This is a genomic window from Streptomyces sp. NPDC001222, assembly GCF_042896945.1.
Lineage (GTDB): Bacteria > Actinomycetota > Actinomycetes > Streptomycetales > Streptomycetaceae > Streptomyces > Streptomyces gibsoniae.
On sequence record NZ_JBIAXT010000009.1, the window covers coordinates 157,821 to 212,009 of the forward strand.

The 54,189-nt window shown below is 71.2% G+C and carries 54 protein-coding genes, 2 tRNA genes, 4 pseudogenes and 1 riboswitch (1 of these 61 cut by a window edge); of the genes and pseudogenes, 20 read left to right on the forward strand and 40 right to left on the reverse strand.

All coding sequences use genetic code 11. The features are described from left to right. Positions 1 to 52: 52 nt before the first annotated feature. Positions 53 to 1,321 (reverse strand): peptidoglycan-binding protein, encoded by a 1,269-nt coding sequence (locus ACFY2Z_RS15425; RefSeq protein WP_390744675.1) that lies wholly within the window; start codon positions 1,319 to 1,321, stop codon positions 53 to 55. A gap of 218 nt (positions 1,322 to 1,539) precedes the next feature. Between ACFY2Z_RS15425 and ACFY2Z_RS15430 the strand changes: the two genes are divergently transcribed. From ACFY2Z_RS15430 to ACFY2Z_RS15440, 3 genes and pseudogenes are all read left to right on the forward strand, one after another. Further along, positions 1,540 to 1,613 (forward strand) — tRNA-Lys (locus ACFY2Z_RS15430). Positions 1,614 to 1,703: 90 nt separating this feature from the next. Next, positions 1,704 to 1,934 (forward strand): annotated as a pseudogene (locus tag ACFY2Z_RS15435) (FadR/GntR family transcriptional regulator); the annotation flags it as partial. A gap of 198 nt (positions 1,935 to 2,132) precedes the next feature. Further along, positions 2,133 to 2,663, forward strand: coding sequence for a MarR family winged helix-turn-helix transcriptional regulator (locus ACFY2Z_RS15440; RefSeq protein ID WP_390744676.1), 531 nt, complete (start codon positions 2,133 to 2,135; stop codon positions 2,661 to 2,663). 19 nt (positions 2,664 to 2,682) lie between these two features. On the opposite strand, the pseudogene ACFY2Z_RS15445 reads toward ACFY2Z_RS15440, so the two are convergent. The 13 genes and pseudogenes from ACFY2Z_RS15445 to ACFY2Z_RS15505 form a co-directional block, all read right to left on the reverse strand. After that, a pseudogene (locus ACFY2Z_RS15445) lies at positions 2,683 to 2,808 on the reverse strand (endoglucanase); the annotation flags it as partial. Between the two features lie 5 nt (positions 2,809 to 2,813). Further along, positions 2,814 to 3,437: a class F sortase gene (locus ACFY2Z_RS15450; protein WP_390744748.1), complete on the reverse strand. Its 624-nt coding sequence runs from the start codon at positions 3,435 to 3,437 to the stop codon at positions 2,814 to 2,816. Between the two features lie 45 nt (positions 3,438 to 3,482). Further along, positions 3,483 to 4,112: a hypothetical protein gene (locus ACFY2Z_RS15455; protein ID WP_390744677.1), complete on the reverse strand. Its 630-nt coding sequence runs from the start codon at positions 4,110 to 4,112 to the stop codon at positions 3,483 to 3,485. A 132-nt stretch (positions 4,113 to 4,244) separates the two neighbouring features. Continuing rightward, positions 4,245 to 5,024 carry an HAD-IIA family hydrolase gene (locus ACFY2Z_RS15460; RefSeq protein ID WP_390744678.1) on the reverse strand — a complete coding sequence of 260 codons (780 nt, stop codon included), beginning with the start codon at positions 5,022 to 5,024 and terminating at the stop codon, positions 4,245 to 4,247. Between the two features lie 49 nt (positions 5,025 to 5,073). Then, complete coding sequence (locus ACFY2Z_RS15465; protein ID WP_390744679.1) at positions 5,074 to 6,177, reverse strand: 2-aminoethylphosphonate ABC transporter substrate-binding protein; 1,104 nt, start codon at positions 6,175 to 6,177, stop codon at positions 5,074 to 5,076. Positions 6,178 to 6,232: 55 nt separating this feature from the next. After that, a complete protein-coding gene (locus ACFY2Z_RS15470) occupies positions 6,233 to 7,030 on the reverse strand; it encodes an ABC transporter permease (RefSeq protein WP_390744680.1) in 798 nt (265 codons plus the stop codon). Further along, the gene (locus ACFY2Z_RS15475; RefSeq protein WP_390744681.1) at positions 7,017 to 7,835 is read right to left on the reverse strand and encodes a 2-aminoethylphosphonate ABC transporter permease subunit; all 819 of its coding nucleotides are present in this window, start codon (positions 7,833 to 7,835) and stop codon (positions 7,017 to 7,019) included. The genes ACFY2Z_RS15470 and ACFY2Z_RS15475 overlap by 14 nt, the downstream gene beginning before the upstream one ends. Next, on the reverse strand, positions 7,828 to 8,877 hold the full coding sequence (locus tag ACFY2Z_RS15480; protein WP_390744682.1) for an ABC transporter ATP-binding protein: 1,050 nt from the start codon (positions 8,875 to 8,877) through the stop codon (positions 7,828 to 7,830). The genes ACFY2Z_RS15475 and ACFY2Z_RS15480 overlap by 8 nt, the downstream gene beginning before the upstream one ends. After that, on the reverse strand, positions 8,874 to 9,578 hold the full coding sequence (locus tag ACFY2Z_RS15485) for a phosphonatase-like hydrolase (RefSeq protein WP_390744683.1): 705 nt from the start codon (positions 9,576 to 9,578) through the stop codon (positions 8,874 to 8,876). The genes ACFY2Z_RS15480 and ACFY2Z_RS15485 overlap by 4 nt, the downstream gene beginning before the upstream one ends. A 32-nt stretch (positions 9,579 to 9,610) precedes the next feature. Further along, the gene (locus tag ACFY2Z_RS15490; protein WP_390744684.1) at positions 9,611 to 10,732 is read right to left on the reverse strand and encodes a TIGR03364 family FAD-dependent oxidoreductase; all 1,122 of its coding nucleotides are present in this window, start codon (positions 10,730 to 10,732) and stop codon (positions 9,611 to 9,613) included. A gap of 140 nt (positions 10,733 to 10,872) precedes the next feature. Then, positions 10,873 to 11,628, reverse strand: coding sequence for a GntR family transcriptional regulator (locus ACFY2Z_RS15495; RefSeq protein WP_390744685.1), 756 nt, complete (start codon positions 11,626 to 11,628; stop codon positions 10,873 to 10,875). Positions 11,629 to 11,684: 56 nt separating this feature from the next. Next, positions 11,685 to 12,701 (reverse strand): hypothetical protein, encoded by a 1,017-nt coding sequence (locus tag ACFY2Z_RS15500; protein WP_390744686.1) that lies wholly within the window; start codon positions 12,699 to 12,701, stop codon positions 11,685 to 11,687. 222 nt (positions 12,702 to 12,923) lie between these two features. Next, entirely contained in the window at positions 12,924 to 14,099 is a 1,176-nt protein-coding gene (locus tag ACFY2Z_RS15505) for an ROK family protein (protein WP_390744687.1), read from the reverse strand. 48 nt (positions 14,100 to 14,147) lie between these two features. Between ACFY2Z_RS15505 and ACFY2Z_RS15510 the strand changes: the two genes are divergently transcribed. Then, positions 14,148 to 15,215 (forward strand): Gfo/Idh/MocA family oxidoreductase, encoded by a 1,068-nt coding sequence (locus ACFY2Z_RS15510; RefSeq protein WP_390744688.1) that lies wholly within the window; start codon positions 14,148 to 14,150, stop codon positions 15,213 to 15,215. Further along, positions 15,212 to 15,685, forward strand: a complete 474-nt coding sequence (locus tag ACFY2Z_RS15515; protein ID WP_390744689.1) for a heme-degrading domain-containing protein — start codon at positions 15,212 to 15,214, stop codon at positions 15,683 to 15,685. Before ACFY2Z_RS15510 ends, ACFY2Z_RS15515 begins: the two co-directional genes overlap by 4 nt. 83 nt (positions 15,686 to 15,768) lie before the next feature. Here ACFY2Z_RS15515 and ACFY2Z_RS15520 read toward each other — a convergent pair whose 3' ends face one another. The 4 genes from ACFY2Z_RS15520 to ACFY2Z_RS15535 form a co-directional block, all read right to left on the reverse strand. Beyond that, positions 15,769 to 16,626, reverse strand: coding sequence for a fumarylacetoacetate hydrolase family protein (locus ACFY2Z_RS15520; protein WP_390744690.1), 858 nt, complete (start codon positions 16,624 to 16,626; stop codon positions 15,769 to 15,771). A 199-nt stretch (positions 16,627 to 16,825) separates the two neighbouring features. After that, complete coding sequence (yidC, locus tag ACFY2Z_RS15525; RefSeq protein WP_390744749.1) at positions 16,826 to 17,533, reverse strand: membrane protein insertase YidC; 708 nt, start codon at positions 17,531 to 17,533, stop codon at positions 16,826 to 16,828. A gap of 145 nt (positions 17,534 to 17,678) precedes the next feature. Beyond that, entirely contained in the window at positions 17,679 to 17,996 is a 318-nt protein-coding gene (locus ACFY2Z_RS15530) for a DUF6412 domain-containing protein (RefSeq protein ID WP_390744691.1), read from the reverse strand. 31 nt (positions 17,997 to 18,027) lie between these two features. Beyond that, positions 18,028 to 18,561 carry a winged helix-turn-helix transcriptional regulator gene (locus ACFY2Z_RS15535; protein WP_390744692.1) on the reverse strand — a complete coding sequence of 178 codons (534 nt, stop codon included), beginning with the start codon at positions 18,559 to 18,561 and terminating at the stop codon, positions 18,028 to 18,030. Positions 18,562 to 18,720: 159 nt separating this feature from the next. Here ACFY2Z_RS15535 and ACFY2Z_RS15540 point away from each other — a divergent pair, with 159 nt between their 5' ends. After that, positions 18,721 to 20,118 (forward strand): MFS transporter, encoded by a 1,398-nt coding sequence (locus tag ACFY2Z_RS15540; RefSeq protein ID WP_390744693.1) that lies wholly within the window; start codon positions 18,721 to 18,723, stop codon positions 20,116 to 20,118. Between the two features lie 513 nt (positions 20,119 to 20,631). On the opposite strand, the gene ACFY2Z_RS15545 is transcribed toward ACFY2Z_RS15540, so the two are convergent. Then, entirely contained in the window at positions 20,632 to 21,309 is a 678-nt protein-coding gene (locus tag ACFY2Z_RS15545; protein ID WP_390744694.1) for a DUF4232 domain-containing protein, read from the reverse strand. Positions 21,310 to 21,694: 385 nt separating this feature from the next. On the opposite strand from ACFY2Z_RS15545, the gene ACFY2Z_RS15550 reads away from it, so the two are divergent. Then, entirely contained in the window at positions 21,695 to 21,964 is a 270-nt protein-coding gene (locus ACFY2Z_RS15550; RefSeq protein WP_390744695.1) for a hypothetical protein, read from the forward strand. A gap of 218 nt (positions 21,965 to 22,182) precedes the next feature. Here the strand turns inward: ACFY2Z_RS15550 and ACFY2Z_RS15555 are convergent, their stop codons facing one another. Both ACFY2Z_RS15555 and ACFY2Z_RS15560 read right to left on the reverse strand, forming a co-directional pair. After that, positions 22,183 to 22,704: a hypothetical protein gene (locus ACFY2Z_RS15555; RefSeq protein ID WP_390744696.1), complete on the reverse strand. Its 522-nt coding sequence runs from the start codon at positions 22,702 to 22,704 to the stop codon at positions 22,183 to 22,185. 52 nt (positions 22,705 to 22,756) lie between these two features. Next, the gene (locus ACFY2Z_RS15560) at positions 22,757 to 23,296 is read right to left on the reverse strand and encodes a hypothetical protein (protein ID WP_390744697.1); all 540 of its coding nucleotides are present in this window, start codon (positions 23,294 to 23,296) and stop codon (positions 22,757 to 22,759) included. A gap of 368 nt (positions 23,297 to 23,664) precedes the next feature. Here ACFY2Z_RS15560 and ACFY2Z_RS15565 point away from each other — a divergent pair, with 368 nt between their 5' ends. The 3 genes from ACFY2Z_RS15565 to ACFY2Z_RS15575 all read left to right on the forward strand — a co-directional run bounded on the left by ACFY2Z_RS15565 (position 23,665) and on the right by ACFY2Z_RS15575 (position 28,691). Beyond that, positions 23,665 to 24,681: a hypothetical protein gene (locus ACFY2Z_RS15565; protein ID WP_390744698.1), complete on the forward strand. Its 1,017-nt coding sequence runs from the start codon at positions 23,665 to 23,667 to the stop codon at positions 24,679 to 24,681. A gap of 174 nt (positions 24,682 to 24,855) precedes the next feature. Beyond that, positions 24,856 to 27,981 carry a DUF3427 domain-containing protein gene (locus ACFY2Z_RS15570; protein WP_390744699.1) on the forward strand — a complete coding sequence of 1,042 codons (3,126 nt, stop codon included), beginning with the start codon at positions 24,856 to 24,858 and terminating at the stop codon, positions 27,979 to 27,981. Between the two features lie 176 nt (positions 27,982 to 28,157). Continuing rightward, the gene (locus ACFY2Z_RS15575; RefSeq protein WP_390744700.1) at positions 28,158 to 28,691 is read left to right on the forward strand and encodes an NUDIX hydrolase; all 534 of its coding nucleotides are present in this window, start codon (positions 28,158 to 28,160) and stop codon (positions 28,689 to 28,691) included. Here ACFY2Z_RS15575 and ACFY2Z_RS15580 read toward each other — a convergent pair. Further along, a pseudogene (locus ACFY2Z_RS15580) lies at positions 28,669 to 29,463 on the reverse strand (hypothetical protein); the annotation flags it as partial. The gene ACFY2Z_RS15575 and the pseudogene ACFY2Z_RS15580 sit on opposite strands and share 23 nt — an antisense overlap. On the opposite strand from ACFY2Z_RS15580, the pseudogene ACFY2Z_RS15585 reads away from it, so the two are divergent. Beyond that, positions 29,453 to 29,542: pseudogene (locus tag ACFY2Z_RS15585) on the forward strand (protein kinase family protein); the annotation flags it as partial. The pseudogenes ACFY2Z_RS15580 and ACFY2Z_RS15585 overlap by 11 nt on opposite strands. Before the next feature lie 160 nt (positions 29,543 to 29,702). Here ACFY2Z_RS15585 and ACFY2Z_RS15590 read toward each other — a convergent pair. After that, positions 29,703 to 30,176 carry a carboxymuconolactone decarboxylase family protein gene (locus ACFY2Z_RS15590; protein WP_355904303.1) on the reverse strand — a complete coding sequence of 158 codons (474 nt, stop codon included), beginning with the start codon at positions 30,174 to 30,176 and terminating at the stop codon, positions 29,703 to 29,705. 276 nt (positions 30,177 to 30,452) lie between these two features. Between ACFY2Z_RS15590 and ACFY2Z_RS15595 the strand changes: the two genes are divergently transcribed. Beyond that, positions 30,453 to 30,755, forward strand: a complete 303-nt coding sequence (locus ACFY2Z_RS15595; protein ID WP_311692419.1) for a hypothetical protein — start codon at positions 30,453 to 30,455, stop codon at positions 30,753 to 30,755. A gap of 69 nt (positions 30,756 to 30,824) precedes the next feature. On the opposite strand, the gene ACFY2Z_RS15600 is transcribed toward ACFY2Z_RS15595, so the two are convergent. Next, positions 30,825 to 31,820 (reverse strand): GlxA family transcriptional regulator, encoded by a 996-nt coding sequence (locus tag ACFY2Z_RS15600; protein ID WP_390744701.1) that lies wholly within the window; start codon positions 31,818 to 31,820, stop codon positions 30,825 to 30,827. Positions 31,821 to 31,994: 174 nt separating this feature from the next. On the opposite strand from ACFY2Z_RS15600, the gene ACFY2Z_RS15605 reads away from it, so the two are divergent. After that, entirely contained in the window at positions 31,995 to 32,450 is a 456-nt protein-coding gene (locus tag ACFY2Z_RS15605; RefSeq protein WP_390744702.1) for a hypothetical protein, read from the forward strand. A gap of 67 nt (positions 32,451 to 32,517) precedes the next feature. On the opposite strand, the gene ACFY2Z_RS15610 is transcribed toward ACFY2Z_RS15605, so the two are convergent. From ACFY2Z_RS15610 to ACFY2Z_RS15620, 3 genes are all read right to left on the reverse strand, one after another. Next, positions 32,518 to 32,973, reverse strand: coding sequence for a hypothetical protein (locus tag ACFY2Z_RS15610; RefSeq protein WP_390744703.1), 456 nt, complete (start codon positions 32,971 to 32,973; stop codon positions 32,518 to 32,520). A 115-nt stretch (positions 32,974 to 33,088) separates the two neighbouring features. Beyond that, positions 33,089 to 34,567, reverse strand: a complete 1,479-nt coding sequence (locus ACFY2Z_RS15615) for an MFS transporter (RefSeq protein WP_390744704.1) — start codon at positions 34,565 to 34,567, stop codon at positions 33,089 to 33,091. 130 nt (positions 34,568 to 34,697) lie between these two features. Next, positions 34,698 to 36,107, reverse strand: coding sequence for a DUF445 domain-containing protein (locus tag ACFY2Z_RS15620; protein WP_390744705.1), 1,410 nt, complete (start codon positions 36,105 to 36,107; stop codon positions 34,698 to 34,700). 256 nt (positions 36,108 to 36,363) lie between these two features. Between ACFY2Z_RS15620 and ACFY2Z_RS15625 the strand changes: the two genes are divergently transcribed. Continuing rightward, a complete protein-coding gene (locus ACFY2Z_RS15625) occupies positions 36,364 to 37,695 on the forward strand; it encodes an SGNH/GDSL hydrolase family protein (protein WP_390744706.1) in 1,332 nt (443 codons plus the stop codon). A gap of 407 nt (positions 37,696 to 38,102) precedes the next feature. Here the strand turns inward: ACFY2Z_RS15625 and ACFY2Z_RS15630 are convergent, their stop codons facing one another. The 4 genes from ACFY2Z_RS15630 to ACFY2Z_RS15645 form a co-directional block, all read right to left on the reverse strand. Further along, positions 38,103 to 39,083, reverse strand: coding sequence for a DUF1707 domain-containing protein (locus ACFY2Z_RS15630; protein ID WP_390744707.1), 981 nt, complete (start codon positions 39,081 to 39,083; stop codon positions 38,103 to 38,105). A gap of 33 nt (positions 39,084 to 39,116) precedes the next feature. Next, positions 39,117 to 40,118: an ATP-binding cassette domain-containing protein gene (locus ACFY2Z_RS15635; protein WP_390744708.1), complete on the reverse strand. Its 1,002-nt coding sequence runs from the start codon at positions 40,116 to 40,118 to the stop codon at positions 39,117 to 39,119. 7 nt (positions 40,119 to 40,125) lie between these two features. Then, the gene (locus tag ACFY2Z_RS15640) at positions 40,126 to 41,043 is read right to left on the reverse strand and encodes an ABC transporter permease (protein WP_390744750.1); all 918 of its coding nucleotides are present in this window, start codon (positions 41,041 to 41,043) and stop codon (positions 40,126 to 40,128) included. A 76-nt stretch (positions 41,044 to 41,119) separates the two neighbouring features. Continuing rightward, positions 41,120 to 41,920, reverse strand: a complete 801-nt coding sequence (locus ACFY2Z_RS15645; protein WP_390744709.1) for an ABC transporter permease — start codon at positions 41,918 to 41,920, stop codon at positions 41,120 to 41,122. A gap of 700 nt (positions 41,921 to 42,620) precedes the next feature. Between ACFY2Z_RS15645 and ACFY2Z_RS15650 the strand changes: the two genes are divergently transcribed. Next, positions 42,621 to 45,032 carry a transglycosylase domain-containing protein gene (locus ACFY2Z_RS15650; RefSeq protein WP_390744751.1) on the forward strand — a complete coding sequence of 804 codons (2,412 nt, stop codon included), beginning with the start codon at positions 42,621 to 42,623 and terminating at the stop codon, positions 45,030 to 45,032. A 45-nt stretch (positions 45,033 to 45,077) separates the two neighbouring features. Here ACFY2Z_RS15650 and ACFY2Z_RS15655 read toward each other — a convergent pair whose 3' ends face one another. From ACFY2Z_RS15655 to ACFY2Z_RS15665, 3 genes are all read right to left on the reverse strand, one after another. Continuing rightward, the gene (locus ACFY2Z_RS15655) at positions 45,078 to 45,398 is read right to left on the reverse strand and encodes a DMT family transporter (RefSeq protein ID WP_390744710.1); all 321 of its coding nucleotides are present in this window, start codon (positions 45,396 to 45,398) and stop codon (positions 45,078 to 45,080) included. 33 nt (positions 45,399 to 45,431) lie between these two features. Then, a riboswitch (guanidine-III (ykkC-III) riboswitch) is annotated at positions 45,432 to 45,490 on the reverse strand. A gap of 121 nt (positions 45,491 to 45,611) precedes the next feature. Next, positions 45,612 to 45,914: a co-chaperone GroES gene (locus ACFY2Z_RS15660; protein ID WP_051707732.1), complete on the reverse strand. Its 303-nt coding sequence runs from the start codon at positions 45,912 to 45,914 to the stop codon at positions 45,612 to 45,614. An 82-nt stretch (positions 45,915 to 45,996) separates the two neighbouring features. Continuing rightward, positions 45,997 to 46,335, reverse strand: coding sequence for a DUF3618 domain-containing protein (locus ACFY2Z_RS15665; protein WP_311692397.1), 339 nt, complete (start codon positions 46,333 to 46,335; stop codon positions 45,997 to 45,999). A 165-nt stretch (positions 46,336 to 46,500) separates the two neighbouring features. Here ACFY2Z_RS15665 and bcp point away from each other — a divergent pair, with 165 nt between their 5' ends. The 3 genes from bcp (at position 46,501) to ACFY2Z_RS15680 (ending at position 48,515) form a co-directional block, all read left to right on the forward strand. After that, entirely contained in the window at positions 46,501 to 46,968 is a 468-nt protein-coding gene (bcp, locus tag ACFY2Z_RS15670; RefSeq protein ID WP_390744711.1) for a thioredoxin-dependent thiol peroxidase, read from the forward strand. A gap of 400 nt (positions 46,969 to 47,368) precedes the next feature. After that, positions 47,369 to 48,388, forward strand: a complete 1,020-nt coding sequence (locus ACFY2Z_RS15675) for an HNH endonuclease (RefSeq protein WP_390744712.1) — start codon at positions 47,369 to 47,371, stop codon at positions 48,386 to 48,388. Between the two features lie 42 nt (positions 48,389 to 48,430). Then, a tRNA-Leu gene (locus ACFY2Z_RS15680) sits at positions 48,431 to 48,515 on the forward strand. A 61-nt stretch (positions 48,516 to 48,576) separates the two neighbouring features. Here ACFY2Z_RS15680 and rdgB read toward each other — a convergent pair. From rdgB to ACFY2Z_RS15700, 4 genes are all read right to left on the reverse strand, one after another. Continuing rightward, positions 48,577 to 49,179, reverse strand: coding sequence for an RdgB/HAM1 family non-canonical purine NTP pyrophosphatase (rdgB, locus tag ACFY2Z_RS15685; RefSeq protein WP_390744713.1), 603 nt, complete (start codon positions 49,177 to 49,179; stop codon positions 48,577 to 48,579). 50 nt (positions 49,180 to 49,229) lie between these two features. Continuing rightward, positions 49,230 to 49,631, reverse strand: a complete 402-nt coding sequence (locus tag ACFY2Z_RS15690) for a hypothetical protein (RefSeq protein WP_390744714.1) — start codon at positions 49,629 to 49,631, stop codon at positions 49,230 to 49,232. A gap of 167 nt (positions 49,632 to 49,798) precedes the next feature. Further along, entirely contained in the window at positions 49,799 to 50,530 is a 732-nt protein-coding gene (gene rph / locus ACFY2Z_RS15695) for a ribonuclease PH (protein ID WP_390744715.1), read from the reverse strand. Between the two features lie 96 nt (positions 50,531 to 50,626). Beyond that, positions 50,627 to 50,860: a glucose PTS transporter subunit EIIB gene (locus ACFY2Z_RS15700; protein ID WP_234518547.1), complete on the reverse strand. Its 234-nt coding sequence runs from the start codon at positions 50,858 to 50,860 to the stop codon at positions 50,627 to 50,629. Positions 50,861 to 51,226: 366 nt separating this feature from the next. Here ACFY2Z_RS15700 and ACFY2Z_RS15705 point away from each other — a divergent pair, with 366 nt between their 5' ends. Further along, positions 51,227 to 52,477, forward strand: coding sequence for a PTS transporter subunit EIIC (locus ACFY2Z_RS15705; RefSeq protein ID WP_390744716.1), 1,251 nt, complete (start codon positions 51,227 to 51,229; stop codon positions 52,475 to 52,477). Between the two features lie 105 nt (positions 52,478 to 52,582). Here the strand turns inward: ACFY2Z_RS15705 and ACFY2Z_RS15710 are convergent, their stop codons facing one another. After that, positions 52,583 to 53,335 (reverse strand): MBL fold metallo-hydrolase, encoded by a 753-nt coding sequence (locus ACFY2Z_RS15710; RefSeq protein ID WP_390744717.1) that lies wholly within the window; start codon positions 53,333 to 53,335, stop codon positions 52,583 to 52,585. Positions 53,336 to 53,581: 246 nt separating this feature from the next. Between ACFY2Z_RS15710 and ACFY2Z_RS15715 the strand changes: the two genes are divergently transcribed. After that, on the forward strand, positions 53,582 to 54,019 hold the full coding sequence (locus ACFY2Z_RS15715) for a type II toxin-antitoxin system PemK/MazF family toxin (protein WP_390744718.1): 438 nt from the start codon (positions 53,582 to 53,584) through the stop codon (positions 54,017 to 54,019). A gap of 24 nt (positions 54,020 to 54,043) precedes the next feature. On the opposite strand, the gene ACFY2Z_RS15720 is transcribed toward ACFY2Z_RS15715, so the two are convergent. Next, positions 54,044 to 54,189 carry the 3' portion of a hypothetical protein gene (locus tag ACFY2Z_RS15720; protein WP_390744719.1) on the reverse strand. 394 nt of this gene lie beyond the right edge of the window, so only the last 146 of its 540 coding nucleotides appear in the window; its start codon lies beyond the right edge, outside the window — the gene reads right to left on this strand; its stop codon occupies positions 54,044 to 54,046.

Below are 54,189 nucleotides of genomic sequence, written 5' to 3' on the forward strand. Positions count from 1 at the left end.
GATGCTTCGCACAGCGGGCCGGGGAACAGGGACGACAGGGACAGGCCGGGGGTCAGGAGAAGAGCCGTCGCCAGGTCTCCGGACCCGGGTAGCCGTCGGCGGCGGCGCCGCGCCAGCCCTGGGCACGCTGGAACGCCTCGACATTGCGGCGGTCGGCCTCGGTCCAGCGCGGCCCCGGCCCGCCGGCGTAGTGCCTGCCGAACCCCTTCTCCACCAGCTTCCGGCCCAGCAGGGTGACATCGGGGCCGACGGCGCCCGGCCGGAAGGCGCCCCGGCCCGGATAGGCGGGCAGCCCCGACGCCTTCCCGGAGCCCGCCGGGCGGCCCCCGGGCGGGGTCGCCGGGACCGGCCCGGGTGCGGCCCCCACGGGGAACAGCGCCCGAGTCCTGCTCCCGCCTTCCGCACCCGGTGGCGGGATCACCCCCGGGTGCGGAAGGTGGGACCGGCCGCGTACGCCGAGCAGACCGCCGAGCTCGGCGACATAGGAGCCGTCGGCGTCCTGGCCGACGGAGGCGAGACCGGGGATGCCGACCGTCGGCAGCGGCGCGCCGCCCACCCCGGCCGGAGCGTTCTCGCCCTCCTTGGCGGCCTTGCTGTCCGCGACGCCCTTGTAGCGGTACGGCACATAGCGGCTGGAGTTGGACCAGTAGGCGTACGGGGTGGTCCTGCGACGGGCGCGCGGCGGGGTCTCCTCGTAGGCCGTGTAGTTCCGGTGGGTGTAGTTGGTCCAGCCGCCGAAGATGACGACGTGTGAGCCCTTCTCCGGGTTGTCGGCGTTGTGGAAGAGCAGGATGTCGCCGGGTTGGAGCTCGTCCTTGGTGATGCGGGTGCCGAACTGGTCCAGGCTGCCCGTCCACTCGTTGCTGCCGAGGTTCCAGGCCATGGACACGAAGCCGGAGCAGTCCTGGCGGTACCCGTCCGACCAGTAGTCGTCCATGCTGTACGGGACCTTGGCCGCGACCCATTTCTTGGCCCGGTTGATGATCTCGGCCCGGGTCGTCGTGGGCGTCACCACCCCGCTCGGCATCACACCGGTGCCGTGCAGCGGTGTGATGCGGCCCTGCGGGGTGGCCGGCGGCTCCTCACCTGCGGGAACGATGGGCCAGGGGTTGTCGTGGACGATCGCGGGGGCGGACATGGCCTGGCCCGGGACGGCGAGCACCGCGCCCGCGGCGGCGGCGAAGGCGAGGACCCCGCGGGCCGCCGGACGCAGGGCCTGGCCGCAGGGGCGGGTGCGGTGGCCGGGGCGGCGTCCGCGTGCGCATCCGGGGCAGTCGCAGTCGCTTGTGGGATCGAATTCCTCGAATGCCGGAGTCTTCATGCGATTCCCCTCACACTCCCTGTCCGCACCCTGGCGAATTTGTCCTATTTATGTAAATGCGTCAGCTTTCCAACTGTCCACTCGAACCGCCTGTTGACGCCCCGAAAGATGCACGGGTGGCCGTCACTTGGGGGTACGGACGGCCGGACCGGGCGCCCCGAGCGGACGCCCGGTCGGGAGCACCCGCCGAGATCGGGTAGAGTTCTCCGGGTCAGCAGGCGCCGCTAGCTCAGTTGGTTAGAGCAGCTGACTCTTAATCAGCGGGTCCGGGGTTCGAGTCCCTGGCGGCGCACGACCGAGAGGGCCTCTCGCCACGGCGAGGGGCCCTCTCGCATGCGCGCACACCGGGGAAACATACGGATTGGCCGGTTACCCTCTGGCCATGGCGCGCGATCTGCAGGAGCGGATAAAGAAGCTCATCATCGACCGCCGGTTGCCCCCGGGCGCCGCGCCGCCCACCGAGCCCGAGCTGATGGCGCTGCTCGACGCCGGCCGGAACTCCGTGCGCGAGGCCCTCAAGGCGCTCCAGGCGATGGGCATCGTCGACATCCGCCACGGCTTCGGCACCCATGTCGGCCCGATGCCGCCGGCCCCGATGGTCGAGGGCCTCGCCTAGGGCTGCCGGTGCACGGCAGTTGGGGCGGCGCCTAGGGCCTCGGCGTCGTCTGCGCCCAGTCCGTCACCGGCGCCCACGCCGCCGGCTGACCCATCGGCCTGGCTGCCGGCCCGAGACCGAGTCGTCCGGGCCGGCGACCAGCCCGATCCCGCAGCCCCGGGGAAACATCCGCGCCGCCCGCGCGTTGAGACAGCCATGGAGAACGAAGCGACGGGCCCGCAGCACGCGGCACCGCCGTCCCCGGCCGACGGTGACGACGACCGGAACGACGACCTCGGCATCGATCATGAACTGCTCCAGGGGTGGAAGCTGGTCGAGGAGGGCTTCCACGCCACCCATGAGTCCCTCGCGAGCGAGCTGGGCGAGCGCTTCGACCTCGCCAGGGGCTCCGCCAACGTACTGATGCGCCTCCTCATCGCCCCCGAGCAGCGCATGCCGATGACCCGTCTGGCGCAGGAGGCCGGCATGTCCAGCGGCGGGTTCACCAAGCTCGCCGACCGACTGTGCGGCGCCGACCTGGCCCGGCGTGTGTCGTGCGAGGAGGACCGGCGCGTGATCTACCTCGAACTGACCGCCGACGGACAGGACACCGCCCGGGCCATGTCTCTGACAGCGACCCAGATCCTCCGGGCCCGCGTGCTGACGCCCCTCGGAGACGACGGATTCCGCACCCTCACCGAGGCGATGCGCGCACTGCGCGACGCCAACCGGGGACCGGCGGAGTGACGGCGGCGAGCGGAGGACGTCACTCGCCGGCCCCGGCGCGCTTCAGGCGCGCACTCCGGCCACCGGCCCCCGCCTTCGGACCGCCCTTGCAGGTGCCGTCGGACTCCCCCGGCCGCTTCACCCACGGATAGACGTCCACCACGGGGACCCTCACCGCGTCACGCCCGTCAGATACGCCGACACCACCACGTTCGCCGTATAGGCGCCGCTCGTCCGGTCGAAGGTGCCGCCGCAGGTGATCAGCCGCAGTTCCGCCCGGCCCGGCTGCCGGGTCCCGTAGGCCTCCTGGGCGTCGAACCGGTCGCGGTCGAGCACCCGCACGCCCTCGACGGTGAACTCGGCGGTCCGGCCGTCACCGCGCACCACCCGTATCTCGGCGCCCGGCCGCAGGCTGCTCAGCTTGTAGAAGACGGCCGGCCCGGTGTCGGTGTCGACATGCCCCACGAGCAGCGCGGTCCCGGCTGCCCCGGGCGTCACACCGTTGCCGTACCACCCGACCACACCCGGCCGCCCGAAGGACGGCGGCTCGATCGCGCCCTGCGCGTCCAGGCCGCTCGTCACGACCGGAGCCCGTACCCCCAGGGAAGGGATGTCGACGCGCGACGGCGCCGACTTGCCCAACGGCTTGGCCTCGGGTGGGAGTCGGGTGTCCGGGGGCCGGCCTGCGGCGGCCATGTCACCGGTCGTCGGCGCGGCGATGCCCAGGGGCGCCTCGCTCATCCCGCGCCCCCACATCCACAGTCCCAGCAGCAGGACCACCCAGGCGACGCCCATCAGCAGACGGCCGGTACCGGAGGAATGTTCAGGTCTGGACACGGTTCACTCCCGGCCACGGCCCCGGCGGATGCTCCGCGCGATCACCACGACGGCGGCGACGCCCGCGAGGACGAGGCCGATGACCGCCTGGAGGACGCCCGGTCCGCCACTGCGGGCGTCGGAGGACGACAGAGGTGCGGTGGCGCCGCCGCCCGCGTGCACGGGGGCGATGGGCGACGAAGGTGCGGCAGGCGCAACGGACGCGCTGGAGGAGGCGGCGGGGGAAGCGGAGCCGCCCGGGGAGGCGGAGGAGGCTGCCGGGGACGTCGGGGCCCCTGGGGTGGCGGACGGCGCGGACGGCGTCGGTCCGCCGACGGTGAGCACGCCCTGGACCTCCCGGCCGTCGCAGCCGACCCTGACGGAGTACAGGCCCGGCCGCGCCGTGGCGCTGACCTGGGTGCCGCCGGTCAGCAGGCCGTTCCTGCCCACGAGCCGCGCGTCCCCGGCGAACGCGTCCGAAGCCGCGCTGCCGGTCGCACTCGCACAGCCCCGGACGGACAGCCGGACGCCGCTGCCGGGCGAGGCGGACGCGGGGGTCAGGAAGACACCCTGCGCGTCCGCCGCGGATGCCGTGGGCATGAGGGCGGCCGCGACGACGGCCCCCGCACCCAGAGTGATCCGTAGAGAACCCATCGTGAACCTCCCGATATCAGGAGACTCACATCCCGGGCACCCCGGCGCATCCGGACGGGACCCGCGGTTACTCCGTACGGGGGGTGGGTCCGGGGCCGTACGCCCCGGACCCACCCGCCGCGGAGGCCGGCGTCAGACGAGATCGACGAGGTCCGCGATGGAGTTCACGACGTGCGAGGGGCGGAACGGGTAGCGGTCGATGTGCTCCGGCGTGGTCAGTCCGGTGAGCACCAGGAACGTCTGCATACCGGCCTCCATGCCGGCCAGGACGTCGGTGTCCATCCGGTCCCCGATCATCGCGCTGGTCTCCGAGTGCGCCCCGATCGTGTTGAGCCCGGTCCGCATCATCAGCGGGTTCGGCTTGCCCGCGAAGTACGGCTTCTTGCCGGTCGCCTTGGTGATCAGCGCGGCGACCGCGCCCGTGGCGGGCAGCGGGCCCTCCGGGGACGGTCCGGTCTCGTCGGGGTTGGTGCAGATGAACCGGGCCCCGGCCTTGATCAGCCGGACCGCCTTGGTCATGGCCTCGAAGGAGTAGGTACGGGTCTCGCCGAGGACGACGTAGTCGGGCTCGTGGTCGGTCAGGATGTAGCCGATGTCGTGCAGGGCCGTGGTCAGGCCGGCCTCGCCGATGACGTACGCCGAGCCGCCGGGCCGCTGGTCGTCCAGGAACTGGGCGGTGGCGAGCGCCGAGGTCCAGATGTTCTCCACGGGCACGTCGAGGCCCATCCGGGTCAGCCGGGCGTGCAGATCGCGTGCGGTGTAGATGGAGTTGTTGGTGAGGACGAGGAAGGGCCGGCCGGACTCACGCAGCTTCTTCAGGAAGGCATCGGCACCGGGGATCGGAACGCCCTCGTGGATGAGCACACCGTCCATGTCGGTGAGCCATGACTCGATGGGCCTGCGCTCTGCCATGTGCGATCTCCTGCCGTACGTGGTGCTGCGTGAGTCCCCAGCCTAGCGATCAGCTGTTCGTGGCGGATTTCCAGTCTTCGACGTACGTCTGAAGGTTCTTGTCGATGTCGTTCCAGTCCGGCTCGAAGACCTGGACGCCGTCCATGAGCGCGGTCAGCGCGGTGGCGTTGGCGTCCGTGGCCCCGATGTCCTTGCGGGCCGCGAATCCGCCGCCGATCTCGCTGACCTCCTTCTGCGCGGTCCGGCTGAGCAGGTAGTCCAGCAGCTTCTTGCCGTTCTCGGAGTGCGGGGCCTTGGTGACCAGGCCGGCGGCGTACGGCAGCGCGAAGGTGGTCGGCCTGCCGCCCTGCCGGGCCGGGAACCATATGCCCAGGTTCGGCATGGTCCTGGACTGGGCGAAGTTCATCTGGACGTCGCCGTTGGCGACGAGCAGTTCGCCCTTGTCCACCTTGGGGGCGAGCTTGCCGGTGGAGGCGGACGGGCCGACGTTGTTGGCCTGGAGCTTCTTCAGATACGCGAGCGCCGCGTCCTTGCCGCCGAAGTCGTTCATCGCCTTGACCAGCACGGCGGTTCCGTCGCCGGCGACACCGGGGGTGGAGTACTGGAGCTTGTTCTTGTACTGCGCGTCCAGCAGGTCCTCCCACGTGGTGGGCGCCTTCTTCACTTCCTTCTTGTTGTAGACGAACCCGAAGTAGTTGTTGACGACGGAGGTCCAGGTGCCGTCGGTGGCCTTGTCGGCGGTGGTGACCTCGTCGGAGCCCTGGGGCGCGTACTTCGCGAGCAGGCCCTTGCTGTCCGCCTGCTGGATGAACGGGGGCAGGGTGACCAGCACATCGGCCTGCGGGTTGCTCCGCTCGCGCAGGGCGCGCTGGACCATCTCGCCGGAGCCGCCCTCGACGTACTGGACCTTGATGCCGGTCTGCTTCTCGAAGTCCTTGAAGACGCGGTCGTACCAGCCGTCACCGTTCTCGCCCTTGAGGCCGTCGGCGCTGTAGACGGTGACGGTCTTGGCGCCGGAGTCGGCGGAGCCGGAGCCGCCACCGCAGGCGGTGAGCGAGCCGGCCAGGACGAGGCCGCCGAGCACGGCGGCGAGCGGCTTGACGGGGATGCCGGACGGGACGGGGATTCTGGGCAGGGCGAAGGGTGCAGGCATGACGGGGTGAACTCCTTGCGGGGAACGGATGGTGGAGGAGGGGCGGGTCGGGTGGTCAGCGGTGCGCGGCCCGGGTGCGGATCCGGGCGACGGCGAACAGGGCGAGCAGGGTGGCCGTCATGAGGACGACCGCGAGGGCGGAGCCGGTGAACAGCGAGCCCCGGTCGGTGGCCGCGTAGATCCTCACGGGCAGCGGGGTCCAGTCGGGCGGGTAGAGCATCATCGTGGCGCTCAGCTCGCCCATGGACAGGGCGAAGCAGAGGCCCGCGGCGGCCGTCAGGGACGGCAGCAGCAGCGGCAGCCGGACCCGCCACAGCACGTATCCGGGCCGGGCGCCGAGCGAGGCCGCGGCCTGCTCGTACGCGGGGTCGAGCCGGAGCAGCGCCGCGGAGACCGACTGGTAGGCGAAGGCCGTGACCAGGACGGTGTGGGCGAGGATCACGATCCACCGGGTGCCGTTGAGCAGCACGGGCGGCTGCGAGAAGGCGACGAGGACCGCGAGCCCGACCACCACGGAGGGCACGGCGACCGGCAGCACGAACAACGCGTCGAGCACGCGCCGCACCGGCTTCGGCAGGGCGTGGGCGCCGAGCGCGCCCCAGGTACCGACGGCCAGGGCCAGCAGGCTCGCCGTGACCGCGGTGACCAGGCTGGTGGTGAGCGCCTGGAGGGAATCCCCGCGGGTGGCGGCGGTGTAGTGCGCGGTCGTGAAGCCGGACGGGAACACCCCGGACCAGTGGCCGGCGAACGAGGCGGCGAGGATCACGAGCAGCGGCAGGGCGAACAGGGGCAGGAAGAGGACGAGGAAGAGGCCCCACAGGACCCACCTCCCCGTGCGGCTAGGCACCAGCACGACGGCTCACCACCCGGTAGAGGGCGTACAGGCCCACGGACACGAGGACGTTGACGACGGCGACGACACAGGCACCCGGGTAGTCGGACTCCAGGATCGCCTTGCTGTAGACGAGGGTCGGCAGGGTGGTGACGCCCTTGGCGCCGGTGAACAGCACGATGCCGAACTCGTTGAGGGCCAGGACGAGGACGAGTCCGCCGCCGGCCGCGAGCGCGGGCAGCGCCTCGGGCAGGATCACCTGCCGCACGATCCGCCCGGGCCGGGCGCCGAGGGACGCGGCGACCTCCGTCTGCGCGGGGTCGAGCCCCGAGAACGCGGCGAGCAGGGGACGCATCACGAAGGGGGTGAAGTAGGTGACCTCGGCGAGGAGGACGCCCCAGGGCGTGGTGAGGAAGTCGAAGGGGCCCGAGGCCGCGCCGGTCACATCGGCCCACATCCCGTTGGCCACCCCGACGTTGCCGTAGAGGAAGAGCAGGGCCAGCGTGATGAGGAAGGAGGGGAAGGACAGGAAGACGTCGACGAACCGGGCGACCGCCTTCGCACCCGGGAAGGGCACGAAGGCGATGACGAGTGCGAGGAAGAACCCGAGGACGAGACAGCAGGCGGTGGCGGCGAGCGCCAGCCACACCGTGGTCCACAGGGCCTCGCGGAACGCGCCGGAGGCGAAGACGTCGATGTACGGCTTGAGGGAGGTGCCGCCCGTGTCCGGCTGGAAGGACTGCCGGACGACGAGGGCGAGGGGGTAGAGGAAGGCGGCGGCCAGCAGGGCCACCGGGGGCAGGGCCCAGGCCAGACGTCTAGTCACCGGACACCCCTGCGGCCAGCAGCACCGCGTCCCCGGGTGCGAAGTGCACCTCCACCTTCTCCCCCGGCGCCGGCGGGCGCCGCAGCTCCCGCACGTCGGCCATGACCCGGTGGCCCGCCACGTCCACGTACAGCCGGTGGGTGGCCCCCCGCCACTGGATCTCGCCGAGGACTCCGGTGAGCCGGTTCGGGCCGGGCCCGAGTCCGACGAGGTGCGGGCGCACGCACAGGGTCGCCGCCGCCCCCGGTGCGGCGCCCTGTGTGTCCACCTCCAGTTCGGCCCCGCCGAAGGCGACGCCCCGCGCCCCCACGGTCACCGGCAGCAGGTTCGCGCTGCCCACGAAGGACGCCGTGAACTCGGTGCGCGGCGATCGGTACAGCTCCTGCGGCGTGCCGACGTCCTGGAGCCGTGCCCGGTCCATGACCGCGATCCGGTCCGCCAGCGTCAGCGCCTCGACCTGGTCGTGCGTGACGTACAGCATCGTCATGTCGGGCAACTCGCGGTGCAGCCGGGCGAGTTCGGCCAGCATGCCGGAGCGCAGCCGGGCGTCGAGCGCGGACAGCGGCTCGTCGAGGAGGAGTACGCCGGGGCGTACGGCGAGGGCCCGCGCGATCGCGACGCGCTGCTGCTGCCCGCCGGACAGCTCGCGCGGATACCGCCGCGCGTACTCCCCCATGCCGGTCAGCTCCAGCGCCTCGGCCACCCGGGCGGGGATCTCCCGCCGGGGCACCTTGCGCGCCTTGAGGCCGAACGCCACGTTGTCCTCGACCCGCATGTGCGGGAAGAGTGCGTAGCTCTGGACGACCATGCCGATACCGCGCCGGTACGGGGGCTGCGCGGTGACGTCCTGGCCGCCGAGGAACACCCGCCCCGAGGACGGCCGGACGAATCCGGCGACGGCTCGCAGTGCGGTCGTCTTCCCGGAGCCGGAGGGGCCGAGCAGCGCCATGACCTCGCCGGGTTCGACGGTGAGGTCGAGCCCGTCGAGCACGGTGGTCCCGTCGTAGGCGACCGAGATCCCCTCGAAGCGGATGCCGGTCATCGCTGGCCGTCTCCCTCGAGCAGGGCGGGGAGTTCGGTCACCGAGCCGAGCACGTGCGTGGCCCCTGCCTGATGCAGCGCCGGGCCGTCGTGGGCGCCGGTGAGCACTCCGGCCACCAGCCCGGCCCCGGCGCGCACCCCGCTGAGCATGTCGTACGAGGTGTCACCGACCACCGCCATCCGGCGTACGTCGTCGGCGGCGCCGGTGCGCAGGAAGGCCGTCAGCGCCATGTCCGGGTAGGGGCGGCCCCGGCCCTGCGCGTCGGCCGGGCACAGGGTGAGCGGGACCAGGTCCCGCCAGCCGAGGGCGTCGAGGATCGCGTCCTGGGTGACCCGGGCGAAACCGGTGGTGAGGACCACGGTCCGGCCGCCGGCCTGGAGTTCCTCGATGGCCGCGCGGGCTCCGGGGATCTCGCTGACGTGTCCGTCGTCGATCAGTTCGCCGTACGCCTTCTCGAAGGCGGCGTTGCCGCGCTGGGCCAGGTCTTCCGCGCCGAACAGGTGCCGGAAGACGGAGATCTTGGACTCGCCCATCGTGGCGCGGACATAGGCGAGCTTCTCGGCGTGGTCGGCGGAGCCGGGCTCCACGCCGAGCTCGGCGGCGGCCGCGGCGAAGGCCCGCTCGACGAGTCCGCCGTCGGCGACGGTGGTCCCGGCCATGTCGAGGACGACCAGACGTATGCCGGTCCTGAGGTCGGTCATGCGGTCTGTCCCGAAGTCGGTCATGAGGTGGTTCACCAGCCCAGTTCGTTCGCGGTGGTCTCGGCTATCGCGGGGGAGCAGGTCATGCCGCGCCCGCCGGGCCCGGTGACCAGCCACACCCCCTCGCGCACCTGCTGCCGGTGCACGACCCGCCCGGGGTCGGCGCACTGCGCGTACACCCCCGCCCAGCGGCGGCGGATCCTCGGCAGCGGCCGGCCGAGGAAGCCCTCGACGACCTCCGTCAGATGGTCGTAGGGGTCCTCGACCGTGTCGAAGGCGAACGGGTGCTCGTACTCGTGGGTGTCGCCGATGGTCAGCCCGCCGTCCGCGCGCTGCACCATCAGCAGCTGCATCCGGTGGGCGGCGGCGGTGGGCGCCTGGGGCTGCCCGTCACCGAGACGGTCGAGGGCCTCACCCCCGTAGGCGGGGTAGTAGCGGAAGCTGTCGGCGTCGGCGACCGAGGCGGGGAGCGCCTCGCCGAGCGGGTCGGTCTGCATCATCTGCAGCCGTACGCGGCGCACGGGCAGGTCGGGCGCCAGCTCCTTCACCAGTCCGCCGAGCCAGGCGCCGGTGCAGAGCACCACGGCGTCCGCGTGGTGCACGTCGCCGTGGTCGTCACGGACCGTGCCGGGTCCGGTGACCTCGCGGACCTCGCGGCCCGGCAGGAAGGTGTAGTTCGGGGACTTCGAGAGCGCCTCACGCAGGGCGACCTGGGCGGTGCGGGGCTCGACGGCGGCGTCGCGCTCGCAGTACAGGGCCCCCTCGAAGCTGCCGCGCAGAGCGGGGTTCACGGTGCGTGCCTCGGCCGCGGTGAGCAGCTTGTAGCCGCGTGCCGCCGCGTCCGGACGGGCCAGGGCGGCCTCGGCGACCGCCCGTTCGAGGTCGGTGCGCAGGAGGGTCAGCGAGCCGTTCGCGCGAAAGCCGAGCGCGGGCACACGGCCCCCGATCTCCTCCCACAGCTCCCTGGCCCGCAGGGCCGTCTCCAGTTCCTCGCCGCCCGCGCGGCCGCTCACCCAGATGAGCCCGAAGTTGCGCAACGAGGCCCCACGGGCCTCGGCCTCGCGCTCGATCTGTACGACCTCATGGCCGCGCTGCACTGCTTGCCAGGCGTGCATGGTGCCCACCACGCCGGCTCCTACGACTGTCACTCTCACAACGGCCACGCTCCTCGGGATCGGAAAACCGGAAGGGTCCGGTCGGCAACCGAATGGTGAACCGCCTATCAAGTTTGGGCTAGACCCGTTATCTTCCCGTTATGAAAAGGGCGGGCCGGAGCCCGCCCAGATCACTCGCCTCAGCCGCCCAGATGGGCCGAGAAGGAGAACCGGTCCCCCCGGTACAGCGTCCGCACCCGCTCCAGCGGCCGCCCCTCCGTGTCCCGCGAGACACGGTGGATCAGCAGCATGGGCAGCGCCGGCGGCGTACCGATCAGCAGGGCCTCGCGCGGGGCGGCGAGCACGGTCTCGATGCGCTCGTCCGCGTCGCCGAAGGTGATGCCCTGCTCGCCGAGGAAGCCGTAGAAGGAGGAGTCGGGGTCGAAGTCCGTGTCGAGCCGGGGAACCCGCGCCACCGTCACATAGGTGCTCTCCAGCCCCATCCGCTCGTGGTCGGCGAGGAGCACCCGCTCCATGTGCCAGACCGGTTCACCGCGGGTGAAACCGGTCTCGGCGGCGAGGGCGTCGTTGCAGGGGAAGCGGTCGAGGGTGATGAGGCTTCGGCCCGGGGTGCGGCCCTGCCGGCGGACTCCCTCGGTGTAGCTGGCCAGAGACAACGGCTGCTCCAGTTTGGGCCCGGCGACCACCGTGCCCCGCCCCTGCCGCCGCAGCCTGCCCTCCAGGAGCAGATCACGCAGTGCCTGTCGTACGGTCTCGCGCGCCACGTCGTAGCGCTCGGAGAGGTCGCGTTCGGTGGGCAGCAGCCCGCCCTCGCCCAACTCCGCCACGAGCGCGGCGATCTGCGCCTTCACCGCGTAGTACTTGGGGATGCGGCCGTGCTCGGGAATGCCGGAGCGGACGGGGGCGCCGGGGTCCTGGTCGTTCGGGTAGTCCACGGGGTGATCGTCGCAGACCGGCCCCACGGCCCCGGGGGCGGGCGGCGGCGGTGGTGTCAGTGACGCCTGCGGGCCACCACCAGGGACCCGCCCGCGACCAGCAGGCCGACCGCGGCCATCGCCAGTCCGCCCACGAACTTGACGAGGTCCCGCTGCGGTGCCGGCGCGGCGGCGGTGGGGGTCATCGTGACGGCGGAGGGAGCCAGTCCGGGGGCGGAGGGCTTGGCCTCCGGCGCCCTCCCGCCGAACTGGGGCGACTGGCCCTTGTCCGACTCCTCGGCCGCGTTGTCCGGCCGATGCGACGCCTTGCCGCTCGGGTGGGCCGCCTTGCCGGTGGCACCGGCCGCCTTGCCCGTGGGGTCGGTCTCCGTGCCGGAGGACCGGGTCGCCTTGCCCGTCGGGGCGCTCGATTTGTCCGCCGGGTCGGTCTCCTTCCCGGTCGCGTCGGTCGCCTTCCCGGTCGGGTCGGGCGTCTCGCCCGTGAGTTCGGCGGCGGCGCTCGCCCCGCCCTCGATCTGGAACCAGTAGTCGTCCGACGAGCCGACCCAGCCCTCGTCGCCGCCCTTCCGCACGACCGCGGCCTTCGCCACGACATCGCTCGGCCGGGCCTTGTCGCCGAGCGCGAACCGCACCTTCACGGGGAGCGTCCGGCGGGGCGCCACCGTGAAACCGCGGAACCCGTCGTCGAATGAGCCCACCAACTCCTGCCGGTCGGTACGGGTGAAGGTCACCGGGTGCCAGCGGCCGTCCCCGTAGAACATCAGATGGGGCTCGGCGTCCTTCAGCCGGTGCCGGGCGTCGACCAGGACGACCACCGGATGGACGTTCTTGCAGGACTCCGCTGTCGTGTTCGTCAGGTCGATGAACCAGGTCTGGTCGGCACCCCCGGGCTTGTAACTGCCGGGGCCGCCGTGGATGCGGGTGATGATCGGAAAGGCGTGGCCGGCCGTGCCGGAGCAGCTGAGCTGCTCCTCGGCGACGAACGCGGCGGCGGGCGCCTGCCGCAGGAGGAGGACGGCGGCCAGCGCGCAGGGCAGGAACAGAGACAGTCGAGAAGACGGAGACAGTCGCATGAACATATGAGCTTCCATGGAGGGCGCCCTGAGGGGCGCGCCACGCCTGGAGAGCGGCACTCAGCAAGGGCAAGTCCCCCCGATCGGCGCAGTGGGGCCCACCTTTTCGGCGGGGGTCGGGAGACGCCCTTCCCGACCGGTGCCGGGCCCCTTGCTCCGCCCCCGCGGGCCGGCCCTCCCCGGCGCCGGGGTCAGCCCCCTCCGCCCCCACCGCCCGTCCCGTCAGTCCTCCGCCCGGCCGAACAGCGGCGCGAGCAGCAGTTGGGCCGCGCCCTCCGCCACCCCGCGCGCCCCACCGGGAGCGACGCGCACCGGCACGCCCCTGGTCGAGCCCTCGCGCCGAGCCCGTGCGTCGAGGACGGCGCCCACTCCGTCCACGAAGGGCTCGGGGTGCGCGGCGACGGTACGGCCGCCGAGCAGCACCAGGTCGATGTCGAGCAGTCCGGCCAGGTTCGCCGCGCCTGCGCCGAGGACCCGCGCCGCCTCGGCCATGTCGCCACGCGCCGCGGCGGCCAGGCACAGTGCCTCGATGCAGCCCCGGTCGCCGCAGGGGCAGGGCGGCCCGTCCAGCTGGACGACCTGGTGCCCGAACTCGCCCGCCCCGGTCCGCGCACCCCGGTGCACGACCCCGCCGATGACCAGACCGGCACCGAGCCCGGTCCCGAGGTGCAGATAGGCGAACGACGCGGAAGCCGCCTCGGCCGCCCCGCCCAGCGCGAGCCCGAGCGCCGCGGCGTTGGTGTCCTTGTCGACGACGACGGGCATCCCGAGCCGCCGTACCAGCGCGTCCCGCAGCGGGAACCCGTCCCACTCGGGGAACCCGGTGACCCGGTGCAGCACACCGTGCCGATGGTCGAGGGGGCCGGGGAGCGCGACACCGACGCCCAGCACGGGCAGGGGGACGGTGTCGGGGACCCGCACCGCCCCGGTCAGCAGGGCCTCCACCTCCCGGGCGGCGCCCTCCACCACGGCCTCCCGGCCGGCACCCAGGTCCAGCGGAGACCGCCGTTCCGCGATCACCGCGCCCGTCAAGTCACACAGCACGGCGCGCAGTTCGTCCCGGTCCAGATGCAGCCCCACCGCATGTCCGGCGTCCGGCACCAGCCGTAGCACCGTCCGCGGTTTGCCGCCGGTGGAGGCACGGCGGCCCGCCTCCACCGCGAGGCCGTCCGCGCGCAGCCGGGCGGTGATCTTGCTGACGGCCTGCGGGGTCAGCCCGGTCCGCTCCGCCAGCTCCAGCCGGCTGATCCCGGCCTCCCCCGCCGTCCGCAGCAGATCCAGTACGAGCGCCGCGTTGTGGCTCCGCAGCCCCAGTAGGTTCACTCCGCCCGCCACGGTTCCCCCGACCCCATGCCTGCCTCCACCCGGTCCCGCATACGTCCTGTCCACAGCACCCATTCTCCCTGGCGCTTGCACTTTGGCAACAGTGTTGCGAAAGTAGGAGCCATGACTGACACCCCCCTCCGCGTGGGCCTCGTCGGCTTCGGCCTCGCGGGCTCCGTCTTCCACGCCCCGCTGATCGCCGCGACCGAGGGCCTGGCCCTCGACACCGTGGTCACCTCGAACCCCGAGCGGCAGAAGGAGGCCCGCACCGCGTACCCGGAGGTGCGCATCGCCGACTCCGCCGACGAGCTGTGGTCCCGGGCCGGGGAGCTGGACCTGATCGTCATCGCGTCCCCGAACAAGACGCACATCCCGATCGCGACGGCCGCCCTGCAGGCGGGCCTGCCGGTCGTGGTGGACAAGCCGATCGCGGGGACGGCGGCCGAGGCGCGCGCACTGGCCGCGCTCGCCGAGGAGCGCGGCCTGCTGCTCTCCGTCTTCCAGAACCGCCGCTGGGACAACGACTTCCTGACCCTCCGCAAGCTGCTGGCCGACGGCGAACTCGGCGACGTGTGGCGCTTCGAGTCCCGCTTCGAGCGCTGGCGCCCGCAGCCCAAGGGCGGCTGGCGCGAGTCCGGCGACCCCGCAGAGATCGGAGGTCTGCTGTACGACCTGGGCAGCCATGTCGTGGACCAGGCACTCGTCCTCTTCGGCCCCGCCGCCTCCGTGTACGCCGAGACGGACATCCGCCGCCCGGGCGCGCAGACGGACGACGACACGTTCATCGCGCTGACGCACACCAGCGGCGTCCGCTCCCACCTGTACGTCTCCGCGACCACGGCCCAGCTCGGGCCCCGCTTCCGCGTCCTCGGCTCCACGGCAGGCTATGTGAAGCACGGCCTGGACCCGCAGGAGGCGGCCCTGCGCGAGGGCCTGCGCCCCGGTGCGGACTGGGGCCGGGAGCCCGAGTCCCTGTGGGGCCGCATCGGCGCCGGAGAGTCCCCGCTCACCGGCGGCGGCAGCCCCGTACCGACCCTGCCCGGCGACTATCCGGCGTACTACGCGGCCGTCGCCGAGGCGCTGCGCGCGGGCGGCCCCAACCCGGTCACCGCGCACGAGGCGGCCGCGGCCCTCGACGTCCTGGAGGCGGCCCGGCGCTCGGCCCGCGAGGGTGCGGCGGTGGCACTGTGACGACGACTGCTCCCGGGATCCCCGAACTCGAGGCACAGGAGCGCCGCCTGACGCTCCCTCACTTCACCTACGACGACGCGTGGGCGCTCGGCACCCTGCTGGTGGAGCTGGCGCGAGCCCACAACGCGCCCGTCGCGATCGACATCCGCCGCAGCGGCCAGCAGCTCTTCCACGCGGCACTGCCGGGCTCCACACCGGACAACGACGCCTGGATCGACCGCAAGCGCCGTGTGGTCGAGCGCTACGGCTGCTCCTCCCTGCTGGTCGGCACCCGTTTCCGCGCCAAGGGCACGACGTTCGAGGACTCCTCCCGCCTCGACCCGGACGTGTACGCGGCACACGGCGGCGCGTTCCCGATCGCGGTGGAGGGCGCGGGCGTCATCGGCACGGTGGTGGTGTCGGGCCTGCCGCAGCTGGAGGACCACGCGCTGGTGGTCGAGGCCCTGGAGAGGTTCAAGAAGTCCCTGTAGGACGCGGGGCGGGGACGTACCGGCCGCCGCGTGGTCGTCGACGTCCACGCGGCGGCCCGCAGCCACCGGCTCCCACGAGGCGCCTACGCGTCCTTCAACTCCTGTCGCTGCCGCCCCAGCCCGTCGATCTCCAGCTCCACCACGTCCCCGGCCCGCAGATACGGCTTGGGCTCGGGCCGGCCCAGGGCCACGCCCGCCGGCGTCCCGGTGTTGATGACGTCACCCGGATACAGGGTCATGAACTGGCTGACGTACCGCACCACTTCGGCCACGGGGAAGATCTGCTCCGCGGTGGACCCGTCCTGCTTCAGCTCCCCGTTGACCCAGAGCCTCAGCCCGAGGTTCTGGGGATCGGGGACCTCGTCCGCGGTCACCAGCCACGGTCCCAGCGGGTTGAACGTCTCGCAGTTCTTGCCCTTGTCCCACGTCCCGCCGCGCTCGATCTGAAACTCGCGCTCGGAGACGTCGTGCGCCACCGCGTACCCGGCGACATGCGCGAGCGCCTCCTCCCGCGACTCCACATAGCGGGCCGTACGACCGATCACGACCGCGAGTTCGACCTCCCAGTCGGTCTTGGTGGACCCGCGCGGCACGAGCACGGTGTCATGGGGCCCGACCACCGTGTCCGCCGCCTTGAAGAAGATCACCGGCTCGGGGGGCGGTTCGGCGCCCGTCTCGCGGGCGTGGTCGTGGTAGTTCAGGCCGATGCAGACGACCTTGCCGATCCGGGCCAGCGGCGGCCCGATACGCAGTCCGTCCGCGTCCAGCTCCGGCAGTTCGCCCGTCTCGCCGGCGGCACGGACCCGGCCGAGCGCCGCCTCGTCGGCGAGCAACGGTCCGTCGATGTCGGGGACGAGACCCGACAGATCCCGCAGGGTCCCCCCGGCGTCGAGCAGCGCGGGCCGCTCCGCCCCCGCCGTACCGACACGCAACAGCTTCATGATCAGCCTCTCCCTCAGTCGCGGCAGCCCGGCCGATGGGTGCGGCCGGGGCGCCGCCGGAGTGGGGCCGGGGCGCAGCCATCGGAGGACTGGTCGATCCTCCAAGGTCGGCGTCCAGTCCGCAATACCCCGTTCAAGGACCGGACCGACACCCGTTCGAGGACCGGCCCGGCCCGCCCCACCCGGCCGCCGCCCGCGCTCAGCGGTACAGCACCACCCGCTCGACCGCGCTCCACGTCGTACTGGTCACCACGTACAGCGCGGCGGCCAGCGGCACCACCGCCACCGTGACCAGGGTGAAGAAGGACAGGAACGGCATGGCCTTGGTGACCGTGCCGAGCCCCGGCACCTGCTCGCCCGCACCGGCCGGTACCGCGCTCAGGGCCATCGTCCGCTTCGCACGCCGGACGTTGAAGGCGGCGACGACCGCGACGAACGCGAACAGACCGAGGTAGACGAGTCCGGCCGGCCCGAGGAGTCCGCCGTGGCCGAGCGCGTCCGTCCAGCGGTCGCCGAGCGGCGCGGTGAACAGCGTGTGGGTGAGCAGTCCGCCCGCCTCGCCGCCGCTCGTGGTGGAGAACAGGTGGTAGAGCAGGAAGAAGGCGGGCAGTTGGAGGAGGCCCGGCAGCAGGCCCGAGAACGGGCTCACGCGTTCCCGCTCATGCAGTTCCAGCACCGCCCGCTGAAGCCTCTCGGGGTTCTTCGCATGCTTCCTGCGCAGCTCGGCGAGCTGCGGTTGCAACTTGGCGCGGGCCTGCTGACCGCGCGCCGCGGCCCGGGACAAAGGGTGGACGAGAAGTCGTACGAACGCGGTGAACAGGATGATCGCGGCGGCGGCCGCGGAGGCGTGGAAGAGCGGCTGGAGCAGATCTGCGAGCCGTTCGACCAGGCCGGCGAACACGGACATGAACGTGGACATGGGTGAGCCCTCCGGGGGTCTCGTCGTGCCGGGAGAAAGAAAGGTGTCGGCATGACGACCCGCGCGGGGTCACACGTCTGCGGATGAGCGCACGAAGCGCATGAGAGCAGGAAGGAACGAAGAAGTGTGAGCCCTACGCGGCGGTCGCCGGAAGGGCCCACCCCGGTGCCCGGGGACGGCTGCGGCCCGGGGCGTCGGGGTCCCGTTGCGGCAGGAAGGCGGTGCGATGCTCTCGGTCGCGCAGGGCCGTACGCACCCGCGTCGGCGCCACGGCGGGCACGCTACGGGCGGCGATCAGCGCGCAGACGGCGAGCGCGGAACCGGCCGCTGCGGTCGCGGCGAAGGCGAAGGCGACCGTGGCGGGCAGGCTCCCGGTGTCGAGAACCGCGACCTCGAGGAGCAGAACGAGCAGCACGGTGGCGGGGCACAGGTTCACCCGGCTACGGATCACCGACGACCCTCCCCCTCCACACGGCCTCGCTCTACACGGACTCCATCACGATCGGCTCCAGCAACCTCTTCGGCTTGAGCATCGCCCGGCTGATCGGATCGGCCGGGTTCGGATCGGCTCCGGGTCCCGGCAACATTTCGACGTCCGGGACGGGTACGACGGTTCCGCAGTCGGGACATTCGCCGTACGGACCCAGTTCCCGTTCCGTCCCGCACGTCGCGTGCCGGAAGAGAAGCAGCCGGACCTCGGTGTAGTGGTCGCGCCCCCACAGGCCGAGCGCGCGGAGAGTGGGCCACAGGGCGAGACCGCGCTCGGTGAGGACGTACTCGTCCCTCGGCGGCGATTCCTGGTAGCGGCGCTTCTCGAGGACCCCTTCGGTGGTGAGGGTCTGGAGCCGCGCCGCGAGGACGGCCCGCGGGATGCCGAGGTGGACGAGGAAGTCGTTGTAGCGGCGAACGCCGTAGAACGCGTCGCGCACGACGAGCAGCGTCCAGCGCTCGCCCACGATCTCCAGCGCCCGGGCGATCGAGCACGCCTGTGTCGCGTAGTCCTTGCCGAGAGCCATGACCCCACTGTAGTCACCCACCATCCATTGGTTCAATGACCGAACCGACTTTGCCGAGACTTGATTCAATGACCGAACCTGCGCTGCTACGGTCGGGCCCGAGAAGTTCAATGAACGAACTGACCGCATCCGACCGGCCCTCACCTGGAAGCGCAGGCCATGCCCCAGCTGGAAAGCACCGCAGCCACCGCCACCGCCGCCACCTCGGCCCCTGCGGCCCAGGAGACCCCGCGGGCCACCCTCACCCTCGCCCTGACCAGCGCGGCCACCGCCCTGGCGCTGATGATCTACACCGCGCCGTCGGTCACCCTCCCGGACACCGTCGCCGCCCTGCACACCCCGATCTCCGCCCAGGCCTGGCTGCTCAACGGCACCCCGCTGGGCCTGGCCGCACTGCTCCTGGTGGCCGGCAGCCTTGCCGACGACTACGGCCGCCGCCGGATCTTCGTGGCCGGCACCGTCGCTCTCGGCGTCACCACCGTGCTCGGCGCCCTCACCACCTCGACCTGGCTGTTCACCCTGGCCCGCATCGCCCAGGGCGCGGCCAGCGCCGCCATCCTCGCCAGCAGCCTCGGCCTGCTCGTACAGGCCTATCCGAGCGCGCGTGGCCGGCTGCACGCGACCGGTGTGTGGGGCGCGTTCGTCAGCGGCGGCATCGCGGTCGGCCCCCTGGTCGCCGGGGCGATGCCCACCTGGCGGACCGCCTACGCCGTCCTCGGCGCCGCGATGCTCGTGGTCGCGGCCCTGTCGTCACGCGGCCTGTCGGAGTCCCGCGCACCCCGGGACGGCCGCCCGGACCTCGTGGGGGCCGGCGTCTTCAGCCTCGCCCTCGTCTCCCTGGTCGCCGCACTGACCCTCGGCCGGGACGGCTGGCTGAGGGCACCGGTGCTCCTGCTGTTCGCGGCGGCCGTGGTCCTGGTCCTGGCCTTCGCCCTGATCGAGCACCGCACCCGCACCCCGATGATCGACCTCGACCTGCTGCGCCGCCCGCGCTTCCTCGGCTCCGCGGCGGCCGGACTCTTCACCGGCATCGCGGTGATCGGCCTGTTCAGCTTCCTGCCGGCCCTGATCCAGCGGACGCTCGGCTTCTCGCCGATGCAGACGGCCTGGCTGTTCCTGATCTGGTCCGGACTGTCCTTCCTGGTCGCCCTTCAGGCGAAGCGCCTGGCCGGCCGCGTCTCGTCCCGCCACCAACTGGCCATCGGCTTCGCCCTGCACGCCGTCGCCATCGTGACCATGCTCGGCGCGATCGGCGCCCACTCGTGGCTGCGCATGCTGCCCGGCCTGGTGATCGGCGGCGTGGGCAGCGGCCTGCTCAACGCCGCGCTTCCGCTGGTCGCCGTGGAATCGGTGCCCACCGCGCGGGCGGCGATGGGCTCGGGCGCCCAGCAGACGTTCCGCTACATCGGCTCCTGCGCGGGCGTGGCCCTCACCATCGCCCTGGTCACCTCCGGCGGCACCCCGGCACACGGCGCGAACATCGCCCTGATCGTCTCGGCGGTCCTGGCCCTGGTGGGCGCGGCCGGCGTCCTGGCCCTGCGGGAGCGGACCGCCTGAGCGGACCGCCTGAGCGGACCGCCTGAGAAGGGCCCGAAAGGGACCGCAAAGGAGCGAGGGGAGCGCGTTCGATCGCCGAACGCGCTCCCCTCGCCGTAGACATCTCTCTTCGGGCTCATCGTGTCCACAACGGGGACGACGCCGCCTGGTGATTGCCGGTCATCTCAAAGAAAACCGGACGCGTCATGAATACGCGCGCCACCTCATGGAAAATGCACGCCATCCGGTTATTCGAATCCGCTCGACGAAGGTCGGTCTCGAAGTGCGGAAATCCGGGCGGGCAGTACAGTGAACGGGTCATGTCGAAGATCGCGTCGAATGTCCCGGTTCACGGCAGGGACTGCGTGACACGAACCCGTTGACTCAATTCGGTGTTCCGAAGGATTGTCATCGTGGTCAAACCCTACGGCCCCTACGACTTCATGCCGCCGACCAGGACCTTCCCGGTCACCTCGAAGTCCGTGGCCGACGGCGAGCCACTGGCCCACGACCAGGTGGCGCCTCGGGCCGGGGTCAGCGCACCGAGTGGACCGGGCCGACCTTGAGGGCGTTGATGCTCGTGCCGCTGCACTCCTGCGTCTTCCACGGCACGTCGATCAGGTCCTTCGAGCCGGGCGCGAAGACGCCGACGAAGGAGACGTCCTTGAGGCGGCATTCGTCGGCGGAGAAGCCGCTCTGCCCGTTGGGCGCCGTGACATCCGAGGCGGCGTGGCCGTTCGGAAGCAGGGTCACCGTCGTGACAGAGGTGCTGTTGTCACGGGCGGCGGCGTTGCCGATCTGGGCTCCGTCGCGACCGCGGAAGGACACTCCCGGGAAGCCGGAGAGCGTGCACGGGCTGCTGCCGGTGTTCTGGAAGAGCAGCTGGAAGTGCGTGGTGCCGGCGCCGCTGTCGACGTTCTCCGCCGAGGCCTTCAGGTGCGCGGCGGTGCACGCCTGCGGGCCGCCGTCCGTGCCGCCGCTCCTGCCGGATCCCTGGCCGCCGGAGCGGCCGGCCGTCGTGGAGGAGGACGTGTCGCCGGCGGCGGTGGGTCCGGCCGTCGAAGAGGTGTCGGAGCCGGCCGCTGCCGAAGAAGAAGCCGAAGAGCCGCTGGAGGAGGCGCCGTCGGTCCCCGGGCCGCACGCTGTCAGTGCCATCCCGGCCAGGGTCAGGGCGAGAACGGGCATGGCGCGGCGGGCAGTCGTGGCCTTCATGGGAATCCGTTTCGTGCGTCGTGACGAGGTATTTCCCCGTCGTGAGCATCACTCTTCTTGATCACCCGGGGGCCTGACCAGCCCGGACAGGTTCCTGTGACCACTCCGCCGGAAAACAGTTACAGTTCAACGACCTGGTGGCTCCGATATTCCAGACTTTGGCACCGGTATTCAATTTCCGCGCACGGGATCCTGCCCATGGGAACTCAGTGCGGTGTCCTCTATTCTCTCGTCCTCTTCCACTGGGGAACCGCGGCGGTCGGCCTGACCTGGTCGACCTTTCCCGGCGGGCCGGCTCGGGTGTGCTTCTCCTTCCGGCGCCGGACTGCTGGTCCACCGGTCGCGGGACAGACTGCGCGCCCCGGGCGTCCCGCCGCTGCTGCTCATGGGCGCGCTGCCGGCCCTGGCCTTGTTCCGCCCCGGCCTGGTCGCCCCGTTCCTGTGCGTCCTGCTGGTGTTCCCGCTCGTCGTCCTGCTCGGCGCCAAGAGCGAGCCCTCGACCGGCGTCGGGCGCTGCTGCGACGCGCTGGGCAAGGCGTCCTACTGCGTGTACGTGCTGCACCGGCCGCTGGGGGCCCTGGTGTACGCGGCGGCCCTGCAGTTCACCGGACAGGGCTGGAAGTCCTCGCCCCCTGGGGCGGTCTGGTCTTCCTGACCGGACTCGTGGCAGCGGGCCTGGTGCTGACGGACCGGGTGGAGACCCCGGCTCGGAGGTGGCTGGCGCACCGTCTGGCCCGCGATCACCGCCGGCCGCTGCCGGCTCCCCGCCATGGCGACGCGCCCCTCGCACCGGCCGGCCCGGACCACGACGCCACCACGGCTCCACCACGAACCGTAGCCGCCGCCCCCCACCGGCTCAGACCTCCCCGGCGTTCACTCGCCCCCGCCGTCGGTCCCGATCGCGACCTCCGGCGTGGGTGCACTCCGGCTCCGGCCGACCGTCAGGGACCAACGCACGGCCGAGGACGCCTCGACGGACACCGTGCCGCCACGGTCCGCTCCCGTCAGCGCCATCTCGTTGCAGACGGAGCTGACCCGGCCGGCCTGGCACTCCAAAGGGAACGAGGCGCCTATGGATCGCACCGCGACACGGACACTCCCCCGCCCCTCGCACGCCACGGCGACGACGAGCGCGTCCCCCTTCCGGCCCTTGCCGAACTCGATGCTCGCGCTGCCGCCGCCCGGCGCCCGGCGGCCCACGACGGTGTCCCCACCGCCCAACTGCGGCACCGCGAGCACGGACCGTCCGATGCCTGCCGTCCCCGTCGCCTCATCGCTCTCGGACGGACGCGTGGACACCCCCGTCGACGTGGCGCCCTTCCCGTTCTCGCTCGGCGCCGGCCCCCCTCCCGCGTCCGAGTGGCCGTGCGTGCAGGCGACGAGCGAGAGCGACATCGCCGCACACGCAAGGCCGAGCCCCAGTGGAGAACGACGCGGCACACCAGCCCTACGAGGCACGTCCGACCTCCCTGACGACCCAGGCGACGACCCCGGTCGAGCCCTTGACGCCCTCGACGTCGATACGGAGGCGCCCGTGCGACGTGATTCGCCGCCGCACCACCGACCGGTCGCACGGCACACCTGCCGCCGTAACGGTGCCGGCCCGCGTGAACACCACCCGCGCCCGGCCCCGCCCGATGCAGACCAGGTCGAGCCGGTAGGCCCTGCCCCGGCCGAGCAAGGGCTCGGTGTGGATGCCGTCGGCGACACGCTCCGTCCCGGCCTCGACCATCCCCCCGCCACCGAACCCGCCGAGCACGGCCTCAGCCTGCTCACCGAGCCTCTTCTCCTCGAACCGCTTCTCGCTGAGCCTCTGTTCGGCGGACCGGGCAGCCGCCCGGGACGCACCCGGCGAAGCCGCGCCGGACGCTGCGGCCCCATGGCCCTCGGATGCCGTGCACGAGACGAGCCCAAGCAGCGCCGCCGTCACGGCGCCCGCGGCGAGCCGGGCCCGCGGGCGCGCAGCGGCCTTACTCGTAGAGATCATGACCGGTTCCCCCTGCGTTCTGAGTCCCGGGCACGGTACTGCCGGGCGACGAGCCCGCCGGAGGTTCTGAGCAAGACATGAGGTTCCCGACCGGGCGACGAAAACGTCCTGTCCCGCACTCACCCCGACGTTCGAGGTCCCGAACAACAATCGCGGCGGGGGCGGTGCAGACGCTGCAGGTGGACGGGGTGGTGGCGTGAACCCGGCTGCCGAGGCCGTCCCAGCCGCCCGTCCCGCCGGCCCCTTCACCCGCACACGGGCCGCCCTCTCACACGGGGGTCTCCCCCGACACCGTACGGGAAACCCTTAACGACCCCTGGCCTGGGAATCTCTCTCGTTTGTCGGTCGTCGGCAGTACGGTGTCCCCCATGCGCCCCGACACGCCTGCCGAGAACGTCGACCACAACGCCGAAGCAGCACGCCTGGAGCGGGCTGCCGGCCTGTACCCCGAGGACGCGGAACACCTGCTGCTGCAGGCCGCGGCCCACCGGGAACTGGCCGGTGACCGCCCCGGCGCCACCGCGCTGTACGACCGCCTGCTGTCGTCCTCCGACCCCCTGGAGAACCCCCACCTGGTCCGCGCCCTGAAGGCGTCGAACCTGTGGGAGTACGACCACGAGGCGGAGGCCCGGGCGATCATCGACGGAATCCGCGCGTCCACCACCCGTCACCCGGCGCCCTGGCTGATCGTCGCGGAGTCGCTCGAGTCGCACGACGAGCTGGAGTCGGCGGAGGCGACGTTCACCCAGGGGCTGCGGCTCCTGCTCGGGGACACCGCGGAGCCCCCGCAGTCCACGCACCCGCTCCTCTACGGCCGCCACCGGGTCCGCCGCATGCTGGGCGCGCCCCATGACGACTGGGACACGCTGGCCGACACCCTCCACTCCTCCCCGGTGTCCCTGGACGAGCTCCACGACCCGAAGCGCATCTGGTCCCTGGGCTCGGACAACCCGGCGGAGCTCCAGGCCGAGATCGGCCGCCTGCGGGCGGAGCTGGGCGCATACCGGGAGGCCCTGTCCCGCCCGTTCCCGGTCGCGGTCCTGCACTGGCCGGCCCCCGAACTCCAGGAACTGGTGTCGGCGTACCCGTCGCTCGCCACCGAGTACACCTCCCACCCGGACCACCAGGCGACGATAGAGCGCTCCCTGAGGGAACTGTCCGCCTCGGGTACCCCGAACCTGGGCATCGTGACCGGCACGGTCCCGTCCTACGAGGCCTTCGCAGCCTCGGAGGGCACCACCCCGGCGGACACGACCCTGCTCCCCCAGTACGCAACGACACTGGCGGCCCGGGGGCGGGCTGTTGCTTGGCCGCCGGAGCAGGGGGGCTCGTGCTGGTGCGGGTCGGAGCGGATTTATGAGGGGTGCCACGGCGTTGAGGCGTAAGCCTCGACGCCACCGCGAGGGCGGCGCCCCATCGACTGTCAGAAAATAACAAACTTCCATCACATGGCATTCGATTGTCAGTGACTGCTGTTAGAACAGATCCGCAGGGCGCGAAGGGTTGCGTTCGAGGGCCCACGAGGGATCGAAGGAGCAGTCGTGATGGAGTCGGGGGACATGACACAACCCATCGCGGGTGTCTATGAGCAGCTGCTCACGGAAGACCTACGCCATCGCATAGAGGGGCTCGAAGCGGCGGGCTGGAAGGCCATCGACGCCGAGGTCAGCGAAGAGTCGACCCCTCATGTGCTGGCCAGGCATATCGGCGCGGTTGTGGGCCACCGGCTGAGTCAGATGCCGCACAAGGATCAGGTGGCCGCTGCCAACCGGATCATGCGGGCGCTGACTGCCAATGCACCCGATCTGGACGCGAACCCCCTCGACTCCATCGTCGACGGCCCACGGCAACTACTCGCTCTCGCCGAGCAGGAAGCGCCCGGCGTCTACGCGATCCGCCCTTTGACGCCTCTGTCGGAAACGGCGTTGATCACCAACGCGCCGGACGACCCCAATCTGGGTGCCGAATTGCGCGCCGAGCTCGCCACGGCAGACCGCATCGACCTGCTGTGCGCGTTCGTGAAGTGGCACGGCATACGGGTGCTTGAGGACGCACTGCGCGCGGCGAAAGAGCGAAACGTCCCGATCCGCGTCATCACAACCACCTACATCGGCGCCACTGATCGGTATGCGTTGGACCGCCTGGTCCGGGAATTCAACGCCGAGGTAAAGATCAACTACGAGATCCGATCGACGCGCCTCCACGCGAAAGCATGGCTGTTCCGCCGTAAAACCGGCTTCGATACCGCTTACGTAGGCAGCTCCAACCTGTCGAAGGCCGCACTGCTCGACGGTTTGGAGTGGAACGTACGACTGTCGTCCGTCGCCACCCCCAGAGTCATCGATAAGTTCGAGGCGACATTCGACGCGTATTGGGACGACCCTGCCTTTGAATCGTACGACCCCGACAACGACGGGGATCGGCTCGCTGACGCGTTGGCCCAGGCGGGCGGCAAGGGATCCGGCAACGAGCTAAAGATCAACATCTCGGGGCTCGAAGTGCAGCCCTTCCCGCATCAGCGGGACATGCTGGAGCGTCTACGAGTCGAGCGTGAGATCCGCGGCCATCACGAGAACCTCCTCGTCGCCGCGACCGGCACCGGCAAGACCGTCATGGCGGCCCTGGACTATCGCAATCTGCGTGACCGTCGTGGCGGGGAGCTCCCCCGGCTGCTCTTCGTCGCACACCGCAAGGAAATCCTCAAGCAGTCCCTGCGCACATACCAGGAGGTGCTCGGCGACGCCTCCTTTGGTGAGCTGCTCTACAACGGGCAGGAGCCCCGCGAGTGGACGCATGTCTTCGCCAGCGTCCAATCCCTCAACCTCCAGCGGCTGGAAAAGTTTGATCCGGGCCACTTCGACATCATCGTCATCGACGAGTTCCACCACGCCACGGCCAGCACCTATCGCCGCGTCCTTGAGCACTTCGCACCGACCGAGTTGCTCGGCCTCACCGCGACGCCGGAGCGCATGGACGGGCGCAATGTGCAGGACGAGTTCTTCGGAGGCAGAACCGCCGCCGAGATGCGACTCTGGGAAGCCCTCGAAAACGATCTGCTGAGCCCTTTCCACTACTTCGCTGTCCCAGACGGAACTGACCTCTCCCAGCTCAACTGGCGAGCGGGTTCCTACGACCGAGATGAACTCGCCAACCTCTACACGGCGAGCCACGCCCGGGCTCTCATCGTCATCAAGCAAGTCAGGGACAAGATCTCCAACCCGGCCGCGATGCGCGCCTTGGGCTTCTGCGTGAGCAAGAAGCACGCCCACTTCATGGCGGAACGCTTCCGCGAGGTGGGATTCCAGGCAGCAGCGCTCGATAGCGACTCGACTGCCGCCGAGCGCGAACGCACGCTGAACGACCTCAAGACCGGTCGGATCCAGGTGATCTTCACCGTCGACCTGTTCAACGAGGGGCTGGACATCCCGGATGTCGACACCCTGCTGCTCCTGCGCCCCACGAACAGCGCGACCGTCTTCCTCCAGCAACTGGGACGCGGGCTGCGCCGAACGCCGTACAAGCCGGTCCTGACCGTACTGGACTTCATTGGCCAGCATCGGGCGGAGTTCCGCTTCGAGGAGCAGTTCCGGGCGCTGACCAACCTTTCTCGCAACCGCCTAGTCGACAGCATCGAGCGCGACTTCCCCCACCTGCCCTCTGGCTGCCAGATCCTCCTGGAAGGCAAGTCCAAAGACCTCGTCCTGAACAACATCCGTACACAGCTCAACGCCACGATCAACACCCTGGCGAAGGAGGTCAGGGACTACAGCACGCCCCAGCTGGCTGCGTACCTGCACGAGAGCAGGCGGGAGATCAAGGAGCTCTACAAGAACAAGAACTCCTGGACCGCAGTCCTGCGCAGAGCTGGGCTCGTCAAGGAAGCCGAGGCGCCGGGCGAAGAGGAACTCCTCAAGCGCGTCCATGCCTTCCTCCATGTGGACGACCCCGAGCGGGCCCACGCATATCTACGCCTCCTCGCGGACGACGCCCCTGATTACGATGCGCTCTCGCCCGCCGACCAGGTGTACGCCCGCATGCTGTTCTTCAACCTGTGGGACAAGGCAGGCGGCTTCTCCAGCTACCGCGAAGGCCTTGAGTCGCTGCGCGGCCAGTGCGTGTTGCGCGATGAGCTGCGGCAGGTGCTGTCGTATGTCCTCGACCGGACCGACCACTTCCCCATCTCGCTGGAGGGGGGCCTCAGTCACCTCCCGCTTAAGATCCACAGCGCTTACAACCGCTCCGAGATCCTGGCGGCCCTCGGAGTGGCGCGTCTGGGCGGCCAGATGCCCGGCGTCTTCAGCCAGGGAGTGACCTGGGTCGAGGAAATCAAGACCGACGCTCTTCTCATCACCCAGGAGAAGAACGAGCGGGACTTCTCACCCAGCGTCCGCTACAAGGACTACGCGCTCACCCCGACCCGGTTCCACTGGGAGTCACAGGGCACGACACCGGAGAACTCCCCGACGGGCTTGCGTTATCGGCGGCACGCACACGAGGGCAGCCACGTTCTGCTCTTCCTGCGTCGTTACAAGAACAACAGCATCGGCAAGTCCGAACCCTGGATGCTCCTAGGGCCGGCCACCTACAAGTCGCACACCGGCAGCAAGCCGATGGCGATCACCTGGGATCTCCAGCACGAGCTTCCCGCCGATGTGTGGACGTACTCGGCCATCGCCGCCAGATGACGACATCACTCGAAAAGTTCCCGAGCGAGCGCGGAGGCAATCTGCCGATGACACGGTGTTCATACCCTGTCCTCGCCAATGCCCCATCTCGTCAGGATGACGCGAAACGGAGGGAACGCATGTCGGCCTCCCGGCCGGTCTGAGATCCTGGAGACCGATCGAGAGGGGCCACAGGTATGGAGTGGAAGACCCACGGTGAGCGACAGATCTACACCAACAAGTGGTTGAATCTGTGTCTGGTCGACGTCCAGCAGCCTGACGGGCGCAGGTGGGAGTACCACGTCGTTCGCCTCCGGCACCTGGCCGTTGCCGCCGTGGTGAATGACCGCCAAGAGGTCCTGATGATGTGGCGGCACCGCTTCATCACGGACTCGTGGGCCTGGGAGCTACCCATGGGCCTGGTCGAGGAGGGCGAGACCCCAGAAGAGGCGGCGGCCCGCGAAGTCCTTGAGGAAACGGGCTGGCGCCCGGGCCCCATCAAGCCCCTGATCTACGCCGAGCCGGCCAACGGAATCACCGACTCACAGCACCACGTCTTCCGTGTGGACGGCGCGACCTACTCCGGGCCGCCCACGGAGAAGAACGAGTCCGACCGCATCGAGTGGATCCCCCTCTCGGAGGTACGGAGCATGATCGACCGCCGCGAGATCGTAAGCAGTGGCTCACTCGTCGGCTTGCTCTACCTGCTCATGGATGAAGCGATCCGCTGACCGGGGGGAGGAGTTCCCGTAGCCGCGCCTCGAAAGCCAGGGCTACGGGCTCCCGCCTGTGCGGTTCCAACTGGTCGTAGAACTCCCTGAGGTGGCCGGACACTCGCTCGGAAGCCACTACCGACGCAGGCTCAAGAGCTTGCGTGGCCGTGTGGCACGCCTGATCAAGCTTGCCTTGGTCCAACTGTGTCCGCGCCAGCCAGAACGAGTGAAATGCGCGGCCTCGATGGTTGGTGCGCTCCTCCCGCCGTAAGGCATCCGCGATCAGAGGTTCGGCGGTCGCTGCTTCGCCCAGTCGGCCGTGGGCAATGCCCGTGTCCACGATGAGCTTCGGCTCATCGAAGTAGATCACCCATGACGGGTCCGGGTCGCTGGCCCTGATCTGCCCGAAGTGGGCGTGCGCTTCCGTGATGGCCCGGTGAGTGGCGTCCCGGCTTCCGAGAGCGGCATGGGCGAAGGCTTCGCGCATGGACAGCATCGACAGGACGCGCGGGGTGGTAGCGCGGGCCGAACGAGCTTGATCCTGGGCCGCAGTCACGAGTGCCAGGGAATCCGCGGGCTTGTCCTGGTAGGTGGCCTGCAAGCTCATGCAGGCGAGGACGTTGGCCATGAACTGCCGGTCGTCGATCTCCTTGGCCAGTTCCAACGCCTCGGTGAAGTACACACGAGCCTGGTTGTACTGGCGGGCGTCGAAGTACGTCCAGCCGGTGAGGCGTGCCAACTCGGCTGCGATGTCGTACAGGCTGTTCTGAACGGCTGGCGGCCGGATCTCCGAACTGATCGACGCCATGCTCAGCCACGCTCCCGAGGACAGGCCCACCATCTACGAGGTGGGCAAAGCCCTGAACTGACCCCGAAGCACCGGTTCATCAGCGCCGCTTGCACAGCTACAGCCAACCGCCACCGTCACCAGAAGGCTCGAGGCCACGCCCGCCTGACAAGGCCCGGAGGCGGTGCCGCTCGAGGGCGGCACCTCGGCACCCTGTGCGGCCTCCGGGCCCTGAGGCGTCCTCAGCCGAACTGGCCCGGCTGGTAGTCGCCCGCGGGCTGCTGGACGAGCACGTTGATGCGGTTGTACGCGTTGATCAGGGCGATGATTCCGACCAGCGCGGCGAGCTGGTCCTCGTCGTAGTACTTGGCGGCGTTCGCCCAGACCTCGTCGGGGACGCCGCCCGCCGCGTCGGCGACACGGGTGCCTTGCTCGGCCAGTTCCAGGGCGGCGCGCTCGGCGTCCGTGAAGACCGTGGCCTCCCTCCAGGCGGCGACCAGGTGAAGGCGCTGGTGGGTCTCCCCCGCGGCCACGGCGTCCTTGGTGTGCATGTCGGTGCAGAAGCCGCAGCCGTTGATCTGGCTGGCGCGGATCTTCACCAGCTCCTGGGTCGCCGCCGGCAGGGTCGAGTCGGAGATGACCTTCCCCGCCGAGTTGATGTGCCGGAGGAACTTGGCGCCGACGCCGTTACCGAAGAAGTTGAGACGAGCTTCCATGGTGATCTCCTTGTTTCCTGGCCGTGGTGACCGTTACACAGCACTGACGGAACGAGACGACACGATGTGACAGCCAGGGCGGGGGAGAGGGTGTGACCTGCGCCACGCCTCCAGTGGACCCGTCACGTCTGTGTACGGGGCGGCGCGGCTCGGCCGGGCACCCCGGCGACGTGGTTGATCAACATGCGGAGTTAGCCTCGTCGGGCCGGGATGCGCGGTCGGGGACATGGCCGCCGGCCCGGCTCGGAGTCGTACCAGCGGAAGGCGGCAGCAGCGATGGCAAAGGTTCCTACGGCCCTGGTGGCCGCGAGTGGGCTCGTCGGCGGGTACGGAGTCGCCCGCTGGAGCAAGAAGCGCCAGCTCGGCGGGGCCGTGCTGGCCGTCGCGGGGGCCACGGCCGCACAGCGGTGGCGGCAGCAGGCCGGGGGCCCGGCGGCCGGTGCGCTGACCGCCGCATATGTCGCCGCGTTCGCCGGGTCGCACCCCCTGGCCAAGAAGGTGGGCGCCTGGCCGGCCGTGTTCGGCGTGGCGGGTGCCGTGGCCCTGGCGTCGTGGGCCGTGGCGGACCGGCGCGGCTGACCTCCGATCTCCTCAGGACGCCCGCCAGTGCTCAGTACACCGGCGGGCGTTCACGCAACCGGCCGCCCCTCAGGCCGCCTCGCCCCCGGTGCCCGCCCTCGGGCGGGCGTCGCCCGGGCCCCCTGCGCCCTGGAAGGCCTTCCGGTAGGCGTACGGGCTGGTGCCCACCACGCGTTTGAAGCGGTCCCGGAAGGCTGTCGGGGAGCCGAAGCCCGCCTGGGTCGCGATGCGTTCGACCGGGTACGACGTGGTCTCCAGGAGGTACTGCGCGTGCCGGATGCGGGCCCGGTGCAGCCACTGCAGGGGCGTGGTGCCGGCCTGTTCGCGGAAGCGGCGGTTCAGGGTGCGGGCGCTCATGCCCGCGTGGGCCGCGATGTCGTCCAGGGTGAGGTCCCGGTCGGCGTTGTCCTCCAGCCAGCGCAGCAGCGGCTCCAGGGTGTTCCCGACGGGGGCCGGCGGCCGGGCGTGGACGATGAACTGGGCTTGGCCGCCCTCCCGTTCGAGCGGCATCACCGACAGCCGGGCCGCGTCCGCCGCGACCGCCGAGCCATGATCCTTGCGGATCATGTGCAGGCACAGGTCGAGCGCAGCGGCCGCGCCCGCCGAGGTGAGGAACTGGCCCTCGTCGACGTAGAGCACATCCGGGTCGACCGTCACCTCGGGATGGCACTCGGCGAGCAGGGGCGCCGCGACCCAGTGCGTGGTCGCCCGCCGCCCGTCCAGCAGGCCCGTGGCCGCGAGCACGAACGCGCCCGCGCACACGGAGGCGATTCGGGTGCCGTTGGCCGCGGCCGCGCACAGGGCCTCCTTGACGTCCGGCGGCAGCGGCAGGGTCGGGGTCGCCGTGCCCGGCAGGATGATCGTGTCGGCCTCCGCCAGTGCCTCCAGCCCGTACGGGGCCCGGATCCGGAACGCCCCCGCGTCGACCTCCTCCTGCGGTGCGCAGATCCGCACCCGGTACGCGGAGCGGCCGTCGGGCAGCCGGGTGCGCGAGAAGACCTCGATCGGGGCCGAGAGGTCGAAGGGGATCACCTGGTCGAGGGCCAGGACCGCCACGGTGTGCATGGCGAGAGAGTAGGGGTACGACCGGTTCGTGCCAAGACGGGTGTGGAAGCGGGTCGGGGAATGTGCGCAGGTCGGCAGCCATCCGTACGGTCATCCGGGTCGTGGCCGGAATCTGTTGAGGGGTGACAGTTTCGCCACTGGTCTGGAGATCGGACCGGCCCCTAGCCTCGGTCCGTGACCAAGTTCCTTCTCGCCGTCCATGTCCTCGCCGCGATCGTCGCCATCGGGCCCGTCACCGTCGCCGCGAGTCTGTTCCCGCCCACCGCGCGCAAGGCACTCGCCGAGCCCGGCGAGGCCCGGCACCACCTCGGGCTGCTCCACCGCATATGCCGGAGCTACGCCGTCGTCGGCGTCGTCGTCCCGGTGTTCGGGTTCGCCACCGCGCAGAACATGGGCGTGCTGGGCAGCGCCTGGCTGAGCACGTCGATCGTGCTCACCGTGCTCGCCGCGGTCGTCCTCGCCGCGCTGGTGCTGCCCAGGCAGGAGGCGATCCTCGAAGGCGTCGACGCGGGGACCGTCGGCGAGCGGGCCACCGTGCGGCTCGCCATGGCGACCGGGATCTTCAACCTGCTGTGGGCCGTCGTCACCGTGTTGATGATCGTGCGCCCCGGGTCCACCACGGGAGCCTAGCGCTGCGACCGGAAAGGTTCACCGGCTCGCGAGGTCCGGCAAACCTTCCCGGCCACAGCACCGGGCTTCACAGCGGGTCGCCGAGAGTCAGGTCCTCCCTGGCCCACTCACCCCTCAGGGCCCGCGCCACCGAGGCCGCAGTCAGTACCCCGGCGGCGATCAGCAGGGTGAAGAACCCCCAGGCCAGCGGCCAGGCCGAGGCGTCGAGTTCCGGGTGGGTGCGGAAGGAGACCTGCATCAGGGCGGCCGGGGGTGCCGCTACCAGCAGCACCGCCCAGCCGAGCCGGTCCCAATGGCCGAAGTAGGCGGCGAGGAGCAGCAGGGCGAGCCCGAGAAGAGCGACGCCGACCGCTGTCACGGGGGTCGTCTCCTCGGTGGCGCCCGGGGTCGTGGGCCGGTTGCGCAGGTCCCACGGCAGGCAGAGCAGATACGCCACGGCGGCGAGGGCCGTACCGAGCAGGCGGATCAGCCAGCGCACGGACAGGCGGCGCGTTCGCATGGGGCGGAGCAGCTTCTCGGTCATGCGTACGAGGATTCCGGCGCCGCGACGGAGCCGACAGAGTACGGGTACTCAGGTACCCGTACTCATCCGCCTCGGCGTCCCCGGACTCCGGGGGCCGTTCCCCTCGTACGGGCGCCTACGGGGTCGCCTTGGCGCTCGCCGTTTGGGGCACCGCCGTCAGCGGCAGGGCGATGTCCTCCAGCGAGCGGCGTTCCGCGCGTACCGCGAGCAGGGCCGCGACCAGGCCCGCCGCGCACATCAGGCCCGCTCCGATCTGGAAGGCGAGGACGGTGTCGCCGACCTTGCCGGTGTTGGTGAGGTCCGCGAACAGCAGGGGGCCGCTGATGCCGCCGGTCGCGGTGCCGATGGCGTAGAAGAAGGCGATGGACATGGCCCGGGTCTCCATCGGGAACACCTCGGAGACCGTCAGATAGGCGCTGGAGGCGCCCGCCGAGGCGAAGAAGAGCACCACGCACCAGCAGGCCGTCAGGGTGCCCGCGGTCAGCGAACCCCGGCCGAACAGCCAGGCCGTCACGAAGAGGAGCAGCCCGGACAGCAGATACGTCGAGGAGATCATCACCCGGCGGCCGACCGTGTCGAAGAGCTTGCCGAGCAGCAGCGGGCCGAAGAAGTTGCCGATCGCGATGACGGCGAAGTAGTAGCCGGTGTGATCGGCCGGAACGTGGAAGAACTTGGTGAGGATCGCGCCGAAGCCGAAGGTGATGGCGTTGTAGAGGAACGCCTGGCCGATGAAGAGGGAGAAGCCGAGGGCGGCGCGCTTGCGGTACCGGGAGAAGACCGTGCGGGCGATGTCGAGGAAGCTGATGCTCTTGCGCTGGTGGATGGTGAGCTCGCTCCCGGGCGGGGGCAGCGGCTCGCCCTTCTCCGCCTCGACCTGCCGTTCGATGGCGGACACCACCTGTTCCGCCTCCTGCTCCCTGCCGTGGATCAGCAGCCAGCGCGGGCTCTCGGGCACGTGCCGCCGCACCAGGAGTATGACCAGGCCGAGGACGACGCCCAGCGCGAACGTCAGCCGCCAGCCCACGTCCTTGGCCAGGATGCTCGTGTTCAGCGCGACGATCGACAGCAGCGAGCCGCCGACCGCGCCCACCCAGAAGCTGCCGTTGATGATCAGGTCGACGCGGCCGCGGTAGTACGCCGGGATCAGCTCGTCGATCGCGGAGTTGATGGCCGCGTACTCACCGCCGATGCCGAAACCGGTGAGAAAGCGGAAGACGAAGAACCACCAGGGCTGGAAGGAGACCGCCGTCAGGGCGGTGGCCGCGAGATAGACCGCGAGGGTGATCATGAACAGCTGCTTGCGGCCGTAGCGGTCGGTGAGGCGGCCCCAGAACAGGGCGCCGACGCAGGCGCCCGCCACATACAGCGCCGCCGCCATGCCGGTGATCTGGCCGGAGCTGATCGCCAGTCCGCTGCCGGGCTCCGACAGCCGGCTGGCGATGTTGCCGACGACCGTGACCTCCAGGCCGTCGAGGATCCATACCGTGCCGAGTCCGATCACGATCGTCCAGTGCCAGCGCGACCAGGGCAGGCGATCGAGTCGAGCGGGAATCGCAGTGGTGACCGTGCCGGGCTGTGGCGCGGTGAGGGACATGGTTGCCTCCTTGTGACGCCGGCTGACGCCGCACGGGGCCCGAGTGCCCGCTCACCAGTGCCTTACGCCAGGGGTCCCCGCGGCGCCGGCCGGGCGGCTCATCCCCGGGCGCCGTGCACCGTCGCCCGGCTCACCCCCCGAGCACCCGCGACACCGTGTAGATCAGCAGTCCCGCGAGCGAGCCCACCACCGTGCCGTTGATGCGGATGAACTGCAGGTCCCGGCCGATGTGCGCCTCGATCTTCCGCGTCGTGTGCCCGGCGTCCCAGCTCGCGACCGTGTCCGTGATGAGGGAGGTGATCTCCTTGCGGTACGTCGTCACGACATGCACCGCCGCACCCTCCACCCACCGGTCCACCTTGGACTGGGTCCTCGGGTCGTCCGCCATACGGGCGCCCAGCGACAGCAGCGACGCCCGCACCCTCACCCGCAGCTCGCTCCGCTCGTCCTGCGCGGCAGAGACGATCATGGAGCGGACGGCGGTCCAGGCGGAGGCGATCAGATCCTGGACCTCGCCGCGGCCCAGCGCCTCGCCCTTGAGCCGCTCCACCCGCGCCCGGGTGTCGGTGTCGGACTGCAGGTCCGAGGCGAAGTCGGCGAGGAACCGGTCCAGGGCGCCGCGCGCCGGGTGCGAGGGCGAGTCGCGCATCTCGGTGACGAACCGCAGCAGCTCCCTGTAGACCCGCTCGCCGACCTTCTTGTCCACGAACCGGGGGGTCCAGCCGGGGGCGCCGCCCTGGACCGCGGCCATCACCTGGTCGTCGTGCAGCACGAGCCAGTCGTGGGCACGGAAGCAGACCAGGTCCACGAACCGTCTGTGGCCGCCGTCCGCGACGACCCGATCCAGCATCTTGCCGAGGCCGGGCGCGATCTCCTGGGCGTCGGCACGGCGGGTGATGGCCTCGCCGACCACCGCCTGGACGTCGGAGTCCCGCAGCACGGTCAGGGCCCCGCGCAGGGCCGTCGCCAGCTCGGCCGTGACCCGGTCCGCGTTCTCCGGGCGGGCGAGCCACGCGCCCAGGCGGCTGCTGATGCCGACGGCGCGCAGCCGCTGCCGTACGACCTCCTCGGAGAGGAAGTTCTCACCGACGAACTCGCCCAGCGAGACACCGAGCTGGTCCTTCTTGTTCGGGATGATCGCCGTGTGCGGGATGGGCAGGCCGAGCGGGTGCCGGAAGAGCGCGGTGACCGCGAACCAGTCGGCGAGCGCGCCGACCATGCCGGCCTCGGCGGCCGCCGCCACATACGCGGCCCAGGGGCCCGCGCCGGAGTGCCGCGCCCAGGTGGCGAGGGTGTAGACGAGCGCCACGAGCAGCAGCAGCCCGGTCGCCGTACTCTTCATCCGGCGCACGCCCCGGCGCTTCTCCTCGTCGGCGGCGCTGAAGGAGGTCATCGCCCGGCTCGGGACACCGGCCAGGCCCCCGGCGTCCGCGGACCTCGCCGCGGCGGCCGTGCCGACGGACGGTCCGGCGTCGGAGGAACCTCCGCCGCCCATGGGCCGCCCCGCGTCCGCCGAGTCGCCCGGTTTCGTGCGTTCCATCCGCTCCACCCGATCGTGTCCTCCGTTACACATTGTCCCTTCCTGACCGACTCCTGGAACGGAACGAGAGTTCCCGGCGTCTGTCCGCTCGGAGAAGTCTCGGGGGCTTTTCAGGGTCTCGTCAGGGTTCCTCTCAGGGATCGTTCCTCTCGGGGCTCAACAGGGGCCCCATCGTTCTCTCCCGCCTCATGACGCATCATGAGGGTGATCAGCACCGGAGTCTCGGGCTCCGCTCGTCCGAGGAGACAAGCGCCGCATGACCAAACGTCACGGTTATGCCCTGCTGTCCGCGATCACCACCGTGATCGTGGCCCTGTCCGCCGCCATATACATCGGCGCCGCGGCCGATGACGGCGACAGCCGCGGCACCCTCACCGCCGCCCGGCAGGCCCCGCCGGGCTCCGCCGCTCCCGCCTCCGTCGGCGCCTGGGTGGGCACCTGGTCGACCTCGCCCTCCGGCGCCGAACCCGGCACCGGCAGGAGCGGGATGGCGAGACGGTCCGTACGCAACGTCGTCCACACCGACGTCGGCGGTACGAGTGCCCGTATCACGCTGTCCAATCTCTACGGACGGCAGCCGCTGACCGTCACACACGCCTCGATCGCCCTCGCCGCGGCGGGCGGCCCGGCCGCGGCGTCCGGCACCATGCGCCGGCTCACCTTCGGCGGCGCCGTCTCGGTCGTCGTGCCCGCCGGCCGGCAGACGGTCAGCGACGCCGTGCGCATCGCCGTCCCGCACGACGCGGACGTCCTCGTGACCACGTACTCCCCCATCCCGTCGGGCCCGGTCACCTACCACCGGCACGCCCGCCAGATCTCCTACGTCGCACAGGGCGACCGCACGGAGGACATGAGCGGGGCCCCGTACACCGGGCAGAGCCCGTCCTGGCGCTATCTGACCGCGCTGGACGTGCTCAGCGACCAGGCGGTCGGGACCGTGGTCGCGCTCGGCGACTCGATCACCGACGGCATGACCTCCACCACGAACGCCGACCACCGCTGGACGGACGTGCTCGCCGAGCGGCTGCGCCGGGCCGCCGGATCCGGGGACGTGCCCCGCTACAGCGTGGTCAACCAGGGGATCAGCGGCAACCGGGTGCTGGCCGACGGCGGTCTCGGCCGGCCCGCCGACAACCCGAGCGCCCTCAGCCGCCTCGACCGCGATGTGCTGGACCGTACGAGCGTCAGGGCCGTCGTCGTCGACCTCGGCGTCAACGACATCCTGCGCGACCCCGGGCACGCCGACCCCGACCGGATCACGGCGGGCCTGCGCACCCTGGTCCGCCGGGCGCACGCGCACGGGCTGAAGGTCGTCGGGGCGACACTGATGCCGTTCCAGGGCCACCGGGGCTACCGGGCCGACCGCGAGCGGGTGCGGCAGGCCGTCAACGCGCAGATCCGCTCGGGCACGGTGTACGACGCGGTCGTCGACTTCGACCAGGCGCTGCGCGACCCGTACGACCCGCGCCGACTGCGCGCCGACTACGACTCGGGCGACCACCTCCACCCCAGCGACCAGGGCTTCGCCAGGATGGCGGAGGTCTTCGACCTGACCTCACTGAAGGGCGCGGTACCGGCGCGGCTGTGACGGCGGCCGGCCCGACGGCCGCGAGACCGCGGGCCGGTTCGGCAGTCGCCGTCGCGGGCCGGTTCCGCACGTCCCGTCGGGGGCCGGTTCCGCACGTCCCGTCGGGGGCCGGTCCAGCACGTCCCGTCGCGGGCCGGTCCAGCACGTCCCGACGCGGGCCGGTCCAGCACCTCCCGACGCGGGCCGGTCCAGCACCTCCCGACGCGGGCCGGTCCAGCACCTCCCGACGCGGGCCGGTCCAGCACGTCCCGACGCGGGCCGGTCCAGCACCTCCCGACGCGGGCCGGTCCAGCACCTCCCGACGCGGGCCGGTTCCGCACTTCCCGTCGGGACCCATTCGGCACTTCCCCGTCGGGCGGGCTCGTTCAGGAATCCCGCCGAGCCCGTTCGGCAGCCCTCAGCAGCCCTCAGTAGTCCCCGTAGCGGCGGCGGTCGCGATGCCCGCGGCGGCCCTCCCGGCGCTCCTCATGGCGCTCGCGGCGCTCCTCCCGACGCTCCTCGTAGCGCTCGCGGCGCTCCTCGCGGCGTTCGCGGAGCAGTTCGCGGTGCTCCTCCATCGCCTCGCGGTGCTGCTCCAGGGCCTCACGGGCGTCGAGCAGCCCGTCCAGGCCCGCCAAGGCCCCGCGTTCCCCGCCCCGGGAGTCCTTCAGCTCCCTGCGTGCGGCCTTGCGGTCCAGCTTCTCCTGGCGCCGCTCCTCCTTCAGCCGCTGCCGCTCCGCCCGGGTCAGCCTGCGCTCGACGCCGACCCCGCCCCAGAAGGCGAACCCGGTGACGATCACACGTGGCGCGCCGGGATCGCCGGGCGTGCCCTCCTCGCGGTGGTCGAAGCCCCCCATGATCCCGATGCCGCGCACGACCACCTCGACGCCGGGCGGCACGATCACATTCATCCCGCCCATGATCGCCACGCAGTTGATCTCGATCTCGCGGTCCGCGAAGTACGCCTCGCGCAGATCGATCTCGCCGCCGCCCCAGAAGGCGAAGCAGTTGAACCGCCGGGGCGCCGTCCAGCGCCCCTTGCGCTGGAACCCCGACATGACGGCGACCGCCCACGAGGACGACCCCTCGCCGCCGACGATCCGGTCCCGCCAACTCCCGCTCACCACGGGCTCCTTGACCAGGGACACCGGCGGGCCCTCGACGCCCGCGGCCGGCAGGTCCCGGGTGATCGGCGCCAGTTCGCGGTACGTCCGCGCCCGGTAGGTCGCCTCCAGCCGCTCCTCGAACTCCTCCATGTCGAGACGGCCCTCCGCGAGGGCGTCCCGCAGGACCTCGGCGACCCGCTCACGGTCGGCGTCGGAGGCACGGAGATCCGGTGCGGGGGAACCGGAATCCCGCGGCGTCAGCCGCTGATCGTCACGTCCCCCGGAAGACACAGCGTCGGTCATGGGCTTCAGCCTACGAGTTCCCCGCGCGCCGGACTACGCCGAAGTCCTCCCGGCGTACATCCGCGCGATGACCTCCTCGATGTCCGGCTCCCGCACCGACAGGTCCACCAGCGGATACTCCGCCGCGATCCGTGCCACCAGCGGGGCCGCCGACCGGGACGCGGGGAAGGCGAGCCACTGCCGCGGCCCCTCCACCCGCACCACGCGCGCGGGCGGCGCCTCGATCGGCGGCAGCTCCCGCTCCAGGTCGACCACGAGGGTGCGCTCGCTGTCGCCCACCTCGTGCAGCGCGGCCGGCGCACCGTCGTACACCAGGCGCCCGTGGTCGATGACCATCACCCGCGAGCACAGCTGCTCGATGTCCTGGAGGTCGTGCGTGGTCAGCAGCACCGTCGTGCCGCGGTCGGCGTTCAACTCGCGCAGGAACGCCCGCACCTTGGCCTTGGAGACCACGTCGAGGCCGATCGTCGGCTCGTCGAGGTAGAGCACCTCCGGGTCGTGCAGCAGCGCCGCCGCGATGTCCCCGCGCATCCGCTGCCCCAGCGACAGCTGCCGTACCGGAACGTCCAACAGGCTGCCCAGCTCCAGGAGTTCGACGAGGCGGTCCAGCCGCTGGCGGTACCGCCCGTCCGGGATGCGGTACATCCGGTGCATCAGCCGGTAGGAGTCGATCAGCGGCAGGTCCCACCACAGGGTCGTCCGCTGACCGAACACCACCCCGATGCGCTGGGCGAGCCGCAGCCGTTCGCGGGCGGGGTCGATCCCGGCGACCCGCAGCCGGCCGCCGCTCGGGGTGAGGATCCCGGTCAGCATCTTGATGGTGGTGGACTTCCCGGCGCCGTTCGGCCCGATGTAGCCGACCATCTCGCCGCGCGCCACGGTGAAGGAGAGCCCGTCGACGGCCCGTACCTGCCGCCGCTCGCTCCTGAGGAAACCGGTCCGCTTGCGCACCCGGAAGACCTTCTCCACGCGGTCCAGTTCGATGAAGCCGCCGTCCCGCACCGAGCCGCCGTCCTCCATCAGGCCACCGTCCATGACTTCCTCAGCTCCCCGTGCTCCGGTACGAACGCAGTCCCGCGCGCCAGGCCAGCCCCGCCGCCGCGCAGCAGCCCGCGGCGACGAGCGGCGGGGTGAACGCGACCCAGGCCGGCAGGTCGAGCGGATAGGGCCGCCCCAGCACGTACAGCGCGGGCAGCCAGTTGACGAAGGCGAGCGGCAGTACGAAGGTCACGCCGCGCACCAGTTCCTTCGCGAAGACGGTGGGCGGGTACTGCAGCAGTGTCTGACCGCCGTAGGTGAAGGAGTTCTGCACCTCGGAGGCGTCCTGCGCGACGAACTGGAAGGCCGCGCCCGCCACGAACAGCGCGCAGAAGATCAGGCCGCCGCTGAGCAGCGCGAGCGGGATCATCGCCACCTTGAGCGGGGTCCAGGCCACGTCGAGCACGGCGAGCGCGTACCCGAGGACGCACGCCCCCTGGGTGACGCGGCCGAGTCGGCGCAGCCCGAAGCGGTCCGCGGCGACCTGTGCCAGCACGGGCGCGGGGCGCACCAGCAGGGTGTCCAGCGTGCCGTCGCGCACCCGCCGCCCCAGCCGGTCCATGGAGCCGATCGCGAGGTCCGCGAGCCCGAACGCGGTCGACGACAGTCCGTACAGGAAGGCGACCTCGGGCAGCCGGTAGCCGCCGAGGACGTCGACCCGCGAGAACATCAGCAGGATCGCGACGAAGTCCAGCGCGGTGGCCACGAGGTTGCCGAGCGTGGTCATCACGAACGAGGCCCGGTAGGCCATCGTGGAGCGGATCCACATCGCGGTGATCAGCCGGTAGGCGCGCAGGCCCTCGCGTACCCGGCCGTACGCCCTCCCGCCCGGCCGAAGCGGCCACCGGTCCTGGTCCCCGGGGGCCTCGCCGGCGGAGGCGCCCGCGTCGGCGTCCGCTCCCACCTCCGCCTCCGCGTCCACGCCCTCGTACGCCTGCCCGCGCCGGTCCCCGTACGACCGCCCGTACGGCTGCCCGCGCACCTCCTCGTACGTCTCCTCAGCCACCCTGCACCACCACCCGGCGCGTCGCCGCGGACTGGAGCATCCGCCCGGCCGTCAGCAGCACCGCGGCCCAGGCGAGCTGGCGGACATAGACCGCCGCCGGGTCCGCCGTGCCCAGCAGGACGTCCGTCGGCGCCTGGATCAGCGACGCCCAGGGCAGGGCGCGCACGATCTCGCCGAGCACACCCGGGAAGACGTTCAGCGGCAGCAGCATCCCCGAACAGAACATGGCGACGATCCAGGAGATCTGCGCCACACCCGCCCCGTCCATCAGCCAGAACGCGCTGAGCGCGACCAGGTAGCGGATCGCGAAGCTGACCACCGTGCCCAGCAGGACGGCGGTCAGGAAGGCCACCCAGACCACCGGACTGCCGGGCAGGGCGAGCGGGAAGAGCAGCGCGCCGGCCGCCATGGGGATCGCTCCCCGCGCCAGCAGATGGAACAGGGCCCGGCCCAGGTCCCCCGCCAGCCACCACAGCTGGAGGTCGGCGGGCCGGTACAGGTCGATCGCGATGTCGCCGGTGCGGATGCGCTCGATCAGTTCGTCCTCGAAGCCGCCGCCCATCACCGAGACGGTCATCAGCAGCGCCTGCCCGGTCCATACGTACGTCAACGCCTGAGCCTCGTCGTACCCCCCGAGGTGGGGCCGTTCGTGCCACAGGGCGAGGTAGGTGTATGCCAAGATCAATCCGAAGACTGTGTTGGTGAACACCCCCGCCGCGGTCGCGGTCCGGTAGGTCGCGTACCGCCGGAAACCACCGGCGGCGACAGCGGCGTACAACCGCCCTGTCCCCACGGAGAACCTCCTTCGACGCGTTCCGGAGCGAAGCGCAGGAGCCTAGCGCGCGGACGAAGTGGCGTACCACACGTTTTTCCGCTGCGGCAGGTCCGTCGTACCGGGAACGGAACGGTTGGTGCGACAGTCTTCATCAGGGGGCGCACATGGCGTATGAGGGCGTACGGGAACGTACGACGCGAAACGGGAGTCCGGCACCACGATGAGCGACGAGCCGCAGCCGCAGCAGAGCAGCAAGGGCGGGGCGCCCACAGAACCGCCACCGCCCGCGGCCTTGGACCCGCAGCCCGCGGTCCCGAAACCGCAACCGCAGTCCTCGGCCACGGAGCCGGAGCCCGCGGCCAGGGAGCCGGAGCCCGCGGGCACGGAGCCGGAGCCTGCGGCGACGGATCCGCAGCCCGCGGCACCGGAACCACAACCCTCGGTCACGGCCCCGCAGCCGACGGTCCCGAAACCGCAGCCCGCGGCCACCGACCCGCACACGGTGACCCTGAAGGCGCAGTCCGCGGCCACGGACCCGCACACCATGACGCTGAAGCCGCAGACCGCGGCCACGGACCCGCACACCATGACGCTGAAGCCGCAGACCGCGGCCACGGACCCACAGACCATGACCCTCAAGGCGCAGCCCCCGGCCGCGGACCCACAGCCCACGGTCCCGAAACCGCAACCCACGGTCCCGAGACCGCGCCCCGCCGCCATGGCCCCGCAGCCCGCCGCCACGGCCCCGCAGCCCGCGGCTCCGAGCGCGCAGGCCGGGTCCGGCGGGCAGGCGAAGCGGCCGAGGCGCACGGGATGGCGTCGGCTGTTCCCCACCTGGCGGATGGTGCTCGGCACCTTCGTGGTCGGGATCCTGCTGCTCATCGGCCTGTTCGCGCTGGGCTACTCCATGGTGAAGATCCCGCCGGCCAACGCGCTCGCGACCAAGCAGAGCAATGTCTACCTGTACGCGGACGGCACCGAGATCGCCCGCGACGGCAAGGTCAACCGCGAGAACGTCGGCCTCGCCCAGATCTCCAAGGACGCCCAGCACGCCGTGCTCGCCGCCGAGGACCGCGACTTCTACACCGAGTCCGCCGTCGACCCCAAGGCGATGGTCCGCGCCGGCTGGAACACCGCCACCGGCAAGGGCAAGCAGTCCGGCTCCACGATCACCCAGCAGTACGTCAAGAACTACTACCTGGGCCAGGAACAGACCGTCACCCGCAAGGTGAAGGAGTTCTTCATCTCGATCAAGCTGGACCGCGAGAAGAGCAAGAACGACATCCTCGAGGGCTACCTCAACACCAGCTTCTTCGGCCGCAACGCCTACGGCATCCAGGCCGCCGCCCGCGCCTACTACGGCGTGGACGCCATGTCCCTCGACCCGGCCAAGGGCGCCTACCTCGCCGCGCTGCTCAACGCGCCCAGCGAGTACGACGTCGTCGCGCACCCGGAGAACAAGGGCGCGGCCGAGGCCCGCTGGAACTACGTCCTCGACGGCATGGTCAAGAAGGGCTGGCTCAGCAGCTCCCAGCGCGCCGGCATGAAGTTCCCCATGCCCAAGGAGGCCAACGTCTCCACCGGCCTGTCCGGCCAGCGCGGCTACCTCCTCGACGCGATCAAGGACTATCTGCAGGAGAACAAGATCGTCGACGCGGACCAGCTCGCCGCCGGCGGCTACCGCATCACCACCACCCTGCAGAAGAGCAAGCAGGACGCCTTCGTCAACGCGGTGAACGACCAGGTGATGTCCAAGCTGGACAAGAAGAACCGCAAGGTCGACACCTACGTCCGCGCGGGCGGCGCGGCCGTCGATCCGCACACCGGCAAGATCCTCGCCATGTACGGCGGCATCGACTACGTGAAGCAGTACACGAACAACGCCACGCGCGGCGACTTCCAGGTGGGCTCCACCTTCAAGCCGTTCGTGTTCACCTCCGCCGTGGAGAACAACTCCCGGACCCAGGACGGCCGCCCCATCTCGCCCAACACGATCTACGACGGCACCAACAAGCGTCCGGTCCAGGGCTGGTCCGGCGGCGTGTACGCCCCCGAGAACGAGGACAGCCACTCCTACGGCGACATCACCGTGCGCGACGCCACCGACAAGTCGGTCAACGCGGTGTACGCGCAGATGGCCGTGGACGTCGGCCCGGCCAGGATCAAGCAGACCGCGGTCGACCTCGGCATCCCGTCCGGCACCAAGGACCTGAACCCCTACCCGTCCATCGCGCTCGGCACGGCCACCGCGAGCGTCCTGGACATGGCGGAGGCGTACGCGACGCTCGCCAACCACGGCGAGCGCGGCACGTACACCCTGGTCGACAAGATCACCAAGGACGGCGACGACGTCGGCGGGCTGCCCGAGCAGAAGACCGAGCAGGCCGTCAGCCGCGAGGCCGCCGACACCACCACCTCGGTCCTGCAGAGCGTCGTCCAGAACGGCACGGCGACCAGCGCCCTGGCCGCGGGCCGCCCGGCCGCCGGCAAGACCGGCACCGCGGAGGAGGACACGGCGGCCTGGTTCGCGGGCTACACCCCCGACCTCGCCACGGTGGTCTCCGTGATGGGCCAGGACCCGGTGACGGCCGCCCACAAGCCGCTGTACGGCGCGATGGGCCTGGCCCGTGTCAACGGCGGCGGCGCGCCCGCGCAGATCTGGGCGCAGTTCACCAAGGAAGCGCTGCAGGGCAAGCCGATCAAGAACTTCGACCTCCAGCTCCAGGCCGGCGCCGACCAGACCCTGGAGCCCTCCACGAGCCCCTCGGACCAGCCGACCGGCACCACCGGCGCCCAGGACAACGGCGGCACGACCGGCGACCAGAGCACCCAGGGGCAGGACCAGGGGCAGACCCAGGGCCAGAGCGACGGCGGCACCACCGGCACCGGCGGCCCGACCGACCCCGGCGGCACCACCGGAACCGGCGGAACGACGGGCGCCGGCGGAACCGGCACGGGCGGCGGCACGGACACCGGCGGCGCCACCGGGGCCGGCGGAACGACGGGCACGGGCGGCACCACGGGCGCGGGCGGCACGACCGGCGACGGGGGCACGACCGGGACCGGCGGGACGACCGGCGACGGCGGAGCGACCGGGCCGGGCGGCCCGGCGGGCGGCGTGGGGTTCTGAGCGCGGCGGCCGGGCGGTCGTGACCGCCCGGCGGGCGGCGCGGGGTCAGGGACCCGAGGTCGCCTTCAGCCCCACCACGGCCACCAGCAGCAGCGCCACGAAGAAGATCCGCGCGGCGGTCGCGGGCTCACCGAGCACGGTCATGCCCAGCACCGCCGCCCCGGCCGCCCCGATGCCCACCCAGACGCCGTACGCCGTACCGATGGGCAGGGACCGCGCGGCGTACGACAGCAGAAGCATGCTGGCGACGATGCCCGCGCCGGTGCCCAGGCTCGGCCAGAGGCGGGTGAATCCGTCGGTGTACTTCATGCCGACCGACCAGCCGACCTCGAGCAGGCCGGCGAGGACGAGCAGGACCCACGCCATGGGGGCACCTCCGTGTTCCGATGATCAACAGGGGGTGCGTCGTCTTTGCGGTCCCGGTACGGCGCGTCTCGTCGGGTCCCTCGCGGGTCCGTCCAACGTAGCAAAGGACAGGCAAAAAGGGCTGGTGACAACGGTCACCAGCCCCTTCTCGCGCGGATCGCGCCGATCGCGCGAGCCTGGCGGGCCTGCGCGGATTCGCGGGCCCGCGCGGCCCTACAGGTAGAGCCCCGTGGAGTCCTCCGACCCCTCGAAGCGGTCCGCGGCCACGGCGTGCAGATCGCGTTCACGCATCAGCACGTACGCGGTCCCGCGCACCTCGACCTCGGCCCGGTCCTCCGGGTCGTACAGGACCCGGTCGCCCGGCTCCACGGTCCGTACGTTCTGCCCGACCGCGACGACCTCGGCCCAGGCGAGGCGCCGGCCGACGGCCGCCGTCGCGGGGATCAGGATGCCGCCGCCGGAGCGGCGCTCGCCCTCGGCGGTGTCCTGCCGCACCAGCACGCGGTCGTGCAGCATCCGGATGGGCAGCTTGTCGTGGTGGTTCTTCTCGCTCACGCCCCGAACCTACCTGTCTCCGACGGCTTCGTGCGCGGCCGGGTCAGCGCTTGCGCCGACGGGAACCGAGGGCCAGCAGGCCCACGACCCCGACCACGACCAGCGCCACGGGCACGATGCGCTCCAGGCGCGGCGCGCCGTCCTCCGTGACCATCTGGCTCTTCACCTCGCCGACGACCCGGTTGGCGCGGACGTACGCACGGCCGAGCGTGTTGTCGACATGGGAGACGACCTTGGCCTTGGCGTCCCCGACGATCGTCTTCGGGTGCACCCGGACGCCGATCTCGTCGAGCGTCTCGGCCAGCGTTTCGCGGCGGCGCTTGATGTCCGCCTCGATCTCCGCCGGAGTTCTGGTGTCCGGTGTGCTCGACGTGTCCGCCACCGCGTTTCCTCCGTGGTCGTTTGCGACGTGTTCCGTGCAATTCCTGCGTCTGTGGTCGACAGTCTGTCAGTTCCTCGCCGAACGCACCCAACGGCACCCCTCTGGACCCGCCGGACGCGGATTAGGCTCGTCGGGTAACCGCCCCCTGTCTGTGAGGTAACGACGATGAGCGAGCGACTGCAGCCCGGCGACACCGCCCCCGCCTTCACCCTGCCGGACGCCGACGGCAACGAGGTCTCTCTGGCCGACCACAAGGGCCGCAAGGTCATCGTGTACTTCTACCCCGCCGCGCTCACCCCAGGCTGCACCAAGCAGGCGTGCGACTTCACGGACAACCTGGAGCTGCTGGCGGGCGCCGGCTACGACGTCATCGGCATCTCGCCCGACAAGCCGGAGAAGCTCGCGAAGTTCCGTGAGAAGGAGGACCTGAAGGTCACCCTGCTCGCCGACCCGGACAAGAAGGTGCTGGAGGCCTACGGCGCGTTCGGCGAGAAGAAGCTGTACGGCAAGACGGTCGTCGGCGTCATCCGCTCCACGGTGATCGTGGACGAGGAGGGAAGGGTCGAGCGAGCCCTGTACAACGTGAAGGCGACGGGCCACGTAGCGAAGATCATCAAGGACCTGGGCGTCTAGGGCCTGTCGTCACACTCCAGCCTGGCCTGCGACGCCATGCAGGCTCCCCCACGCTCGGTTATCGCTCGCGCGGGCGGTGCCCCCACCGCCGCACCGGGCGAAACCCCACGTACCTCCAGTACGAGGGCTTCCGGCCCGGCACTCCCCCGAGCTCTTCGAGCGGGGGGACCCCCAGAGCACGCACCTGACGCCGCAGGGCCGCCCTCCGGGCGACGACGCGAGTTCGACGACAGGCCCTGGGACCCCGGGGACCGGGAGTCCAGGGACCCCACCTTCCCCGAGCGGCTCGTACCTACCCTCCCGGTACGGGCCGCTCCGCACACCGGGCGTGACTGTCCGATAAACGGTTCGTTGTTCCGCACGAGGCGGCGAACAGGCGGCCGGAAGCGGAGGGGACGTCATGACCACCGGTCCGTACGATCGAGACACGCTGGCGGCGGCCGTGGCCCGCTCCCACGGCTGGAACGACCTCATGCGCCACCTCGGACTCAAGCCGAGCGGTGGACAGCGACGCGTTCTGCAGCAACGGGTCGCCACTCACGGGATCGACACCGGCCATTTCAAGCGGCGCAGCCCCTGGCGCAGATACCCCGACACCGCGATCGCCACAGCGGCCGCGACGTCCACGACCTTGCGCGAGGTCGCGCTGAAACTCGGCGCCACCCCCGCGACCGGCACCCTCGCGCACATCCGGCGCCGCATCGCGGCAGCGGGTATCGACATCAGCCACTTCCCCGGCATCGACCGCCCGCACCCGGACCTCCCCTTCTCCGAGGACGAACTACGGGCTGCGGCCGCCTCCGCCCGGAGTGTGCGCGGGGCGGCCGAGATCCTCGGAGTTCCCGACGACGGCCGGTCGCGTGCCGCCTTGGGGCGGATGTTCCGGGAACGGAGCATCGACACGTCCCACTTCCGCGGTTCCCGCCCGGCGATCTGCGAGGACGCACTGCGCACAGCCGTGGCCGAGGCCACGAGCTACGCCGGCGTCATGCGCGCACTGGAGCTCGAGGTGAACGACACGAACCACCGGCGGGTCCGCCGCAGGGCCGCCCAACTCGGCCTGGACACGAGCCACTTCACCCGGCGCCCCTGGGCTGCCGCCCGCACGGTCCGCCGCGCGCCCGCGGCGGAGCGGGTGCTGGTGGTGCTCCCCGCCGACTCCGCGCGCCCCAACCGCGCACGGTTGCACGCGGCCCTCCAGGAGGCGGGCCTTCCCTACCGGTGCACGTCGTGCGACAACCAAGGGCAGTGGCTGGAGCAGCCCCTCACACTCCAGATCGACCACATCAACGGTGACTGGCGGGACAACCGCATCGAGAACCTGCGATACCTGTGCCCGAACTGCCATGCCCTGACGGCAACATGGTGCCGCCGGAAGGGCGGGCGCACCGCGAGGCGGCCAGACTCCCCCGTACACTGAACGACACGAAGCGGCACAGGAAGATTAAATGTCCGTTTTGGGGCGGTCGTGGCGAAATAGGCGATACGCGCGGGTTTTAGGTGCCCGTGGGAGAAATCCCGTGTGGGTTCGAGTCCCACCGACCGCACGCAGACATGAGGAAGGCCCGGTCCGGACGATCCGACCGGGCCTTCACTGCGTCATCGGGCTCAGCCCAGCAGTTCCCGTACCACCGGTACCAGGGCGCGGAACGCCTTGCCCCGGTGGCTGATCGCGTTCTTCTCCGCGGGGGTCAGCTCCGCGCAGGTGCGTGTCTCGCCCTCGGGCTGGAGGATCGGGTCGTAGCCGAAGCCGTTCGTGCCGGACGGGGTGTGGCGGAGCGTGCCCGGCAGCCGGCCCTCGACCACGCGCTCGGTGCCGTCCGGCAGGGCCAGGGCTGCGGCGCAGGCGAAGTGGGCGGCCCGGTGGGGGGCGTCGATGTCGGCGAGCTGGGCGAGGAGCAGCTCCAGGTTGGCCTGGTCGTCGCCGTGCCGGCCCGCCCAGCGGGCGGAGAAGATGCCGGGGGCGCCGCCCAGGACGTCCACGCAGAGGCCGGAGTCGTCGGCCACGGCCGGCAGGCCCGTCGCCCGGGCCAGGGCGTGGGCCTTGAGCAGGGCGTTCTCGGCGAAGGTGACGCCCGTTTCCTTGACGTCGGGGATGTCGGGGTAGGCGTCCGCGCCGACGAGGTCGTGCGGGAGGCCCGCTTCGGCGAGGATCGCCCTGAGTTCGGTGATCTTTCCGGCGTTACGGGTGGCGAGGATCAGGCGGGTCATGCCGTCCAGTATCCGTGCGGTGGCGGCGCCGCTTCGCCACCCCCGGCTTCTCAGGACGAGGTGCAGACCTTCGTCAGTTCTCCGGCCGCGTCCGTGACCGGGCCGACGTCGGGGGTCGTGTCGCCGTTCTTGAGGGCGTCGCGGACGTTGCCCACGGCCTTGCGGACGTGGTCGACCGCCTTGTCGAGGTCGAGGTCGTCCGTCTTGTCGCCGATCTTGTCGAGGTTGCTCTCGATGGAGTTGAGGGAGGCGTCCGCCTGGCTCGGGTCGTTCGCCGCGCTCTCGACCGCCTGCTGGAGGTCGGTGACGCCGTCGGCTATCGCGTCGGCGGTCTGCACGCAGTCGATCGCCTTGCCGACGGCGTCGCAGCCCGCGCTCGCGCCCATGGCGGCGAGGACGGCGACGGCGGCGAACGCGGCGGCGGTGCGGCGACGGTGGTGGCGCGCGGCCATGGAAGGGTCCCTCCCCGTTGACGGTGCCGCGCTCCCCCACGGAGGCACCGGCCGGTCCGGCGCGTCCTACGCCGGGCCGGGCGTACGGGGCCGAGGGCGGGGCGCGGTTTGTCCCCGGCGCCCCACCGCGTCGGCTGTGCGGCTACCCCAGAGAACGCCGGACGGCGCTACTCGGTTGCCTCGATGGCCGCACGCTGGATCGCCGTGAGCCGGCCGCAGCCCGCGGCGGCGAGGTCGAGGAGGGCGTTGAGTTCCTCGCGGTCGAACGGCGTCGCCTCGGCCGTGCCCTGGACCTCGACGAATCGGCCGTCGCCGGTGCAGACGACGTTCATGTCGGTCTCGGCCCTGACGTCCTCCTCGTAGCAGAGGTCGAGGAGGGGGACGCCGCCCACGATGCCGACGGAGACGGCGGAGACGGTGCCGGTCAGCGGCTGCCGGCCGGCCTTGACCAGCTTCTTGCGCTGGGCGAAGGCCACGGCGTCGGCCAGTGCCACATAGGCGCCGGTGATCGCGGCGGTGCGGGTGCCGCCGTCCGCCTGGAGGACGTCGCAGTCGAGGACGATGGTGTTCTCGCCGAGCGCCTTGTAGTCGACGACGGCGCGCAGGGAGCGGCCGATGAGGCGGCTGATCTCGTGCGTACGGCCGCCGATCTTGCCCTTGACCGACTCGCGGTCGCCGCGGGTGTTGGTGGAGCGGGGCAGCATGGCGTACTCGGCGGTGACCCAGCCCTCGCCGGTGCCCTTGCGCCAGCGCGGCACGCCCTCGGTGAGGGAGGCGGTGCAGAGGACCTTCGTGTCGCCGAAGGAGACGAGGACGGAGCCCTCGGCGTGCTTGCTCCAGCCGCGCTCGATGGTGATGGGGCGGAGCTGGTCGGGGGTTCGGCCGTCGATTCGAGACATGGGCCCGAGCCTATCCGTACACGGGGAAGGGGCCCCTCCCGCGGTGGAAAGGGCCCCTTCCGGGTGAGTGCCGGACCGTTTCGGTCCCGGGCGGCCTCACATCATGTCTTCGATCTCCGCGGCGATCGGGTCGGCGTCGGTGCCGATGACGACCTGGATGGCGCTGCCCATCTTGACGACGCCGTGGGCGCCGGCGGCCTTGAGGGCGGCCTCGTCGACCAGCGAGGGGTCGTTGACCTCGGTGCGGAGGCGGGTGATGCAGCCCTCGACCTCTTCGATGTTGTCGATGCCGCCGAGCCCGGCAACGATCTTCTCAGCCTTGCTGGCCATGTCTTCTCTCCCTGATCCGAACCGCTTTGTCGCAGTAACCCACAGTTGACCCAACCATGCGAGCGGTCATGCCGTCGGCGACCAAGGGTGCGTTCACGGCAGTGCGACCGTCCGAAAAGCTGGTCTACACCACTGGGGCGGCGGTCGCCAAGCGCGGTTTCCGCCCGAAGGGCGACCATCTCCGGATGTGTCGCATTTCTCCCTCTATGAGCATTGCCCCCGTTATGCGCGAGGCCAGAGAATTCATGGGTTCCTTATCCCGCCTTGACCGTGCTACAACAGGTCTACACCAGTGGTGTAGACCACGCGGGTGCTGTTCATCCCCCTTTCCCGTCCCCCGGCAGCACCCGACCACATGGAGGAACTATGAGCACCGCCACCGCGACGACGGCGGCCCCCGCAAAGAAGCGGGGATCCGGTCTGTTCCAGGGCCTGCAGAAGATCGGCCGCAGTCTTCAGCTCCCGATCGCCGTACTGCCGGCGGCGGGCATTCTCCTGCGACTCGGCCAGCAGGACATCCACGACAAGTTGCACCTGCCCGACAAGGTCACGGCAGTGTTCGCCACAGCTGGTGGGGCGATCTTCGACAACCTGCCGATGCTGTTCTGCATCGGTGTGGCGATCGGCTTCGCCAAGAAGTCCGACGGCTCCACGGCGCTGGCCGCCCTGGTCGGCTTCCTGGTCTACAGCAATGTGCTGAAGGCCTTCCCGGTCACCGAGGCCAAGGTCCAGCCCGGCGCGGACATAGCCGCCACCTACAACAACCCCGGCGTTCTCGGCGGCATCCTGATGGGTCTGCTGGCGGCGGTGCTGTGGCAGCGCTTCCACCGGACCAAGCTGGTCGACTGGCTCGGCTTCTTCAACGGCCGGCGCCTGGTCCCGATCATCATGGCGTTCGTCGGCACGCTGGCCGGCGTCTTCTTCGGCCTCATCTGGGAGCCGATCGGCAAGGGCATCTCCAACTTCGGCGAGTGGATCACCGGTCTCGGCGCCCTGGGCGCGGGTCTGTTCGGTCTGATCAACCGTGCGCTGATCCCGGTCGGCATGCACCAGTTCGTGAACACCGTCTCCTGGTTCCAGATCGGTGACTTCAAGAACTCGGCCGGCCAGGTCGTCCACGGTGACCTCAACCGGTTCTTCGCCGGTGACCCGACCGCCGGACAGTTCATGTCGGGCTTCTTCCCGATCATGATGTTCGGCCTGCCGGCCGCCGCGCTCGCCATCGCGCACGCCGCGCGCCCCGAGCGCCGCAAGGCCGTGCTGGGCATGATGATCTCTCTGGCGCTGACCTCCTTCGTGACCGGTGTGACCGAGCCGATCGAGTTCTCGTTCATGTTCATCGCCCCGGTGCTGTACGCGATCCACGCGGTCCTCACCGCCCTGTCCATGGCCGTCACCTGGGCGCTCGGCGTCCACGCGGGCTTCACCTTCTCCGCGGGCGCCATCGACTACCTGCTCAACTGGAACCTGGCCACCAAGCCCTGGCTGATCATCCCGATCGGCCTGGTGTTCGCGGCGATCTACTACTTCGTCTTCCGCTTCGCGATCACCAAGTTCAACCTCCCCACCCCGGGCCGCGAGCCCGAGGAGGAGGTCGAGGACCTCACCAAGGCGTGAGCGCCCCGAGCGACACGAAGGCCCCGGAACCTCATCAGGGTTCCGGGGCCTTCGGGCGTTCCGGGTCGGTCTCCGCCGCGGCGGTCGGGTCCGTCGGGGCGGTCGCTAGATCTCGTACGACGCCCGTGGCACCGCCAGTTCCACCGGGCCCGAGTAGACCGCGCGGGCGTCGGCCAGGTTGATCTGTGGGTCGGTCCACGGCGGGATGTGGGTGAGGACCAGGCGGCGGGCGCCGGCCCGGGCGGCCGCCTCGCCGGCCTGGCGGCCGTTGAGGTGGAGGTCCGGGATGTCCTCCTTGCCGTGGGTGAACGCGGCCTCGCACAGGAAGAGGTCCGTGTCGCGGGCCAGGGCGTCCAGGGCCTCGCTCACGCCGGTGTCGCCGGAGTACGTGAGCGATCTGCCGCCGCGCTCGACGCGGATCGCGTACGCCTCCACGGGGTGGCGCACACGTTCCGTGTGGACGGTGAAGGGGCCGATCTCGAACGTGCCCGGCTTGACCGTGTGGAAGTCGAAGACCTCGCTCATCGAGGAGGCCGAGGGGGTGTCGGCGTAGGCGGTGGTGAGGCGCTGCTCGGTGCCTTCGGGCCCGTAGACGGGGATCGGGTCCGCGCGGCCGCCGTCGTGACGGTAGTAGCGCGCGACGAAGTAGCCGAGCATGTCGATGCAGTGGTCGGGGTGCAGATGGCTGAGGAAGATCGCGTCGAGGTCGTAGAGACCGCAGTGGCGCTGCAGCTCGCCAAGGGCGCCATTGCCCATGTCGAGGAGCAGCCGGAAGCCGTCGGCCTCGACGAGGTAGCTCGAGCAGGCCGATTCCGCGGACGGGAACGACCCCGAGCAGCCGACGACGGTGAGCTTCATAGAGCTGGAACCTCCGCGTGGCGATAAGTGCAGAAGGCAGGGACGGGTGCGGTGACGGGGGTCGTGCGGTCCGTCGAGCGTAAGGCGCAAAAGGTCGGGTCGCTCCTCCGCCAGGGGCCGTTGTGGGGGAACTCACCTGTGGTGTCACCGGTTCGGCTGGAACGGGGGCGCATGAGGCTTATGAGAGAGCGCACGGGAGTTGAAGAGGGCGGGCATCCCGGCAGACGCGCCGGTACCGTCGTCCCTATGGACACGTCGTGGTGGCTCGCGCTGGCGGCAGTGGTGCTGCTCGCGCTGGTCGCGACGCTCATGGACGGGTGGGGGCGCGGAGGGCGCCGCCGGGTGGCCGCCCGTAGGGCGGGGCGCGCGCGACTGCATCCGCACCCGGCCGAGATCTGGTGGGCGAACGTGCCCTCCCAGGGCCGGGCGGCCGGCCGGGAGCGGCCGTGTCTGGTGCTGACGGTGCACGGGGACAGTGCGACGGTCGCGGGGATCACCAGCAGGTTCCATGACGAGCGCGCGGGGGTGATCCCGTTGCCGCCGGGCACGGTGGCCGATGCTCAGGGCCGGCCGAGCTTCCTGGAGACGGACGATCTGCGGGACGTGCCGCTGTGGGACTTCCGGCGGCGGGTCGGGGTGGTGGACCCCGCGTTGTGGGACCAGGTGCGCTACCTGGCGGGGTGAGCCGGGGGTTTGGGGCGGGCGGTGTCATGGTGTCGCCACCGTGACCGTGACCGACCAGCGCTCGATGCCCAGGCACGATGCCTGGCCGGGGGACTTGGTGCACAGCGGGCGGGTCGCGGTGAGCTGTGCCGTGCCGGGTGCGACCGCCTCGAAGGCGGCGATGGTGGTGC

Coding starts and splice junctions, on each gene's coding strand:
- ACFY2Z_RS15425 (WP_390744675.1), bottom strand. CDS start 1,321: ATGAAGACTCCGGCATTCGAGGAATTCGATCCCACAAGCGACTGCGAC.
- ACFY2Z_RS15440 (WP_390744676.1), top strand. CDS start 2,133: ATGGAGAACGAAGCGACGGGCCCGCAGCACGCGGCACCGCCGTCCCCG.
- ACFY2Z_RS15450 (WP_390744748.1), bottom strand. CDS start 3,437: ATGGGCGTCGCCTGGGTGGTCCTGCTGCTGGGACTGTGGATGTGGGGG.
- ACFY2Z_RS15455 (WP_390744677.1), bottom strand. CDS start 4,112: ATGGGTTCTCTACGGATCACTCTGGGTGCGGGGGCCGTCGTCGCGGCC.
- ACFY2Z_RS15460 (WP_390744678.1), bottom strand. CDS start 5,024: ATGGCAGAGCGCAGGCCCATCGAGTCATGGCTCACCGACATGGACGGT.
- ACFY2Z_RS15465 (WP_390744679.1), bottom strand. CDS start 6,177: ATGCCTGCACCCTTCGCCCTGCCCAGAATCCCCGTCCCGTCCGGCATC.
- ACFY2Z_RS15480 (WP_390744682.1), bottom strand. CDS start 8,877: ATGACCGGCATCCGCTTCGAGGGGATCTCGGTCGCCTACGACGGGACC.
- ACFY2Z_RS15485 (WP_390744683.1), bottom strand. CDS start 9,578: ATGACCGACCTCAGGACCGGCATACGTCTGGTCGTCCTCGACATGGCC.
- ACFY2Z_RS15500 (WP_390744686.1), bottom strand. CDS start 12,701: ATGCGACTGTCTCCGTCTTCTCGACTGTCTCTGTTCCTGCCCTGCGCG.
- ACFY2Z_RS15505 (WP_390744687.1), bottom strand. CDS start 14,099: ATGGGTGCTGTGGACAGGACGTATGCGGGACCGGGTGGAGGCAGGCAT.
- ACFY2Z_RS15510 (WP_390744688.1), top strand. CDS start 14,148: ATGACTGACACCCCCCTCCGCGTGGGCCTCGTCGGCTTCGGCCTCGCG.
- ACFY2Z_RS15520 (WP_390744690.1), bottom strand. CDS start 16,626: ATGAAGCTGTTGCGTGTCGGTACGGCGGGGGCGGAGCGGCCCGCGCTG.
- yidC (WP_390744749.1), bottom strand. CDS start 17,533: ATGTCCGTGTTCGCCGGCCTGGTCGAACGGCTCGCAGATCTGCTCCAG.
- ACFY2Z_RS15535 (WP_390744692.1), bottom strand. CDS start 18,561: ATGGCTCTCGGCAAGGACTACGCGACACAGGCGTGCTCGATCGCCCGG.
- ACFY2Z_RS15540 (WP_390744693.1), top strand. CDS start 18,721: ATGCCCCAGCTGGAAAGCACCGCAGCCACCGCCACCGCCGCCACCTCG.
- ACFY2Z_RS15545 (WP_390744694.1), bottom strand. CDS start 21,309: ATGAAGGCCACGACTGCCCGCCGCGCCATGCCCGTTCTCGCCCTGACC.
- ACFY2Z_RS15550 (WP_390744695.1), top strand. CDS start 21,695: ATGGGCGCGCTGCCGGCCCTGGCCTTGTTCCGCCCCGGCCTGGTCGCC.
- ACFY2Z_RS15555 (WP_390744696.1), bottom strand. CDS start 22,704: ATGTCGCTCTCGCTCGTCGCCTGCACGCACGGCCACTCGGACGCGGGA.
- ACFY2Z_RS15560 (WP_390744697.1), bottom strand. CDS start 23,296: ATGATCTCTACGAGTAAGGCCGCTGCGCGCCCGCGGGCCCGGCTCGCC.
- ACFY2Z_RS15565 (WP_390744698.1), top strand. CDS start 23,665: ATGCGCCCCGACACGCCTGCCGAGAACGTCGACCACAACGCCGAAGCA.
- ACFY2Z_RS15570 (WP_390744699.1), top strand. CDS start 24,856: ATGACACAACCCATCGCGGGTGTCTATGAGCAGCTGCTCACGGAAGAC.
- ACFY2Z_RS15575 (WP_390744700.1), top strand. CDS start 28,158: ATGGAGTGGAAGACCCACGGTGAGCGACAGATCTACACCAACAAGTGG.
- ACFY2Z_RS15590 (WP_355904303.1), bottom strand. CDS start 30,176: ATGGAAGCTCGTCTCAACTTCTTCGGTAACGGCGTCGGCGCCAAGTTC.
- ACFY2Z_RS15595 (WP_311692419.1), top strand. CDS start 30,453: ATGGCAAAGGTTCCTACGGCCCTGGTGGCCGCGAGTGGGCTCGTCGGC.
- ACFY2Z_RS15600 (WP_390744701.1), bottom strand. CDS start 31,820: ATGCACACCGTGGCGGTCCTGGCCCTCGACCAGGTGATCCCCTTCGAC.
- ACFY2Z_RS15610 (WP_390744703.1), bottom strand. CDS start 32,973: ATGACCGAGAAGCTGCTCCGCCCCATGCGAACGCGCCGCCTGTCCGTG.
- ACFY2Z_RS15615 (WP_390744704.1), bottom strand. CDS start 34,567: ATGTCCCTCACCGCGCCACAGCCCGGCACGGTCACCACTGCGATTCCC.
- ACFY2Z_RS15620 (WP_390744705.1), bottom strand. CDS start 36,107: ATGGAACGCACGAAACCGGGCGACTCGGCGGACGCGGGGCGGCCCATG.
- ACFY2Z_RS15625 (WP_390744706.1), top strand. CDS start 36,364: ATGACCAAACGTCACGGTTATGCCCTGCTGTCCGCGATCACCACCGTG.
- ACFY2Z_RS15630 (WP_390744707.1), bottom strand. CDS start 39,083: ATGACCGACGCTGTGTCTTCCGGGGGACGTGACGATCAGCGGCTGACG.
- ACFY2Z_RS15635 (WP_390744708.1), bottom strand. CDS start 40,118: ATGGACGGTGGCCTGATGGAGGACGGCGGCTCGGTGCGGGACGGCGGC.
- ACFY2Z_RS15650 (WP_390744751.1), top strand. CDS start 42,621: ATGGCCCCGCAGCCCGCCGCCACGGCCCCGCAGCCCGCGGCTCCGAGC.
- ACFY2Z_RS15655 (WP_390744710.1), bottom strand. CDS start 45,398: ATGGCGTGGGTCCTGCTCGTCCTCGCCGGCCTGCTCGAGGTCGGCTGG.
- ACFY2Z_RS15660 (WP_051707732.1), bottom strand. CDS start 45,914: ATGCTGCACGACCGCGTGCTGGTGCGGCAGGACACCGCCGAGGGCGAG.
- bcp (WP_390744711.1), top strand. CDS start 46,501: ATGAGCGAGCGACTGCAGCCCGGCGACACCGCCCCCGCCTTCACCCTG.
- ACFY2Z_RS15675 (WP_390744712.1), top strand. CDS start 47,369: ATGACCACCGGTCCGTACGATCGAGACACGCTGGCGGCGGCCGTGGCC.
- rdgB (WP_390744713.1), bottom strand. CDS start 49,179: ATGACCCGCCTGATCCTCGCCACCCGTAACGCCGGAAAGATCACCGAA.
- ACFY2Z_RS15690 (WP_390744714.1), bottom strand. CDS start 49,631: ATGGCCGCGCGCCACCACCGTCGCCGCACCGCCGCCGCGTTCGCCGCC.
- rph (WP_390744715.1), bottom strand. CDS start 50,530: ATGTCTCGAATCGACGGCCGAACCCCCGACCAGCTCCGCCCCATCACC.
- ACFY2Z_RS15700 (WP_234518547.1), bottom strand. CDS start 50,860: ATGGCCAGCAAGGCTGAGAAGATCGTTGCCGGGCTCGGCGGCATCGAC.
- ACFY2Z_RS15705 (WP_390744716.1), top strand. CDS start 51,227: ATGAGCACCGCCACCGCGACGACGGCGGCCCCCGCAAAGAAGCGGGGA.
- ACFY2Z_RS15710 (WP_390744717.1), bottom strand. CDS start 53,335: ATGAAGCTCACCGTCGTCGGCTGCTCGGGGTCGTTCCCGTCCGCGGAA.
- ACFY2Z_RS15715 (WP_390744718.1), top strand. CDS start 53,582: ATGGACACGTCGTGGTGGCTCGCGCTGGCGGCAGTGGTGCTGCTCGCG.